The organism is Sporosarcina sp. SG10008 (genome assembly GCF_044569405.1).
In the GTDB taxonomy this organism is placed as follows: Bacteria; Bacillota; Bacilli; order Bacillales_A; family Planococcaceae; genus Sporosarcina; species Sporosarcina psychrophila.
This window is the reverse complement of record NZ_CP172607.1, coordinates 3,156,835-3,214,505: the sequence shown is the minus strand read 5'-3', so window position 1 is coordinate 3,214,505 and position 57,671 is coordinate 3,156,835. Positions and strand designations below refer to the sequence as shown.

The 57,671-nt window shown below is 39.7% G+C and carries 47 protein-coding genes, 1 pseudogene and 1 riboswitch (2 of these 49 only partly in view); of the genes and pseudogenes, 39 read left to right on the top strand and 9 right to left on the bottom strand.

From position 1 onward, the window contains the following. Together ACGLYD_RS15225 and ACGLYD_RS15220 are read right to left on the bottom strand one after the other, a co-directional pair. A protein-coding gene (locus ACGLYD_RS15225) for a thiamine pyrophosphate-binding protein (RefSeq protein ID WP_399628913.1) crosses the window boundary here: on the bottom strand, positions 1–698 show its 5' portion. Its footprint begins 937 nt before the window's first position; 698 of the gene's 1,635 nt are visible here — the first part of the coding sequence; it begins with the start codon at positions 696–698; the stop codon falls past the left edge of the window. Positions 699–721: 23 nt separating this feature from the next. Continuing rightward, positions 722–2,938: an EAL domain-containing protein gene (locus tag ACGLYD_RS15220; protein ID WP_399628910.1), complete on the bottom strand. Its 2,217-nt coding sequence runs from the start codon at positions 2,936–2,938 to the stop codon at positions 722–724. 1,084 nt (positions 2,939–4,022) lie between these two features. Between ACGLYD_RS15220 and ACGLYD_RS15215 the strand changes: the two genes are divergently transcribed. The 4 genes from ACGLYD_RS15215 to ACGLYD_RS15200 all read left to right on the top strand — a co-directional run bounded on the left by ACGLYD_RS15215 (position 4,023) and on the right by ACGLYD_RS15200 (position 10,535). Further along, positions 4,023–5,279 carry an S-layer homology domain-containing protein gene (locus tag ACGLYD_RS15215; RefSeq protein WP_399628907.1) on the top strand — a complete coding sequence of 419 codons (1,257 nt, stop codon included), beginning with the start codon at positions 4,023–4,025 and terminating at the stop codon, positions 5,277–5,279. Between the two features lie 213 nt (positions 5,280–5,492). Then, positions 5,493–8,030 (top strand): EAL domain-containing protein, encoded by a 2,538-nt coding sequence (locus tag ACGLYD_RS15210; RefSeq protein ID WP_399628904.1) that lies wholly within the window; start codon positions 5,493–5,495, stop codon positions 8,028–8,030. A 580-nt stretch (positions 8,031–8,610) separates the two neighbouring features. After that, a riboswitch (cyclic di-GMP riboswitch) is annotated at positions 8,611–8,694 on the top strand. Between the two features lie 42 nt (positions 8,695–8,736). Then, positions 8,737–8,916: a hypothetical protein gene (locus ACGLYD_RS15205; protein ID WP_342538994.1), complete on the top strand. Its 180-nt coding sequence runs from the start codon at positions 8,737–8,739 to the stop codon at positions 8,914–8,916. Positions 8,917–9,074: 158 nt separating this feature from the next. Then, the gene (locus ACGLYD_RS15200; RefSeq protein ID WP_399628900.1) at positions 9,075–10,535 is read left to right on the top strand and encodes an IS1182 family transposase; all 1,461 of its coding nucleotides are present in this window, start codon (positions 9,075–9,077) and stop codon (positions 10,533–10,535) included. Positions 10,536–11,313: 778 nt separating this feature from the next. Here ACGLYD_RS15200 and ACGLYD_RS15195 read toward each other — a convergent pair. Continuing rightward, positions 11,314–11,769 carry an S-ribosylhomocysteine lyase gene (locus ACGLYD_RS15195; RefSeq protein WP_067212432.1) on the bottom strand — a complete coding sequence of 152 codons (456 nt, stop codon included), beginning with the start codon at positions 11,767–11,769 and terminating at the stop codon, positions 11,314–11,316. 205 nt (positions 11,770–11,974) lie between these two features. Here ACGLYD_RS15195 and ACGLYD_RS15190 point away from each other — a divergent pair, with 205 nt between their 5' ends. Continuing rightward, entirely contained in the window at positions 11,975–13,276 is a 1,302-nt protein-coding gene (locus ACGLYD_RS15190) for a Na+/H+ antiporter NhaC family protein (RefSeq protein ID WP_399628897.1), read from the top strand. Positions 13,277–13,453: 177 nt separating this feature from the next. Here the strand turns inward: ACGLYD_RS15190 and aspA are convergent. Next, a pseudogene (gene aspA, locus ACGLYD_RS15185) lies at positions 13,454–13,792 on the bottom strand (aspartate ammonia-lyase); the annotation flags it as partial. A 336-nt stretch (positions 13,793–14,128) separates the two neighbouring features. Between aspA and kdgD the strand changes: the two are divergent. From kdgD to ACGLYD_RS15160, 5 genes are all read left to right on the top strand, one after another. Next, the gene (kdgD, locus tag ACGLYD_RS15180; RefSeq protein ID WP_187045740.1) at positions 14,129–15,061 is read left to right on the top strand and encodes a 5-dehydro-4-deoxyglucarate dehydratase; all 933 of its coding nucleotides are present in this window, start codon (positions 14,129–14,131) and stop codon (positions 15,059–15,061) included. Between the two features lie 9 nt (positions 15,062–15,070). Continuing rightward, complete coding sequence (gucD, locus tag ACGLYD_RS15175) at positions 15,071–16,531, top strand: alpha-ketoglutaric semialdehyde dehydrogenase GucD (protein WP_399628894.1); 1,461 nt, start codon at positions 15,071–15,073, stop codon at positions 16,529–16,531. 276 nt (positions 16,532–16,807) lie between these two features. Further along, positions 16,808–17,008: a hypothetical protein gene (locus ACGLYD_RS15170; protein ID WP_399628891.1), complete on the top strand. Its 201-nt coding sequence runs from the start codon at positions 16,808–16,810 to the stop codon at positions 17,006–17,008. Between the two features lie 203 nt (positions 17,009–17,211). After that, the gene (locus ACGLYD_RS15165; protein WP_399628889.1) at positions 17,212–17,499 is read left to right on the top strand and encodes a hypothetical protein; all 288 of its coding nucleotides are present in this window, start codon (positions 17,212–17,214) and stop codon (positions 17,497–17,499) included. A 24-nt stretch (positions 17,500–17,523) separates the two neighbouring features. Continuing rightward, on the top strand, positions 17,524–18,213 hold the full coding sequence (locus tag ACGLYD_RS15160) for a FadR/GntR family transcriptional regulator (RefSeq protein ID WP_187045736.1): 690 nt from the start codon (positions 17,524–17,526) through the stop codon (positions 18,211–18,213). 118 nt (positions 18,214–18,331) lie between these two features. Here the strand turns inward: ACGLYD_RS15160 and ACGLYD_RS15155 are convergent, their stop codons facing one another. Further along, entirely contained in the window at positions 18,332–19,255 is a 924-nt protein-coding gene (locus ACGLYD_RS15155) for a LysR family transcriptional regulator (RefSeq protein ID WP_399628886.1), read from the bottom strand. 445 nt (positions 19,256–19,700) lie between these two features. Between ACGLYD_RS15155 and ACGLYD_RS15150 the strand changes: the two genes are divergently transcribed. From ACGLYD_RS15150 to ACGLYD_RS15130, 5 genes are all read left to right on the top strand, one after another. Further along, entirely contained in the window at positions 19,701–20,162 is a 462-nt protein-coding gene (locus ACGLYD_RS15150; protein WP_399628883.1) for a RidA family protein, read from the top strand. Between the two features lie 44 nt (positions 20,163–20,206). Continuing rightward, positions 20,207–21,181, top strand: coding sequence for an aminopeptidase (locus ACGLYD_RS15145; RefSeq protein ID WP_187045733.1), 975 nt, complete (start codon positions 20,207–20,209; stop codon positions 21,179–21,181). A 305-nt stretch (positions 21,182–21,486) separates the two neighbouring features. Next, a complete protein-coding gene (locus ACGLYD_RS15140) occupies positions 21,487–22,500 on the top strand; it encodes a TRAP transporter substrate-binding protein (protein ID WP_187045732.1) in 1,014 nt (337 codons plus the stop codon). A gap of 19 nt (positions 22,501–22,519) precedes the next feature. Continuing rightward, positions 22,520–23,014, top strand: a complete 495-nt coding sequence (locus ACGLYD_RS15135) for a TRAP transporter small permease (RefSeq protein WP_187045731.1) — start codon at positions 22,520–22,522, stop codon at positions 23,012–23,014. Continuing rightward, on the top strand, positions 23,011–24,318 hold the full coding sequence (locus ACGLYD_RS15130) for a TRAP transporter large permease (protein ID WP_340792175.1): 1,308 nt from the start codon (positions 23,011–23,013) through the stop codon (positions 24,316–24,318). Before ACGLYD_RS15135 ends, ACGLYD_RS15130 begins: the two co-directional genes overlap by 4 nt. Positions 24,319–24,889: 571 nt before the next feature. Here the strand turns inward: ACGLYD_RS15130 and ACGLYD_RS15125 are convergent. Beyond that, on the bottom strand, positions 24,890–25,786 hold the full coding sequence (locus ACGLYD_RS15125; protein WP_399628878.1) for a hypothetical protein: 897 nt from the start codon (positions 25,784–25,786) through the stop codon (positions 24,890–24,892). 201 nt (positions 25,787–25,987) lie between these two features. Between ACGLYD_RS15125 and ACGLYD_RS15120 the strand changes: the two genes are divergently transcribed. Next, positions 25,988–27,373, top strand: coding sequence for a S41 family peptidase (locus tag ACGLYD_RS15120; protein ID WP_399628875.1), 1,386 nt, complete (start codon positions 25,988–25,990; stop codon positions 27,371–27,373). Positions 27,374–27,474: 101 nt separating this feature from the next. On the opposite strand, the gene ACGLYD_RS15115 is transcribed toward ACGLYD_RS15120, so the two are convergent. Beyond that, the gene (locus ACGLYD_RS15115; protein WP_067212419.1) at positions 27,475–27,615 is read right to left on the bottom strand and encodes a sporulation histidine kinase inhibitor Sda; all 141 of its coding nucleotides are present in this window, start codon (positions 27,613–27,615) and stop codon (positions 27,475–27,477) included. Positions 27,616–28,141: 526 nt separating this feature from the next. On the opposite strand from ACGLYD_RS15115, the gene ACGLYD_RS15110 reads away from it, so the two are divergent. From ACGLYD_RS15110 to ACGLYD_RS15100, 3 genes are all read left to right on the top strand, one after another. After that, complete coding sequence (locus ACGLYD_RS15110; protein ID WP_340767120.1) at positions 28,142–28,921, top strand: hypothetical protein; 780 nt, start codon at positions 28,142–28,144, stop codon at positions 28,919–28,921. Positions 28,922–29,916: 995 nt separating this feature from the next. After that, positions 29,917–30,345 carry a VOC family protein gene (locus ACGLYD_RS15105; protein ID WP_338655333.1) on the top strand — a complete coding sequence of 143 codons (429 nt, stop codon included), beginning with the start codon at positions 29,917–29,919 and terminating at the stop codon, positions 30,343–30,345. A 797-nt stretch (positions 30,346–31,142) separates the two neighbouring features. After that, the gene (locus ACGLYD_RS15100; protein ID WP_338655335.1) at positions 31,143–31,688 is read left to right on the top strand and encodes a DL-endopeptidase inhibitor IseA family protein; all 546 of its coding nucleotides are present in this window, start codon (positions 31,143–31,145) and stop codon (positions 31,686–31,688) included. A 91-nt stretch (positions 31,689–31,779) separates the two neighbouring features. Here the strand turns inward: ACGLYD_RS15100 and ACGLYD_RS15095 are convergent, their stop codons facing one another. Next, positions 31,780–32,937, bottom strand: a complete 1,158-nt coding sequence (locus ACGLYD_RS15095; RefSeq protein WP_338655336.1) for a polysaccharide deacetylase family protein — start codon at positions 32,935–32,937, stop codon at positions 31,780–31,782. A 1,129-nt stretch (positions 32,938–34,066) separates the two neighbouring features. Here ACGLYD_RS15095 and ACGLYD_RS15090 point away from each other — a divergent pair. From ACGLYD_RS15090 to argH, 19 genes are all read left to right on the top strand, one after another. After that, positions 34,067–34,234, top strand: a complete 168-nt coding sequence (locus ACGLYD_RS15090; protein WP_082786694.1) for a YezD family protein — start codon at positions 34,067–34,069, stop codon at positions 34,232–34,234. 79 nt (positions 34,235–34,313) lie between these two features. Further along, positions 34,314–35,369 (top strand): sulfate ABC transporter substrate-binding protein, encoded by a 1,056-nt coding sequence (locus tag ACGLYD_RS15085; protein WP_067212406.1) that lies wholly within the window; start codon positions 34,314–34,316, stop codon positions 35,367–35,369. An 81-nt stretch (positions 35,370–35,450) separates the two neighbouring features. After that, positions 35,451–36,284, top strand: a complete 834-nt coding sequence (cysT, locus tag ACGLYD_RS15080; protein WP_187045714.1) for a sulfate ABC transporter permease subunit CysT — start codon at positions 35,451–35,453, stop codon at positions 36,282–36,284. Positions 36,285–36,295: 11 nt separating this feature from the next. Continuing rightward, positions 36,296–37,159: a sulfate ABC transporter permease subunit CysW gene (gene cysW / locus ACGLYD_RS15075; RefSeq protein ID WP_187045713.1), complete on the top strand. Its 864-nt coding sequence runs from the start codon at positions 36,296–36,298 to the stop codon at positions 37,157–37,159. Positions 37,160–37,175: 16 nt separating this feature from the next. Then, positions 37,176–38,249, top strand: a complete 1,074-nt coding sequence (locus ACGLYD_RS15070) for a sulfate/molybdate ABC transporter ATP-binding protein (protein ID WP_187045712.1) — start codon at positions 37,176–37,178, stop codon at positions 38,247–38,249. Between the two features lie 733 nt (positions 38,250–38,982). Then, positions 38,983–39,993 (top strand): asparaginase, encoded by a 1,011-nt coding sequence (locus ACGLYD_RS15065; protein WP_187045711.1) that lies wholly within the window; start codon positions 38,983–38,985, stop codon positions 39,991–39,993. Between the two features lie 41 nt (positions 39,994–40,034). Continuing rightward, positions 40,035–41,639, top strand: coding sequence for a glutathione ABC transporter substrate-binding protein (locus ACGLYD_RS15060; protein WP_399628868.1), 1,605 nt, complete (start codon positions 40,035–40,037; stop codon positions 41,637–41,639). Positions 41,640–41,710: 71 nt separating this feature from the next. Beyond that, positions 41,711–42,631, top strand: coding sequence for a glutathione ABC transporter permease GsiC (gene gsiC / locus ACGLYD_RS15055; protein WP_187045709.1), 921 nt, complete (start codon positions 41,711–41,713; stop codon positions 42,629–42,631). A 49-nt stretch (positions 42,632–42,680) separates the two neighbouring features. Continuing rightward, positions 42,681–43,550: an ABC transporter permease subunit gene (locus ACGLYD_RS15050; protein WP_187047977.1), complete on the top strand. Its 870-nt coding sequence runs from the start codon at positions 42,681–42,683 to the stop codon at positions 43,548–43,550. Positions 43,551–43,575: 25 nt separating this feature from the next. Further along, the gene (locus tag ACGLYD_RS15045) at positions 43,576–44,625 is read left to right on the top strand and encodes an ABC transporter ATP-binding protein (RefSeq protein WP_338655353.1); all 1,050 of its coding nucleotides are present in this window, start codon (positions 43,576–43,578) and stop codon (positions 44,623–44,625) included. After that, entirely contained in the window at positions 44,555–45,532 is a 978-nt protein-coding gene (locus tag ACGLYD_RS15040) for an ABC transporter ATP-binding protein (RefSeq protein ID WP_187045707.1), read from the top strand. Before ACGLYD_RS15045 ends, ACGLYD_RS15040 begins: the two co-directional genes overlap by 71 nt. Positions 45,533–45,536: 4 nt before the next feature. Continuing rightward, positions 45,537–46,532 carry a winged-helix domain-containing protein gene (locus ACGLYD_RS15035; RefSeq protein ID WP_338655355.1) on the top strand — a complete coding sequence of 332 codons (996 nt, stop codon included), beginning with the start codon at positions 45,537–45,539 and terminating at the stop codon, positions 46,530–46,532. A gap of 89 nt (positions 46,533–46,621) precedes the next feature. Next, positions 46,622–47,470: a D-amino-acid transaminase gene (dat, locus tag ACGLYD_RS15030; RefSeq protein WP_338655356.1), complete on the top strand. Its 849-nt coding sequence runs from the start codon at positions 46,622–46,624 to the stop codon at positions 47,468–47,470. Between the two features lie 318 nt (positions 47,471–47,788). Further along, positions 47,789–48,607 (top strand): M55 family metallopeptidase, encoded by an 819-nt coding sequence (locus ACGLYD_RS15025; protein ID WP_187045704.1) that lies wholly within the window; start codon positions 47,789–47,791, stop codon positions 48,605–48,607. Positions 48,608–48,652: 45 nt separating this feature from the next. Continuing rightward, on the top strand, positions 48,653–49,717 hold the full coding sequence (locus tag ACGLYD_RS15020; protein ID WP_399628862.1) for a P1 family peptidase: 1,065 nt from the start codon (positions 48,653–48,655) through the stop codon (positions 49,715–49,717). 265 nt (positions 49,718–49,982) lie between these two features. Further along, entirely contained in the window at positions 49,983–51,035 is a 1,053-nt protein-coding gene (locus tag ACGLYD_RS15015) for an extracellular solute-binding protein (RefSeq protein WP_340742538.1), read from the top strand. Positions 51,036–51,430: 395 nt separating this feature from the next. After that, positions 51,431–52,501: an ABC transporter ATP-binding protein gene (locus ACGLYD_RS15010; protein WP_187045702.1), complete on the top strand. Its 1,071-nt coding sequence runs from the start codon at positions 51,431–51,433 to the stop codon at positions 52,499–52,501. Positions 52,502–52,513: 12 nt separating this feature from the next. After that, complete coding sequence (locus ACGLYD_RS15005) at positions 52,514–54,235, top strand: iron ABC transporter permease (RefSeq protein WP_067212385.1); 1,722 nt, start codon at positions 52,514–52,516, stop codon at positions 54,233–54,235. 34 nt (positions 54,236–54,269) lie between these two features. Continuing rightward, positions 54,270–55,787 (top strand): argininosuccinate lyase, encoded by a 1,518-nt coding sequence (gene argH, locus ACGLYD_RS15000; protein WP_187045700.1) that lies wholly within the window; start codon positions 54,270–54,272, stop codon positions 55,785–55,787. Between the two features lie 122 nt (positions 55,788–55,909). Here argH and ACGLYD_RS14995 read toward each other — a convergent pair whose 3' ends face one another. Further along, positions 55,910–56,455, bottom strand: coding sequence for a helix-turn-helix domain-containing protein (locus ACGLYD_RS14995; protein WP_399628857.1), 546 nt, complete (start codon positions 56,453–56,455; stop codon positions 55,910–55,912). A gap of 112 nt (positions 56,456–56,567) precedes the next feature. Between ACGLYD_RS14995 and ACGLYD_RS14990 the strand changes: the two genes are divergently transcribed. Beyond that, positions 56,568–57,671 carry the 5' portion of an MFS transporter gene (locus ACGLYD_RS14990; protein WP_187045698.1) on the top strand. 174 nt of this gene lie beyond the right edge of the window, so only the first 1,104 of its 1,278 coding nucleotides appear in the window; the start codon lies at positions 56,568–56,570; its stop codon lies off the right edge, out of view.

The window sequence follows — 57,671 nt, the reverse complement described above, 5'->3', positions numbered from 1 at the left end:
GTGATGACAGGAATGTTCCAATGCTCAGCAAGATGCTGCACTTCTTCGTAGGCCTTGCTGGAATGAACGCCTTTTCCCAGAAATAGGAGGGGACGCTTGGCCGCATGTAGTTTTTCGATTACATCACAGGTATTGGGTGAAATCATTTCATGGGACACTGGAAATTCTAATTGAAATGGTTCGATCTCTTGTAGTAAAATATCAAACGGAATAGACAGATGCACAGGTCCTTTTACACCTGATAACGCTTTTTCAAGGGCATGCTGCAGGAACGGCTGTAGCATATCACCGCGCTCTACCCGTGCACTGAATTTAGTGACAGATTTGAACATATCCACAAGATCGGTACCGAATATGCTGGAGTCCTGACCCATTGCTTTTCCAGTATCTTTCAGTGAAGGGTGCCCTGTGATAATTAATAAGGGAAGATTGGAGGCTTTCGCCTGACCGGCGGCTGTCAGTAGGTTGGTCCCACCAGGCCCAGACGTACCAACTGCGACCCCGATTTTCTGATTCATTAAGGCATAGCCGGAAGCTTCAAACCCAGCAGCTGCTTCGTGTTTACTTAATACAAATTCCAGATCATGTGTCAATATCTCGAATAATATAGGGGATATTGCCTTTCCCGGAATGCCGAAAATATGATTAATACCCCAATATTTGAAATTCGCTACTAATACGGATGCAGTCGTTGTCATGCTGTTTGCTCCCCCTATTATCCTTATCGTACTAAATAAATTTCCTCGATTTCCTCAATTGGAAGTGGCTTGCTGAAGAAATAGCCTTGCGTTATATCACACTGGTGATTTGTCAGGAAGTCGAGTTGTTCCTTCGTTTCAACACCTTCTGCAATCACTTCCTTATGAAGGTTGTGTGCTAACGTGATAATTGCGTTTACAATAATGGCGTCATTCGGATCGTTCATTAATTCACTAATGAAGGATTTGTCGATCTTAATATAATCAATCGGGAAGTTTTTAAGATAGTTCAGCGAGCTATAACCAGTCCCGAAATCATCAATACTGATGCCGATGCCGAGCGATTTCAGCTTATTCAATACGAGAATAGAGTATTCGTACTCCATCGCCATATATTCGGTGATCTCGACTACGAAATAGTGCGGGTCGAGTGCTGTACGTTCCAGAACTTCCTCCACAAATGTAATGAGATTTCTAGTAAGAAATTGCTGTGTAGATAGGTTAACTGCAACTTTTACAGGTACCATTCCAGCATCCTGCCATTTTTTGTTTTGGGAACATGCCTCATTGATGACCCACTCTCCAATTTGGGTGATCAATCCATTTTCTTCAGCCAGTTTGATAAATTTACCTGGAGGGAGCAGACCTAACCTTGGATGCTGCCAGCGAATTAACGCTTCAAACCCAATCAATTTACCGGTCTGGTTATGAATTTGCGGCTGATAATGAAGTACAAATTCATTATTATCAAGTGCTTTCCTTAAATCGATCTCGAGACTATATTCGTCCATCATATCTTCTAGTAATTCGGAGGTATGTACGACATAACGATTTTTACCCCGTGATTTTGCCTGATACATCGCATTATCTGCGTATACCATGAACCTTTCCATTGAAACGGGATAGGCGGGATAAATCGCAACTCCGATACTCGCTGTCGTATGCAACTCTTTCTTGCCGACTTGAAAAGGTTCATGAAACAGATTGAGTATCTCTTCGGCCTTTTTCGTCGGATAATCAGGACTACTAAAATCTGTAAGCAGGAAGATAAATTCATCACCACCCATTCGGGCAAGTACATCCTGTTCCCCAAGACAACCAGATAAACGCTCGCTTACCTTGATAATGAGTTCATCCCCATATGAATGACCAAAGTTATCGTTAATGACTTTAAAGCGGTCCAGATCCATGTACAAAAGAGCCATCGTCCGATTTTGGCCTGCTTTTAGTCCCTGGATGATGATTGCTAGTTCCTTATTAATATATCGTCTGTTTGGTAGATTTGTTAAATCATCATGATAGGCTAAGTAGTTATATTTTTCCTGCAGTCGGTAACGGTCTGAAATATCCCTGAACTGGCCAAAGGCACCAATCATTTTATCTTCTTCATAAATGGGCTGGGCATCGAACAGGCAGACAACTAGGTTACCCGCGTTATCTATAAATTTGATTTCTTCGTTTTCGAATATTTTTCCTTGTTCCAGTACTTCTTTAAAATAGTCTCCCGTTATTGACGATTCGCAAATATTTCTTCCTACAACCGATTCTCTGCTGTTATTCGATATTTTTTGGGCAAAATCATTAAACTCAGTAGTGATTCCGAACTCATCTGTAACAACAATCCCATTTCTTGTTCTGCTTAACATGATTTGATTCATAATATTAAGTTTTTTATTTTGTTTTCTTAATAAAAGTTCCCTTTCAATCGAATCAACCGCCTGGGTTAACATCGTAAGAAAAAGCGGGTTTTGAAATGAGATGGGCATCATGATGGACACACTACCAAGTAGGTTATTGTCATCAGTATAGTGAAATGCAGCCCCATAACACGCAATGTTATGAAGAAACGTATGATAATGTTGTTCGCCAATTAGACTGATTGGGTGTTTTTGTTGCAATGAAAGACTGACGACACTCGTGCCTGTATCTTCCTGGGTGAACAGGCTACTTAGTCTGATCCCAAATTGTTCGATGGTAGACTTTATAGTTTCATCTCCTTCAATTTCAAGAAGATAACCGTTTGCATCCGAAACAACAACGAGTATCGGCGTGCCCTTTAAGGAGTTCAGCAGCTTATTCGAGAAAAAACTCACAACTGATAGAATTTCACTATATGATTTTCTTTTCTCGGCAAACTCCACTTCGCTCAAAAAGTTCTTTGGCCTCGATACCTCATTCGGATCCATTCCGGACGCTTTGCACATTCTTTTAGACTCAGTAATATAGTATGGTTCCGTCATATTTAAGTCCCCCTTCCAATATCCTTGTAAGAATTATATATTTCCTTGCCTCAATTAGTAGCTGGATTATTAATGAATAAGTAAAAAAAATCCTTTTCTGCCGAGGTTAAATCAATAAAAATAACCAGTAGAAAGGATTCTTATAATACCAATTTTACCGCAATTTCAGCTTAATATCAATCTGAGTATTGGCATAGCAGCTAGCTATGCCACGCTACTATTAAATTATGCTAAAGTTGTATAAAAATAGAATGTAAATCAGGCGAATTAGCTATTATTTAGTTTTTTATATACTCATTTAGTCATAGGGGTGATTTGTCTCTTTGTCAAATGGAGGCAGATTTTAAACATGTCTGTGACTATTTATCCCTTAAAGGTTATAAGTTCATGTCAGCGGTTAGTTGCCGGTTGAAGTAACTGTTGCGGTCTGATCTAACCGTCGATAAAGTGTCCAACCAAGCCGAGAAAATGTCCAACGAAACCCAAGAAGTTTACAACGAACCCATGAAAGTGTCCAACCAACGGGGAAGTCTCCAACGAAACTTTTGAAGTGTCCAACCAAGCCTAGAAAGTGTCTAACGAATCCCGAGAAGTCTACAACGAATCCATGAAAGCCTCCAACCAACGGGGAAGTCTCCAACGAAACTTCCGAAGTGTTCAACCAATCCTAGAAAATGTCCAACCAATCCCGAGAAGCCTCCAATCAATCTATGAAAGCGTCCAATCAATGGGGAAGTCTCCAACGAAACTCTCGAAGCATCCAACCAAGCCGAGAAAATGTCCAACGAATCCCAAGAAGTTTACAACGAACCCATGAAAGCGTCCAACCAACTCGGGAAAGTTTATTTAAATGTGTTGTTTTTAGTGGTACGGGTAAATACTATATAAAAAGGATATTTTTATCCAGAAAAATGTATGGGAAATAACCAAGTCGTTAAAAGTAGGAGAAATTAATTATGGACAGAGATAAGAAGGTGGAAATAATGAATATTCAGCTTGATAGTTTATAAAGTAATGTTGTTCAAGTAATGATAATTGGGTTATAGCTGCATCGAATTACGAAGCAAAAAGGAGATGGTATTAGATGAAAAACCGTTGGATATGGCAATGGCTTAGCTGCATTGTTGTTGTGGCAGTTGTGTCTCTCAGTGGACAAACAAAAGCTTTATCTCAATCGTTTAAAGATGTCTCACAAAACCACCCATTTCGAGAAATAATTCAGAACATGCAAGTAAGGGGGCTGATTAATGGCTATCCGGATGGCTCGTTCAGACCAGACGAAACAATTTCACGTCAGCATGTTGCTCATTTATTGGATAAAGCATTAGCGTTAGAAGCGAAGACAGTCGCCGTTATTCGTTACAAGGATGTGCCTACGAATCATCCTTACTCAAATGCGATTTTAAAAGTTTCACAAGCAGGAATTTTCAGCGGAGACGTTAATGGGAACTTTAATCCTAACGCACCCATCACACGGGTACAGATGGCTAAAGTACTGGATCTGGCGTTTGAATTAAATATTAAATCCTTCAGCCATTATCGAGATGTAGGTAAAAATAATTGGGGGTTTCTGCACATACAGGCCCTCAATTCAAATGGGATTACAGTTGGAAATAAGGGCTATTTTAAACCGAATGAGCCCGTGACACGTGCCCATTATGCGGCATTTCTGCACCGTGCGTTAAAAATGCCTAAGGTTCCAATCCCTAATCCGAACCTCCCGCCGACGAAAGAGGAAATACTAAATTTAGTCTATAGATTGCCTGTTACAGTTGAAACTACTATTAATAATTCTAAGTTACAGTCGTCCCCGTTTAGCGCGGTTCGTACGGAACTATTGGAAACTGCAACGCAACCGTTAGTGGACTCAGACTTGAAGAATTACTATGCAAATATGTGTACGTATTGTGATATGGGTCTTTTTCCATCTCTAGCGGATGAAACAGATTACCGATTTGAAATTCTTGAAAACACGCCAAATTTAGTTAGGATTCGTACGGTTTCCTTTGATGCTCCGCTTGAAGACGCTGTTTATTTGGAGTATGGGTTTGAAAAACAATCGGTCAAGTGGAAACTGTCAATATTCGACTGGGATCACGTCGGGGCAGGAAGCTTTGACCTTACCAAAGAGGAAGCGCTTCAAATTGTGGGAAATGAGTATGCTAGCTATGCATCGTCGCCGGTACGAGTGACTTTTCTTAACACCAAGTATGCCGATGTATATGATCCATACACGGACCAGGATTATCGTCGCCTTGTGTACCGAATGCAAGTGGAAACTGAAGAAGGGAGTTTCAATACCTTTTTCTATCCACATAGCGGATTGTTTGATCAAGAATAGACAGTGCATGAAAAGTGTCTCTACGTGACAATTTTCAGAAAATACACTACGCTTGTATAATAATAGAATGAAGATTAGACACTTGGTGAATGTCTGGTCTTTTTTTTGTATTTTTATTCAATAAGTTGATCGGTGAAATGAACAGTCACCAGTTCGACTCTGAAACGATTACCGCGGTATTATCTAATCGTTTTTTATAAAGGGGGAGTATAATTGCTAACAAGAATTAATAAAAGGAAAAGATTAATGGCTTATCTGAACGAGGAAAAAAACTCTTATCCGCAAATATTTGAAAATTCACCTGATATACTTCTCTTCGTTGTTGATCGAAAAGGGGTCATCGTCAGTATACGTGGAGGGAGTGAACTGATAACTGGAACTAAAGTAGAAGAATGCATAGGGGAAAAGTATAGTAACTTTGTTTATGAAGAAGATTTAGAAAGAGTAAAAGGCTACTTCGCCAAAGTTTTAAACGGAGAAGCTCAATATGTAAAATATCGAGTCATTAATGAACATGGTGGAGTCAGTCATATTGATGTAACGCTGACACCTATTCAAATGGAGAATAACGAAGTCTTAGGTCTTTATGGATTAACAAGTAATATTACTGTTGCACAAGAATTGAAGCAGGATATTCAAGAAATGCGCGAAAAACTTCAATCATTAATTCATTATTCTCATGAAATTATTGGCATCCTCGATTCAAAAGGAACAATTGTCTTTGAAAGCCCAGCAATTGAGGCTGTTCTTGGGTATAAAGTGGAGGAGATTACTGGGACAAATTTTTTTGACCTGATACATCCAGATGACCATCAACTGAAGAAGAGTAAATTCAAAGAGATTCTCAAGCGTCCTAATACTCCGTTCACAGTAGAGCTGCGATTAAAGCATAAAAATGGAGAATGGCGTGACTTTGAAGTTATCTATACGAATCTACTCCATGCCCCAAGTGTGAATGGGGTTATTTGTAACTTACATGACATTTCTGAACTGAAAAAGCAACAGCGCGAAATTCAATATATGGCTTACCATGATTATTTAACTGAGTTACCAAATCGACGAGCATTTGAAAATGGAGTGGATCTTGAAATAAGACTAGCGAATATTGATAAGAGAAAGTTCGCCGTTTTGTTCCTTAATCTAGACGGATTTAAGTTTTTAAATGATTCATTAGGTCATGAGGTCGGTGATCTGTTATTAATTGAAATTGCGAGGAAGTTAAAAAATACACTTAATAAAAATATAAAAATGATGGCCAGAATAAGTGGAGATGAATTCGCAATTTTAACTACAAACCTTCAAGACATTCATTCAATTGAACAAATTGCGAAGGATGCATTGCAAGTTTTTGAACAATCATTTGACATTAAAGGGTATAATCTTTTCATTACGACGAGTATTGGTATTAGTATTTATCCTGAATCGGGAGATGATACTGCTTCACTCATGAAAAATACAGGCTTAGCATTGTACCTTGCAGAAAAAGCGGGAAATAATAATTATCAAATTTATTCACCAACGGCCAATGTCGCTACATATAAGGTTTTTTCTTTAAGAAATGAGCTCAAGCAAGCGTTGCATGACAATCAATTTCTTGTCTATTACCAACCGATTGTTCATACGGGGACGAATCAAATTGCTAGTGTAGAAGCGCTACTTCGTTGGAATCATCCAGTTTGGGGAATTGTTTCACCGGATGAATTTATTCCGCTGGCAGAGGAGTCGGGGTTGATCACTCCAATTGGAGAATGGGTATTGCGGACAGTTTGCAAAAATGTGCGTTTGTGGCATAATGCTGGGTACTTTATTCAGGCATCAGTCAATTTGTCACTTGTGCAGTTTTTACAAACAGGTTTAGTCGCTATGATTTCTAGCATCTTACAAGAAAATGAACTTGATCCAAAATGGCTTAACATTGAAATTACGGAAAGTACGATGATGGAGCAGGAAGAAAAAGTATTAGGGAAAATAGAGAAGTTGCGTGGGTTGGGTATACAAATCTCACTTGACGATTTTGGGACAGGCTATGCATCCTTTAAAAGTTTAAGAGACATAAAACCGGATATATTGAAAATAGATAGGAGTTTAATAAAGGACATTCCATCTGATAAGGATAGTGCCGAAATAGTAACCTCAATTATTCAATTAGCACATAGACTCTCAATAGAAGTCGTAGCGGAAGGTGTCGAAACGATAGAACAGCGAGAGTTTGTATCTAATTTACAATGCGATTGGATTCAGGGGTATTTATTTAGCAGACCTGTTTCAGAAGAAAACATTCTAAAGTTATTAGCCGGAAAATCGAATTCTGAAATTGAATCTGTGCCTATAAAAGAAAAAAGAAAATATTTTAGAATTGATTTCCAATATCCGCTTGAAGCATTTATGACGGTGGCAGAATTAAATGGAAAGAAGGTACAATTAGGAAATACAAAAGTGGTAGTTGAAAACATAGGACCGGGTGGATTACGTTTCGTATCCAACATTAAACTTCCTACAAGATCGGACATTGTATTGAAGTTTCAAACAACAATAATTGACGAGGAAATGACGCTTTATGGAACAATTGTATTTGATGAGGAACAAGGAGATCTCTACCGATACGGCGTTAAATTCATAGTCGATGAGAAGCAAAGAGACTACTTGATTAAGAATTTCAACCAATTTCAATTGCAGTTAAAAAAGGATCCTCTCTTAATCGGACATTCATTTGTAACAGAAAATGTGGCAACTTACTTCAAGGGGTTATAAGAGCTTTTAGATACCTGCACACTATAACAGCTAGAAAACACACTATAATTGTATACTGATTAAAGCAAAGACCAGACATGTACCTAAATGTCTGGTCTTTTGTGTTGGTGCATGTTTATTGAAGCGAGAACTGGGACTTGTTTGTTAGGTTTCCTCCTATTGAACCGTAAAGTTATAAATGGAATAACCTAACGATATCTAGCATATATTAACGAAAACATAAAAAAGAAATGTGATGGGATATTGAGTTTACCTTAATTCCATTGTTCGTAAAACTGCATAATTAAAGGCTGCCATAAAAATTTACATGTATTCAAAATGCTTTACCCGATACATTTACTGATTCAAAACAATGATTTAGAGGAAGTTTTTTATATAGAAACGGCTCCTTAGAACAAGAAAAATCCTAATATATCTTGCACCTAAGAACTATATTGAAGGGGTGAATAATATACCCAGGTCGGAAGTAGAGGCTATTCGTTAGTTGGAATATATTGAGATATACGGTAGTTTTGGTGTGAATTAACCAATTAATTGACTGTATATTAAGACTGTTATATAGGCTATACTAATTAGGCAGAACGTATGAGGGCAAAACTAGTGAAAAGTAGTGACGCAAAACTAAAGGGGCTAATGTTTTTGACTATGCCAGCCAGTTACCAGAACGGACCTCCGTACGAATATAAACAGGGGCGGTAATGTAAACATGCGTAAAAAAGTAGCGCTTTTTTGGCATTCGTTGAGCTATAATTATAATGAAATAATTATGAAGGATTGTTTATGTCACGAAATGAAAACTAAAATTAAAGTAAAAAGAGATTATCACTCAGGAAAAATAAAAGAACTTGTTTCAAGTACCCGTGTAGGATCGTATTTAGAGAAATGACTGCATTCTTATATAAATAATGTGAAGATCAGCCATCTAAGCAGGAGGGCACTGAAAAAGTCCATATAATCTACTTAGCGAGGTACTCGACGATTGAATCGTCGAATACCTCGCTTTTTCATTTATAATAGAGTTATTAAATACAGGTGGTGCTCTAGATGATTTCAAACCAGGAAACACTCAACTTAAGTCCGTTCATGGCGATTTACGATATCGTCGTGCCTAAAGATAATATGCTTCGTCAAATTAATGAACTTGTGGATTTTACATTTATTTTAGAAGAATTGAAGACCAAGTATTGTTTAGACAACGGGCGTAATGCGATTCCTCCGATTCGTATGTTTAAGTATTTATTGTTAAAGGCTATTTTTGATGTATCTGATGTAGACATTGTTGAACGTTCAAAATATGATATGTCATTTAAATTCTTTCTAGATATGGCACCAGAAGATCTAGTTATCGATTCAAGTTCGCTCACGAAATTCCGTAGGCTTCGTCTCAAAGACGTAAGCTTATTAGACATGCTTATTGGGAAAACGGTTGAAATCGCACTGGAAAAGAAAATCATCAAAAGTAAAACCATTATCGTAGATGCCACTCATACAAAAGCACGTTATAATCAAAAATCACCGAAAGAATTTTTACAGGAGAAATCAAAAAAAGTACGAAAAACGGTTTATCAATTTGATGAAACGATGAAAGAAAAATTCCCACCGAAAACCACTTCTAACGAAGTTAAAGATGAATTAGCTTACTGTGAGGAAGTAATCGCGGTCATCGAAAATGAACCGAGAATTGCCCATATCCCAGCGATTACAGAAAAATTAAATGTGTTAAAAGAGGTCGTAGAAGATTATCACGAACAGTTCCACTATTCGACCGATGCTGAAGCCCGTGTCGGTCATAAAACAGCAGACTCTTCTTTCTTCGGCTACAAAACACATATTGCCATGAGTGATGAACGAATCATTACCGCCGCGATTGTGACAACAGGAGAAAAAAGCGATGGAAAATACCTTCAAGAATTATTTGAAAAAAGCGCACAAACAGGGATGACAATTGCGACTGTAATTGGGGATACAGCTTACTCTGAAAAAGATAATCTCCAATTTACGAAGGCGAATGATATTCAACTCGTTTCGAAATTGAATCCAAATATTTCAGAAGGTCACCGAAAAAAGGAAGATGAGTTCGATTTCAATAAGGATGCCGGTATGTACGTTTGTCCAGCCGGGCATTTAGCGATTCGAAAAGCTCGTGAAGGAAAGAAAAATCAAGGTGCCAATCAAAAGTATACGTATTATTTTGACATTAAAAAATGCAAAACCTGTCCTTTAAAAGAAGGGTGTTATAAAGAAGGTGCGAAAAGTAAATCATATGGCGTCACAATTAAGTCGACTGAACATAAAGAACAAGTGACATTTCAAAATACGGAAGAATTCAAAGAAATCGCAAAATCACGTTATAAAATTGAAGCGAAAAATAGTGAGCTGAAAAATGGACACGGGTATGATACAGCATCATCTACGGGTCTATTTGGCATGGAAATACAAGGGGCCACAGCAATATTTGCGGTCAATCTCAAGCGGATTATCACACTGTTAAAAGAAAAAGAGTAAAAACACCAAGAAATAGGCAACTTCCTGTTCAAAATCGAACAGGAAGTTGCCTATTTCTGTTGAAAAGATAGTTATGAAATTAATAACGTAAGTTTTTCAGTGCCCTCCTAAGCAGGAGGCAGATCTTTTTTGTTTGACGTTTTTGGATTGTGAGAGGAAATCAGTGGAGTGTTTAAGTAGATTATCTGGGTGTCCAACGAAGTCGGTAAGAGTGTGCAACCAAATCACCGGAGTGTGCAACGAAACAAGGGAAGTGTGCAACAAAGTCGGCGAAGTGTCCAACCAAATCATTTGAGTATCCAACAAAACAAGTGAAGCATGCAACGAACGGCGAAGTGTCCAACCAACTATGAGAAGTGTGCAACGAAGTCGGTGGAGTGTGCAACCAAATCATTGGAATGTCCAACAAAACAAGTGAAGTGTGCAACGAACGGCGAAGTGTCCAACCAACTATGAGAAGTGTCCAACAAAGTCGGCGGAGTGTCCAACCAAATCATCTGAGTGTCCAACCAACCAAACAAGTGAAGTGTGCAACGAAGTCAGTGGTGTGTGCAATCAAATCATTGGAGTGTCCAACGAAACTATAAAAATCTCCAACAAACTCACTGCTCACCAAATTAGTTGGCAGAACATTAGCCTACAACTCATATAGTACAAGAAATCAAGATTGCAAACAAAAAAGAGGTTGCCCCAAATTCAACGTTTGGGCGACCTCTACTGTTGTTTTCAGGTGCTAAATTATAGAATGACAATCATAATTGTAAGTAATTTAATATGCTTAATCGCGGAACGGATCGTCACTTAGTCCCGCTTCAAGCACTAACTTTGCATACTCTTGTGCTGCAAATAGCGAATGATCTTTATAATTGCCACATTCAAGTGCAGAAACGGCGGGAATGTGTTCGGTTGTTACTACTTTTTCGAGCACTGTTGTTAAAGCGGCGGCAACTTCTTTAGGCTCATGTTCATTCCAAATAATCATGTAAAATCCTGTTCTACATCCCATTGGTGAAACGTCGACAATCCCTGTCAGTTCGTCGCGTAAATACGTCGCAAGTAAATGTTCTAGCGTATGAACAGCTGAAGTTGGCATTGCGTCCTGGTTGGGTTGTAAAAATCGCAAATCATATTTTTGAAGAGTACTGCCTTTCTCGTGTTGTTCCGTACCCGCCAAGCGTACATAAGGGGCTTTTACTATCGTGTGATCTAATAAAAAGCTTTCCACTACTGCCATTTTAATCATCCTCTCAGGTTTGTCATCTAACCTATCACACTTTAACTAGCTATGTAAACTAATTTATACGTTAATTCTGATAATTATAAATAGCCCTGTTGACAGCAGTAAGAAAGCAGGATACGATTAGTTATTGTAATTCATATAGAAATACTATGTTTTCAGTAAGTTCTGGGATTTCGACAGACTACTAGGAGGAATATTTATGACAAAACTTAAAGTGAAAAAGGGAAATCCCTTTGCGCTTTTTCCATTACTTGTTTTTGTGTTGCTATTTATCGGCACGGGGATTTTCACAAAAGACTTTTCAAATATGCCATTGAATGTAGCGATACTAATCGCAGCCGCTATCGCTTTGATGATGAATAGAAAAGAAAAGTTGTCCAGTAAAGTGGAGACATTTACTAAGGGCGCTGGCCATCCGAATATTATATTAATGGCTGTCATCTTTATTTTAGCGGGTGCATTTTCTGCAGTTGCTAGCGGAATGGGAGCGGTCGAATCCACTGTTAACCTTGGCTTATCCCTATTACCAACGAATTTGTTGATGGTTGGATTGTTCGTTATTGGCTGCTTTATTTCGATTTCAATGGGAACGTCAATGGGGACCGTTGTTGCATTGGCTCCGATTGGAATAGGGATTGCGAGTCAAACGGGTATCCCGCTTGCAATGGCGATGGCGACGGTAATCGGGGGTGCAATGTTTGGTGATAACTTGTCGATGATTTCAGACACGACAATTGCGGCGGTTAGGACACAAAATATAAAAATGAAAGACAAGTTTAAAGTAAACTTCTTGATTGTTTTGCCTGGGGCAATTGCTACAGCGCTTATTCTAGGTATAATCACACGCGGTAATGTAGCAGATTTGAGTGGGGACTATCAGTATGAGTTGTTTAAAATACTCCCTTATATCGCGGTATTTGTAGCGGCGTTATTAGGTGCACATGTGCTGGTTGTTTTGCTTGGTGGAACGCTATTTGCTGGAATTATCGGGATGATTGATGGGTCTTACAGTTTCGGTGGTTTTTTACAACTAGTTGCTGAAGGGATTATTAGTATGGAGGATTTAGCAATCATTGCAATCTTAATCGGTGGCGTCGTTGAGATTATCAAATATAACGGCGGTATTGATTATCTTTTATATGTCATTACGAGCAAAATTAAATCGAAAAAAGGGGCTGAGTTTGGGATTGCTGGTTTAGTTAGTATGGCTAATATCGCCACCGCGAATAATACGATATCGATTATTATTACTGGGCCATTAGCAAAAAGTATCGCGGATGAATATGAGATCGACCCAAGGAAGTCAGCTAGTTTACTTGATATGTTCGCAAGTAGCTGGCAGGGGATTTTGCCTTATGGAGGGCAAATGCTTGCGGCTGCTGGATTAGCAGCAATATCACCGGTTAGTATTATCCCTTATTCTTTTTATCCTGTCTTAATCGGAATTTGCGGTGTTGTTGCCATTTTAATTGGTTATCCGAAATTTCGTCAGACAGAATAGGCAGTTGCGATTTCGCTTATTTGGGATAGCAGTCCGCTGACACACGTTTAAATTACATATAGTTCTGAAAAAAAATGTAGTTATAATTGATAATAAACAATCCCCCACAGTCTAGAAAAGTGGGGGATTGTTTATTTATTTCAATAACAGTCCTCCAGAAGTTCCTGGGTTGGTCATTTAATCAAGATCTAAGATTAGGTTTAGTTCCTCTTCAGATAAAATCCCGTACTGATTACAAAGTTCACAGATGAATTTATTCTCTACAATAGCTTCACGTACTATTTTGCAGCAGCTTCATAGCCAATATGAGAAGTAATGGCTGTAATAACTCCCCCACTCTTTTAAACATAGTGTTTCATTTGCTTTTATTCCTAAAACATAATAATCGGTAAATACCAGGAATCCATTATTCATGATGTTAATGGACTGCGGTAGGTTAAAAACGAGTAAAGGTTCCATGAGATTCAGTTCCAGTTGGCCAGCTTCGTATGCTAGACATATGGTGTTATCAATTCCATAATCACACTTTATTTTATGTTTTACAATGCGACAATGTGTTGCTGAGCATGATTCACGCGATACATTGGGAATGCATTTATAGATTGGTGGATTACAGGAAACAGGATTCTATTCTCTGCCAGATGTACATGAAACAACCTTAGCCCAAAATCACTGCATCACTAATGATAGTAAAACTACATAATTCAGTCCGAATTCTACTTATACGTTTGGTATAACAATTTGAATGTGGAGCTTTTTTTCAAGCGTATTTTTAAAAGAGTTGACAGATAATTATTATTGTCTTACAATATGACATATAGAATAAATACAATTTTGAGGGGTGGAATTAACATGAGTACATTTAGTAGGAGAGCACCAAAAGGAATTTTAGGGTTCCCAGTTGCTCCAATGGATGCAGAAGGTAAATTGGATTTACATGCGTTAGGTGAAAACATTGAGTTTTTAATTGATAATGGGTTGAAATCGGTTTTTGTCGCGTGTGGTGCAGGGGAATTACATGCAATAAGCAATGAAGAATATAGAGCAATGGTTGAAGTTGCAGCAGAAAAGACTAAGGGGAAAGTACCACTCTATACGGGTGTTGGTGGGAACATTACTTATGCTCTTGAACAAGCTCAAATATCTAAAGAACTTGGGGCTGAAGGTTACCTGATCTTACCTCCGTATTTGATAGATCCTTCTCAAGACGGAATCTATAATTACTTGAGTAAGATCATAGAAAGTACAAATTTGAATGCAATTGTTTATCAACGTGATAACTGTGTTTTAGAACCTAAAACTTTGCAAAAACTATGTGAAATACCACAGCTCGTAGGCTATAAAGATGGATTAGGTGATATGGAGCTAAATGTTGAGCTCACTCATTTGATTGGTGACCGCCTGGAGTGGATCAATGGAATGCCGTTAGCAGAAGTGACGATGGCGTCGTATGTAAACCTTGGATTCACTTCTTATTCATCGGCTATTTCCAACTATATCCCTCACATTTCCGCGAAGTATTATGATGCACTGCTAAAAGGAAATGACGAAGTAGTTCATGAATTGTATGAAGAAGTAATCTTTCCAATTCATCGTATTCGGAAACAGAAAAAAGGGTATGCTGTTTCACTTATTAAAGCGGGGATGCAAATCGTAGGCCTTCCTGTCACTACAAATGTCCGAGCGCCTATTGCCCCTGTGGAAGAGGGGCATTATGAGGAGTTAAAATCGATTATTAATAATGCATTGGCGAAATACCCTACTCATGCCAAGGCTATAAACTAGGAGGTACTTATGAATACAACAACTGAATCTAAAACTACGACATTCTTAAATTATATTAATGGCGACTGGGTGGCTTCCGATACAGGTCAGACGGAGGTCAGTAAAAATCCTGCAATAAAAGGTGAAGTGGTCGGTTCGTATCAACTATCCTCAAGCAATGATTTTAATAATGCGGCAACCTCTGCTCGAATAGCGCAAAAAGCTTGGCGTAAACTAGCAGGAAGTGTTCGCGGAGATTATTTATTGAAAGCTGCTTCTATATTAGAGGAGCGTATCGATGACATTGCGGCTACAATGACCCGAGAAATGGGGAAAACATTTGCTGAGGCGAAGGGAGAAACTGCACGTGGTGTAGCTATCCTACGATATTATGCTGGCGAGGGAATGCGGTCGATCGGGGACGTCATCCCTTCAACAGATAGCGAAGCACTTTTGTTTACAACACGCGTTCCTGTAGGGGTTGTTGGAGTTATTACGCCGTGGAATTTCCCGGTCGCTATTCCACTCTGGAAAATGGCCCCAGCACTTATTTATGGGAATACAGTTGTTATTAAACCTGCAAGTGAAACGGCCATTACATGTGCTAAAGTGATTAACTGCCTGCACGATGCAGGTTTTCCGGCGGGTGTTATCAACATGGTGACAGGCTCAGGTGCTAAAATTGGTACAGAGATGGTAAATCATCGTGAAATCGATGCCATTACGTTTACAGGGTCGAACACAGTCGGTAAACAACTGGCCCATAGCGCTGTTACAAGGGGAATTAAATATCAACTTGAGATGGGTGGAAAAAACCCAGTTATTGTTGCAAGTGATGCGGATTTGGATTTGGCAGTCGATGCTACAATCAGTGGTGGACTAAAATCTACTGGCCAAAAATGTACAGCAACAAGCCGTGTTATCGTTCAAAAAGAGGTATACGATAGATTTAAAGAAAAGTTGCTTGAAAAAGTGGCGGAAATTACTGTCGGAAACGGTCTTGAATCAGGTACGTGGATGGGACCTTGTGCCAGCGAAGGCCAGTTGAATACCGTTCTTTCCTATATTGAAAAAGGAAAAGAAGAAGGGGCGACATTGTTATTCGGTGGAAATCGAGTACTTGAAAATAAAGGATATTACGTGGAACCTACCGTTTTTGAAAGTACTTCGCCCGATTTGACGATTGTCAGAGAAGAAATCTTCGGTCCCGTTCTTGCACTCTTGAAAGTGGATACACTGGAGGAAGCTCTGGAAATGGCAAATGACTCGGAATATGGACTAAGTGCTTCTATTTTTACAACAAACATAGGGAATATGTTGTCCTTCATTAACGAAATGGATGCTGGCTTAGTGCGGATCAATGCAGAAAGTGCGGGCGTTGAATTACAAGCTCCGTTCGGTGGTATGAAGCAATCCAGTTCGCATTCCCGGGAACAGGGTAGAGCTGCAATTGAATTTTTTACTTCTATTAAAACTGTATTTATTAAATAAGATCCAAGCAGAGGAGTTATGCGATGAAAAGCTAACTCCTCATTTTTACATGCCTTTTTTTAGTCGTTTGATTTTTTGCTGAAGTGGATGTATGGTCCCGAGTAATGATGAGAAGGGGATAACGTGCATTACATTAATGATCAAGAAAATAGGGAACTCATTTCGGTGAGCGGCATTATTGAAACAATCTAAGCGTATTACATACAGGACGGGGAAGAACGTTCATTGCTCCCAGGGCGATTATTTATAAATGACGGTAAAAATTCGGCTTTGTAAATGCCTTCATTTTATGAGAACTATAATGGGACAAAACTAATTGAAATCACCCCTGATAATGAAGCTAGATTGAGGGGGATTTTTCTATTAAGTGACAGAGAAACGATGAAACCACTTGTTCTTATGGATACCAGAGCGATTACAGCAATGCGAACCGGCGCTGTAAGTGGTTTAGGTATGAAATACTTGGCCTCCGATTAAACTGATACAATTGGCGTCATTGGCACATGCAATCAGGGGTTTAGCCATTTGCAGACCGCTTGTGTAGTTCGGCCGATACAGCGCGCTTAGTGTATAATCGTAGTAAGGAATGACTAGATTCTTTTTTAGAGGAAGCCAAGGGTGAATTTCCATCCGTCCAATTTGAAGTTGCTGAACCCGAAACAATTTTGAAAGAGGCTCAATTGATTATTACAACAACGACTTCCGTGGAGCCTGTAATCCCCTTTGACGGGCAGATTGATTTAACTGGAAAGCATTTCGCAGCTTCAGGTTCCTTTAAGTCATTTATGCAGGGATTTCCTGATACAATTATTAATGAGGCGGATTATTTATTTGTCGATTCGCATGCTGCAATTTCTGAATGCGCTGAAATGATCCAGTCAAAAACATTTGGCTATAATGAGAACATGGTTCCCGAATTGAGAAGTTTAGTCCAATGTGGTAATAATGAAAACATGAAGAAAGAATAGGATAGTTTTGAGAGGAGGGGTGGTATGCAGGAATATAAAATGGATACTATCCGTAGAAGTACATTGTCACAACAGGTGCTAGAACAAATTGTACACCTGTTGATGAGTGGACAATTGAAACCGGGGGATAAGTTGCCGGCAGAAATGTCATTAATGAAGCAGTTTGATGTAAGCCGACCTGTATTACGCGAAGCACTGAGTTCATTGGAGACATTGGAGATCATTACGAGGAGACCACGTGGAGGTACATTTATAAATAACAAGGTCGGCAGTAATCCATTCAATGTTATGCTTGCATTATCTATTAATAATGTACCTGCCATCATCGAAGCGCGTATGGCCTTGGAATTGGGTTTGGTCACGATTGCAGCTGAAAAAATAACGGATGATCAACTTGAAAGGTTAAGGGAGACCATTGATTCCATACAAGAGAATGCGGACGGTGATTATGGTCGTTTAGATAAAGAGTTCCACAGGATTATTGCACAAAGTGCAGATAATCCTGTGGTTGAGGGAATGATTGATTCCCTGCTTGTAACACATGAAAAAACGGATAGCTTAATTAGCTATCGGGAACCGGAAATTACAATTGAGCATCATATCGCAATCTATGAAGCATTAAAAAGGAGAGATCCTTTTGAATCCTTTACACAAATGTATAAGCATCTTAGCTATGTGAGAAATAAAATTTTGAAGGATTACGAAAAGAAGTAATTATACTAATAGTAAACGTCAACTAATGCCTGCAAGTTTAGATGGGCATTAGTTGACGTTTATTTATGTTCATACCAAATTCAAATGAATGGGTTTAAAGTTACCCATTAAATTTCCTTCAGAGTGAAAGATCTTCATGTTTTTCATTTAAGAAATTTGCGTACTGGAGAATGAAATTGAAAAAAACCTCTATGCATGGTAACGTGGGATGAATTTTAGAAGTAGCGAGATAAATATTTCTAAATGCATTAGGGTGATCAATAGGAATCTTTTTAATGGAGAAACTATCAAGAACATCCAGATCGGGTACGATTGCAATACAATTATTATGATTAGTAGAAACTAATCCAGCCATAGTGATTTCTTCCGCCATAGTACAAAAATGATTAGGTTTTTTAGAACAACCGGAAAAAAGTCGATTGATGAAACTTTGAATTTCTCCCGCTGACTCAGTATAACTGATAATTGGGTAAGGCAATAATTCTTCCATAGTTAATGAAGTTTGATTTGCCAATGGATGATTTAACGATGTGATACAAACCAAATTTTGCTTGAGAACGGGTGTGAAATTTATATCGGGTTCATTAGGCATATAGGTGCAAAATCCAAGATCCACGGAACCGTCTTTTATCTTTTTTATACTGGTCGCGGTATCGCATTGATGGAAATTTATTGTGATATTTTTGTGATTTATATCGGCAAGAAAGTTTTTAATTAGTATAGGTACAAAATGATATCCCAGTACAAATAAGAAACTAAAATCGATGATCCCAGAATCCTTTTTCTTAAATTGATGTAGCAAATCATTACCGAGTTCAATTTCATGAAATCCCTTTGAAACATAAGAGCTTAACAATCTACCATACTTTGTCAGACGAACATTGCGGCCCTCTTTTTCAAACAGCGCAACCCCTAAATCTTCTTCCAGTATTGACATGGCACGACTTAAACTAGGCTGCGTAATGCAAAGGAATTTGGCCGCTTGTGTATAATGCTGGAATTCTGCCATTATCTTAAAATAGTAAAGATTATTAAAGTTCATGTCTATCAGTCCTCCTCATGTTTTTAAGTCTAAAATGTTTTATTCCTCGCTAGGTAGCAATCAACTGTTTATTGCGATTTTTCCATCTTCTAAAATTGATGAAAAAATGAATTGTCATTTACGAAAGAAAAAGTCAGTTTTATTGTCTTTACTTTCGAATGATTTCTAAAACTATACCAACAACCATAGATAAAAGCTATGTATTCAGGTAGAAATAAGTATTGGTAGTTATGTGATAATTCGTAGTATTATAAATGAAGAAGGGAAGATACGATAATGTTGAAACCCGCGGATGAATTAATAAAAGAATATCTTAGTATGATACGAGGCTTACGATGCTGTACAGCACTCAAAATAATGCAATATCACAGCAGAAAGCAGATTGGTTCGAAAGAAAATTACTCGGAGTATTCTTATTGTTATTGGGTGGAAGGGAGAAATAATTATGGGTTATGATGAAAGATTAGAGAACGAAGGATATAAACTTCCTGAACAAGTCAAACAAAATAAGCGGTTATTTGAGGGCGGAGTTAGAACAGGTAATTTGATTTTTGTATCAGGAAATGCTGCGAAGGTGGATGGCATTTTGAAGTATCAAGGAATTGTTGGTGACACAATTGCTATTGAAGAGGCCCAAGACGCAGCTAAGATTGCCTTCGTAAACTGTTTAGCAACAGTAAGGAATATGATGGGAAGCCTTGATGGTATTAAGAAAATTGTCAATATAAAAGGTTATGTGGCAAGTACAGCAGATTTCATTGAGCAGCCGGAAGTTATGGATGCAGTGTCTGCTTTGGTGAATGAAGTATTTGGTGAAGCGGGGAAACACAGTAGGGTTTCTGTGGGAACAGCTTCACTTCCAGGAGGAACACCTGTAGAAGTTGAAATTGTTGTTGAAGTAAGATGATGAAGTCGTAAATTAAAAATTGACATAAAAAGGAGAAAAGAGCTATGAAAGAAATGCTAAAAGAAGTGCCATTGGGTATCAGACAATTGTTTACTAGTATTACACATTTAAAAGAAGGAGAAAAGGTACTTGTCATCACTGATGATAATAAAAAAGAAATCGGTGAGTTCGTATATAAATATGCTAAAATGTTTTTTGAAACAACTATGATTGTAATGACGCCAAGGGAAGGGCACGGTGCTGAACCTACGGAAGCTGTCACAGCAGCATTAAATAATTGCGATGTTGCGTTTGGTGCAACCACAATGTCTCTATATCATTCAAAAGCCCGTTTAGATGCAAGTAAAAATGGACGATTACGCTGGATTGGACTTCAGGATTATGCCCTTCATATGTTTGAGTCAGGAGGATTAACGGCGGATTTTGACGAGGTTACAAGGGTAGTTAATCGTGTGGCTCCTTTTTATAAAGGGAAAACGTTTACACTTACTGCACCTGGTGGAACCAATATGGTTTGTAGTATAGAAGGACGTGAGCCTGTTTTGGATCATGGAACGGCAATTGTGCCTGGAGCTGCTTCATTTCCTCCGAATGCAGAAGTTGCGTTGGGACCGGTTGAAGGGACAGCTAATGGTGTATTAGTATTTGACGGAAGTATTCCACATCCTTTATTAAACTTAATTGATGAGCCAGTCAAATGTATTGTGAAGGACGGGTTTATTACAGAAATATTGGGTGGGCGTGAAGCAGATATATTACGTAAACTCTTAGCTGATTTCAATGATCCGACAGTTTATAATATTGCAGAACTCGGTCTCGGATTAAATAAAGAGAATTTCCTCTGTGGGCATATGGCGCCGGATGAAGGTTCTTTTGGAAATATCCATATTGGTATTGGAAAGAATTTGAACTTTGGTGGTCATGTAAACTCCCCATTGCATTTGGATTTGGTAATTAAGACCGTGACCTGCGAGATTGACGATCGCTTCATTATGAAAGATGGCGAATTGCTAGTATAACTAGGTAAATCATTCACAAAGAAATATTAATAAAAAACCTCTTGATATCATAAGTTGTTCCCGTTTGATGGCGAAAAGAACAACTCTATGTACCAAGAGGTTTCTATATGGTTTGTAACTTGTGAAAGCACTTAAATCACAAAAATGTCTACACAGAATAATAAACCGTCATATAAAGTAAGCGCTTACAATGTGTGGCTAAGATGAAACATTTAGCAACTACTTCTTATTTAATCTATTAAGCTCTCTTGTTGTAAAGGAAGAATAGTGAGAGGTAACGAAATATTGTATAGGAGGATGATTATATGAAAAAGATTAAAAAATTTACAGCTGTCATTCTATGCTTGTTTTTGATGCTAGTAGTAGCTGGATGTTCTTCTTCGGTTAGTGGTGAAGAAATAGGCAGAAAACGAATTATCAGCATAGCTACAGTTCAGCCGGAAAACCATTCCATCGTTCTAGGTTTGAATGCATTTAAAGAGTATGTAGAGGAAAAACTGGGCGACAGAATTGAAATAAAAATCTTTACCAATGGTGTAATTGGTGGAAATTCAGAGGCGCTTGAATTACTACAGATGGGATCCTTGGACATGGTTGTTACAAGTGGAAGCAATTTAGAAGCATTTGCTGATGAATATAAGATTTTCAGTTTACCTTATTTATTTAAAGATGAAACAAGTTTTCGCAAAGTTATGGACGAAGAAGAATTTATAGACAAGATTTACGAGTCTACAGCTGATAAGGGAATTCAGGGAGTCACTTGGTTTGCTAATGGTGTTAATAATTTCTATTCATCGAAGAAAATTGAAACACCGAAAGACCTGAAAGGCTTGAAGGTTCGTGTGCAGTCAAGTGAGGCGAACGTAAAGATGGTACAAGGCTTTGATGCAGCAGCAGTTGTTTTGGCATACGGTGAAGTCTATACTGCATTACAAAATAAGGTAATTGATGCTGGAACCAATCCTGAGATGGCACTTGTTAATATGAAACATGGAGAGGTTGCAAAATACTATTCTCGGACAGAACATCAGATTTTTACAGATATGTTTGTGGCAAGTACAATATTTATGGATTCATTGACGGATGAAGAAGAAGAAGTTTTTCAAAATGCTTTCAAATTGAGTACCGAGGTTGCAAATGGGGAATGGGACAATCTCATTTCAGAAGCGATCGAGGAGGCAACACAGATGGGAGTAGAGTTTATTACAGTGGATAAAGAACCATTTGAAGAACTACAAAAGCCGGTAAAAGAAGAATTATTGAATGGAAACCCGGAATTGCAAACCCTGTATGACATAGTCCAAAAAATCCAGAACTAAATGAAAGGAGTGGATGATAATGGAGAAAATAAGAAGTGTTATGGATAAAGCTCTAGCAGCGATATGTGCACTATTATTAGCTTTTATGACTGTACTTGCGACGTACCAGGTAATTACGCGGTACGTCTTCAAAGCTCCGAGTACAATGTCAGAAGATATGCTGAGTTATTCATTTGTTTGGGTTTCCTTGTTAGGCGCTGCACTCGTTTTTGGTCAAAAAGATCATATGAGACTGTCCCTACTTTCAGATAAGTTTAAAGGAGCAGGTGGGCTTATCTTATCAATTTTCACTGAATTGCTAATTATAGCGATTGCAGTAATTGTCTTTTTAGTTGGAGGAAAAGATTTTGTCGGAGTAGGTGCACTGCAGACTTCACCTACTTTAAATATTACTATGGACTTTGTTTATGCAATTCTTCCACTCAGTGGTATTTTGATAATAATCTACAATTTATTAAATATCATTCAATCTATCCAGAAATTTAACGATCGCGAAAAGGAGGAATTACAATGAGCGTAGCGGTATCAGCAGCTTTATTGATCCTTGTGACGATTGTTGTTTTACTACTATTAGGTATTCCAATTGGCATCACATTGATTGTTGCATCAATATTAGCTATTACGCAATCGTTGGGTTTTTCGGCAGCGGTTCCTTCCTCTGCATTAAAAATGTTTCAGGGGATTAATATCTTTACACTATTAGCAATACCATTCTTTATTCTGGCGGGAAATATAATGAATAAGGGAGGCATTGCCCTTCGTTTAATCAATCTAGCAACTGCAATGACAGGGAGGATTCCGGGCTCATTAGCTCATACCAATGTAGTAGCTAATATGCTATTTGGATCAGTATCTGGCTCGGGAACAGCGGCTGTATCTGCAATGGGAACAATTATGAGTCCCATTCAAAAAGAGAAGGGCTATGATGAGGATTTTACAGCAGCAATTAACATCGCAACCGCACCTACTGGACTGTTAATTCCACCCAGTACTGCTTTAATAACCTACGCGTTGGTGAGTGGTGGAACTTCAGTTGCAGCTCTTTTTCTTGGAGGCATACTTCCAGGTATATTATGGGGTTTAAGTTGTATGGTTGTGGCTTATTTTTATACAAAGAAGAAAGGATATATCGATACAAAACCAATATCATTTAAGGAATTTATTAGAGTTACACTAGATGCAATACCAAGCCTGTTTTTGATTATTATTGTTATTGGTGGGATTGTTGGTGGTATATTCACTGCTACAGAAAGTGCAGCATTCGCAGTTGTCTACACCTTGCTTTTATCCACTATTTTTTATAAAACGTTAAAAATTAAAGAATTATATACAATTCTAGTTGATAGCGCGAAGTTGTCAGCGATTATTATGTTCTTAATCGGCGCTTCTAATATTATGGGCTGGGTCATGTCGTTTACTGGAATACCTAACATGATGGCTGATGTCATATTGGGGATTTCTGATAATCCTATCATTATCTTGTTGGCGATAAATCTTTTATTACTATTTGTAGGTACATTTTTGGATCTTACACCTGCGATTTTAATTTTCACACCTATTTTACTTCCTGTTTGCTTGGCATTAGGAATGACACCTTTACATTTTGGAATTATGCTTACGTTTAATCTCTGTATTGGAACGATTACCCCGCCAGTAGGGAATATTCTTTTTGCCGGTATTAAAGTGGCCGATAGGAAACTGGAAAAAGTTATGCCACATCTATTAAAGTTTTATGGAGCTATTTTTGTTGTTCTTATGCTGGTAACCTATTTCCCATGGTTTTCATCATTCTTACCATCATTAGCTGGATATCGTTAATATAATATTTGAAATGATAAACAAGGGGCTGTGTGACAAACAGCTCCTTATTTGTATACCAAGTATTGGTGCATTCTAATGGGGGGGAAAGTTATATCCTCAGATCAGGCGATTAGACATCATTAGAAAGATGGCGGAAACTAATTTCATGCACAGGCACCGGCGTTTGTTTTTGAAAATTACTTCATCTTCAATGTAAGCAATACATCATAGATTGCGACGAATTATGTTTCCACAATATCCGCTCCGATATATGGGACACCCGATAGTCGGGCAAGTTGCTTCGATATGTCTTCAGTTAAATTGAAAAAACAAGAAAAGATTCAATAATAATGCCTCGCAATCACACGAATTAGAAATGAATTTGAAAACATTGTTGTATTCAATAAGAATGAATACCATTGCATCTAGGTAGATTTAGTATGTATCGAAGTCTTGGCGAAGAAGGAAATTAGTATCTTAATTGAAAAAATCAATTGTCATCGTGGATCTCGAATTTAGGGAATAAATCCAATCAATTGAAATGAAAAAAAGTCAGCCAACTCTCAAAGTTGGCTGACTTTTTTGTTGTTTACTCCACCACGGAAATTTCACCGTGCTCCAAACTATAATAAAAGTTTTCGTCAGCTACTGTAACGAGAACATTGATTGTGGAGGGGTCCTCTTCGTTTGGACGATATAGTAAAAGATCTTGATTTTGCGGTACTAGTAAATAGTCGGTACCGTCTTTATTGCGATATCGTTCGCCTTCAAAGTGCTCTGCAATTTCCGCCTCAAGAGCCTCTTTTGTTGTTGTGAAAGAAATTGTTTCTACCCAATCGTCGTAATACGTGACGAGTAATTCTTTCGCAGGGTATTGTTGAATCCAGTAATTTTGTATCATTTCATCAGGGCCTTCAGATTCTGGATTGCCAAGCTTTGCTTTCACTGCCGACGGTTTGTCGCCTTGTAGAACGCCGTAGATTAGGAATTGGTCATTTTTCATACGAAACATAGGCGTTTCTTCTATTGAAGTAGATTTTTTGTATTCACCGCTGAGTATTAACTGAGATCCGTCAGTAATTTCTTCATTGATGGTGAGCTGGAGCGCTGAGCCGTCCATCTTGATGATCATTTTGCAGTTTGCGGTAGCCTCGCAAGTAGCTTCGGCTTGATGGCCATCAATTGTTCCGTTCCCTTCAAAGGTAAGTGACTTCGGAGAAGAGTCTTCAGTAGTTGGCTGTAAGCCGCTTAATTTGTAGTCGAATTCAGATTCATCGTTCTCCGTAATGTGCAGCGTGCCAAGTATGTTGTCACTTAGGAAAAACCATTCTCCATTCCAAGGGCTTTCGGAGACGGTTTCGTTAGTAGGTGTCGGATTTTCTACTGGATCAGTTTTGCCACTGGGATTCTGATCTTTGTCGGGGCTGCATCCCGTTATAATGATTGCGAGAAGCAGGATGGCTGTTCGTGGTATCCACTTTTGCATATTGGTACCTCCATTTATTGGGTTGTTGTGCATTCAACTATACAGGACATTGGTGGTGTCAGCCACTAAGATAAATAAACATTTCACTTCATTATATGGATGATTACAAAATGATTCGAATACTTTTAATCTAACTTGGAGCCTATCAATGAAAAGCGTATAATAGAAGAAAGTTGAAATTAATAGGAGGGATTAATCAGCGTGAAGATAAGCCTGAAATCATTTGTGTTGTTATTTGCCATGCTATTCGTATTACTTCCACAGGTAACTTCCGCGTCAGCAGAACCGCTTGATGAAATCCGGCAATTGGTGCGTGATTTCTATGTCGATGACGTGCCGGAATCGGTGTTGTCTAAGGGCACAGTTAAGGAGATTACAAAGCATCTCGATCCCCATTCCGTCTATATGAGTGCGAAGGAGTACCAAGGATTCGTAAATGGGATTGAGCAGCGGATAGTTGGAATTGGTGTTGTGCTAGAAGAGGATTTGAAAGGTGTTAAAGTCATTTCGGTTATTCCGGAAGGGCCTGCAGCGAGAGCGGAAATACAACCGGGTGATGTGATTACACATGTAAATGGGAAAAGCATCGTAGGGAAGTCAATTCAGACTGCGATATCGTTAATTAGCGGAGAAGAAAAAACAGTGGTTACGGTAACGATTAACCGGATTGGCCAACGAGACCCTATCACCAAAAAAATTACGCGGGAAGAGATTACGCTGCCGAATGTTGAATATGAAATGCTTGGCGGCAATATTGCCTATATTCGACTGAACAGTTTTGCGATGGAATCCTCGAGAGAAATGAACAAAGCAATTCAATCTTTAAGCGGAGCAGATGGATGGATTGTTGATTTGCGTAACAACGGCGGCGGTTACATAACAGCTGCACAGGACATTGCGGGGTTCTTTCCAAATACAGTAAACGCGTTTCAATTAAGGGAAAAGAACAGTAAGCCGATGACTTATCCGTCGACTATTCAACCAAGAAAGTTTAACGGACCAACGCATGTTTTGATTAATGAATACAGTGCGAGTGCTTCGGAAATGGTCTCTGCGACAGTGAAAGAGCAAAAGACGGCTACTTTATACGGTCAAACGAGCTACGGTAAAGGTACGATGCAAGCGATGTATGGATTTGATGATGGCAGTGTGTTGAAAATGACGACTGCAAGATTTTATTCGCCGGGCGGGCAATCAGTGGATAAAGTGGGTGTTAAGCCGGATGTCATAACCAAAAAAGAGGCTGAGCTCGAAGTGTCCCATCATGATCAGTTACTTAAAAAGCTTAAGGGATACAAACAGCTTCCTGAACTTGTGAATGTCCCCGTCAGCAAGAAGTTTACGGTTGAAATGAATACAACAATGAATTGGAAAAACATCGATAAAAAAACGGTTCAACTTATCCAATTGGGAGGACAAGAGATCGGGGCTTCTATAAAGGCTGTGAATGCAACTACAGTTACTGTCGTTCCGAATAAACCATTGATAGCGGGAAGTAGATATGTACTTGTGATTCATCCGCTTTATAAAAATACGCAAAATAAACCGATGAAACAAGGTGTATACTTAGAGGTATCGGTTAAATAAATAAGCACCGGGTTTTCGTCGACTTTAAGAAATATAAAGTTGGGTGAAACCTGGTGCTTTTTTTCTTGGAATATGAAATCCATTTTAAGAAATTTGTAAAATCAAGAAGAAAGTTGAACTTCATAGTGTAAAGAGCGTCGACGAATTTCCGCTTCTAACAATTGAATAAAGTGAGGGCATAGTTTGATGTCTTTTGCCTTGAAATAGGATTCAATCAACAAGTCATCAGGTAATTTACTCATCTGGGGTTCCACCTCCAATCGTATAGATTATAGATTATGTGTACTATATTGAAATGTGTATGCATAAGATGATATGTAACAAGGTTGTACTCTTAATCTACCAAAGATTTGGATTAAGAACAACTGTTCCTTTATCCACAGTTGGTGGTGGATAAGCTGTGGTTAATATGTTTGTAATGGCTACGGATACATAGGGAGTGGTGGGTATAACGTTAGCAACTTTATCCACAGATGTTAAAAACGCAGATTTTGTCGAAACATTTTTTTGGATTTCTGATGAATTTCGGTGTGAAATAGTTATTATGTCTATTCTAAAACAAACAGAATAAACATGAATATTTGAGTAATATGCATTCTATCTGTCCTGATTAGGCGAATCCCTTTAAGTTATTTCGGTAATTGCATTAAAAATAGGTTTTTAAGAATATAAGTACGGGTTGAAGGAATAGAGTAGAATAATCAAGTTGCTGTGTGGTAATTAGTGAAAAGTGAATTTTATTAATGACTAAGAATGGGAGGGCATGGATTGCACTGCATAAATTGCGGACATGAACAAAGTGAAGGTAAATTCTGTGCGGTTTGTGGCGTGGTTTTGGGCGACATTCTGATTGAAGGGGAGCAAACAAGAAATCGGTCATCTGCAAGATATAACCAACAATCAAATGAATACATCGAAAAGGTTAAAAATGCATCTAAAATGTACTGGAACTATTTCTTGAACTATTTGAGGCAACCTTCTCTGGCGCTTAAACAAGGTGAAAAGGAGTTTTTGAATGGCATAATAAATATAGTAACTATGGCATTTATTATTGGCTTATTTTTATTTACCTCCATGAAACGTGTTGCATCGTCATTTCTTGGAGCTTCGCACGAACTGTCATTTACCTCAGTGATTGGTAGTTCTTTATTATTTGTGTTTATCAGCACAGCAATTATTATCGCATCATTGTTCCTAACGATTAAGTTTCTCGGTTCTGAACACTCATTCAAAAGTATCGCTGGCATTTACGGAACGCATCTTATCCCATCCACATTCCTCGTATTGATATCCTTTATTTTGCTCCTATTAAAAGCGTACACCTACAGTAACTTTCTTCTATCGTTTGCACTCCTATTTGCATTTTTTATCATACCGCTGTATATTCTAATAAAATTACTGACCAAAGCAGAAGAGGGGATTGATCCGCTGTACTGCGTCCTCGCCTATATTGTCATTTTTGGAATTGCTTTTTCGATCTACCTTTTTCTTTTAGAAGGTTCTTTAATTGTTGATGTGTTGAATGGGTGGATGGTAGGCAAACTGTGAATGATGAACGGATAAAAAGTAGCATCTCCGAACTAGTTATAGGTTCGGGGATGCTGCTTTTTAATGTTTCATTCCGGTCTGTTGATTAAACATTTATTTGCATAAAATTCTGGTGAGAAGGGCTTGATGACCTTGATTTTCACTGAACTATTTTCGGCTAACTATTCAAGTGAAAAATGCAGTAGTTTTGGAAGAAAAAATAGATGACATTCTATGTAGTGTGTAAGTGCCCGAAGATGCAATTTCGGGCACTCTTGCAAGTTGTATAATGCGTTCCTTGCTTACTATTAGTAAAGGTTATGCATCTAATTCATGTGATGTCTTATGGAAAGTGACACTTCTTTACTAAAAAAAGAAAAAACCATATATGTTGAATTAAAGAATCCCATTGAATCTACTGTAGCGCTTAATAAGGTGAGAGTATTAATTCGGGGTGTTGATTGTAGAACGCTTGGCGCTTTGGGTATGCCTTTGCCGCGCCTGCGCTAGGGTGTTCATTATCGAGAGAAATGTAATTTTGAGATGTATATACCGAGATTATTAGGTGATTATTTTTTGCTGCTAATTATATTCAAGAAAGACACACTCCAGGTTGCAGATTTCATCGTAGATAGTGAAATGCTCTTTCTCACATAGACCATCCAGCGAAAGTGCGACTTCGTGGTAGCCGGAGCGATAAGACTGAAAGCGATCTTCTTTCTGGCTTATCACGGGAGGCAACCACAAAGCGTCGAAGCGGTATTAGTGGGAATCCTAATTCGTTCCAAGTATCGGGATTTTTTCAGCGGCCGCCCAAAAGCCCTTGTAAAGCGCATACGCCGTATTCATTTGGTAAACATATATAGTGACACTATTCGGTAATCAAGTTGTCGGAGCGGTTTACGATTTGACCGCGTGAAAGTACCTCGCATGACACCGAAACAAAAGAAGTGTTACACTATTGGGACAAGACACTTAACAATAAAGATTAGTTAAAAATCGAAGGAGTGATGGTAATGGCTGTTGATGTTTATCTTAATTTTAACGGGAATTGTCGTGAAGTGGTGAATTTTTATGCAGAGGTATTTGGAATAGAAAACCCGAAAATAATGACATTCGGAGAAATGCCGCCTAATCCGGAATATCCACTTCCAGAAGAAGCGAAAGATCTTGTTATGCACTCCCGTCTGAATATTAGCGGAAGCAATGTTATGTTTTCAGATGTATTTCCTGGAATGCCATTTATTGAAGGCAACAACATTAGCCTCGCAATCGTTAGTAAGGATTTAGAAGAGATTACATCTGCATTTAGTAAACTGAAAGAAGGCGGCAAAGTAGTTATGGAACTCCAAGAGACACCCTGGAGCAAATCCTACGGCCAATTAACGGACAAGTTCGGGATTATTTGGCAATTTAATTACGACAGTGGAGAAACTTTCATGTGATTTAACAACACTGAAAAGTAAAACGCAATGCGCAGACTTCAAAGCGTATTGCGTTTTTTTCATTGTCTAGACTCCAGCGCTTTTCTTAAATTCAATACGTATCACTCCCTTTACTCGCATATACATAATTGGTAGGACTTACAGCTATATATATGCTGAATTAAAGAATCCCATTGAATCTACGGTAGCGCTTAATAAGGAGAGAATTGTAATTCGTTGTGGATTGTAGAACGCTTGGCGCTTTGGGATGCCTTTCGCCATAAGCCTGGATTAGCGCTTCGCATCCAGTCTTACAGCTTCGGCGACCCCTTTGCCGCACCTACGCTAGGTTGTTCATTATCGTGAGAAATGTGAATTTGAGATGTAAATGACGAGATTGTAAGATGATTATTATGTGATACTAACTATATTTAGGAAAGACGCACTCCAGGTTGCAGATTTCTTCACAGCTAATGAAATGCTCTTCCTCACATAGACCATCCAGCGAAGGCGCGACTTCGTGGTAGCCGGAGCGATAAGACTGAAAGCGATCTTCTTTCTGGCTTATCGCGGGAGGCATCCACAAAGCGGCCAAGCGGTATTGGCGGGAATTCTAATTAGTTCTAAGTATTGGGACTTTTTCAAAGGCCTCCTAAAAGCCCTTGTAAAGCGCATGCGCCGTATTCATTTGTTCAACATATGTAGGTTGAATTCGTTACGGTGCTAGGGGATGCCTCCCACCTAAGATTATATAGACTTTTATTTGTTCAATATACATACGACTTGAAAGTTATAAATATATGAGAGGTGGCATGGAATTGAAAAAGTTGTGGCTATTTAGCTTGTCGCTATTGCTGTTGTTATGTACTGCTTGCCAGCAATCGGCTGTTGCCGAGGTGGAAGAAAGTGAAGTTCATTCGGAGAAAGCGGTGGAGATTGCTGCAAGTTGGGCGGCGACGGCGAGTCTTGTGCAAGCAGGTGGGGTTTATATAGAAGGGGAATATATGAGGTTCAACTATAAAGGTAAGACATATCGCTACATGGCTAGCCACTTGGATACGAAGAAGGAAATGAGGGTCGAATTAGAGAAGTCAGTAACAAAAAAAGTTGCCAAACAATTTATGAAGGACCAAAATTTTATTAAACAACAAAGGAGGTTGGCGCAGGTAGAGGTTGACGGTGAATCGCTTCTTCAGTGGAGTGAGGCGACAGCAAAATTGGTGAAATCGAAAAAGAATAAAAGCGTATTCGAAGTGAGGGTACCCGTAGGCTATACAGGCGAATTTGATACGTTCGAAGTTACGTACGAATACGTGAGGAAATCAGGTTGGCGTATAAGTAAACTTCCGGAATATAAGAAATAAAAGATGAAACCTTCCCGTGAGTTGGGAAAGGTTTCATCTTTTTTGATTATAAGAACAGAGTCCCGGATGGCTGTCATCTAGCAGAGAATTTTTATCTTCCTTGCAATTTATCCGCAAATTGCTTCAAGTTCATGTTGGAGTGAATGCGCTGACGTTTTAGATCGAAGAGGGAATCTCCCTGGAAGACATTGCCCTCATCAATTGTATACGCACTCGTTATACCGGCGGATTGTAAGGCGTAAATTGCCGCCAAACTGCGTTTTCCATACGGGTATGCGTGGGCCATGACTTGATAGTCCCCGCCAATAATTTGTTCGATGGTTTCATTTGCTGTTTGGATGTCTTCAAAGATTGCTAGTTCCGATTCATATTGTAACAGGCTTAGGTTGGTGAATGAATTGAACATATGGAATAAATGTGTGTGGTTTTGATAGGAATAGACATCCTGAGTCTGAATGATATCTTGTTCTGAAACCGTGCTAATTCGATCGATACGACTTGTAATCAGGAAAGAAGTAGCTTGGAATCCGTGACTTTTCAAAATAGGATAGGCTAAGTCAATTGTCGATTTGTAGCCGTCATCGAATGTGATTAGAACTGACTTCTTTGGAAGTGTCCCCTTTTTAGCAACCCAAGATTCTAACTGTTGTGGAGTGATTGTCGTCCAGTTGTTTGCCTTCAAATAGTCCATCTGCTCTTTAAACTTAGCAATTTCTAATGTTGATGCATTTTGGTCGGTTTTACTACGCACAAGATCGTGATACATCAAGACAGGGATACCAGGTTCGATGAGCAGCTCGTTCTTATGTATATACCCAGTTTTACCACCTATTAAGACGGGATAATAATTACCCTTTAATCTTTGTACATTAATCGTCATATTCGGTTGGATGTGTCCAATGCTATTCGCTTTAACTGCTGGGCGATCCAAGATTTGTACAGGCTTTGAAGTCTTGGCTCGAACTGGATGTGCAGCTTTCCAGTTATTCGGTGGATCCTTAATAATTACAGCTTTCTTTTTCGAGAGTTTAACTTGATCGTTTCCAATGAACGTATGATAAAAAAGGTTCGATTCATTTACCACGGTGTGTGAAGTACCTTTTAGGAATACAGCGACCTTCTGGTAGTCATCGAAAACAGGAGTGGTTTCGGTAATTTTTATCGATTTGACAGTTGATGCTTCAGTTGCTTCTGTGAAAGTTGGAAATGCTACAAGTAATAGTAGGAAAAACAGTATAAATTTCTTCAATCTTAAGTATGCCCCTTTATTCTAGTTTCTATCTCTATGATAGATAGATTGGGAGAAACTAGCAAGGTGTAGTTGAATTAAATAATAAGTATAGAATAATCAAACTTATCAACAAAAGCGGTGGATATCCTGTGAGTAACTTGTTTGAAATGTTAATAAATACAGATAATTCGGTCTGAGTGATGTTAATAACTTTATCCACAGTCATGTGTGAAGGAGAGTTTTATGCTAACAGAAAGAAAGTGACACTGTTTTCCATTCGAAAAGAAATGCTATAAAGAAGGAGTAAGCAGTCAAACATCCCGATAATTGTAGAGTAGTCGTTTAGTCCAAAGCGATTCAAAAGCACCTGTACATAGGGTATCTAGTGTTTTATCACAAAAATAAGTAGTCACTTACGGGTTTACTTTGGCTAAGTAACATATGTTAAACAAATGATTCGCTATACAAACTGAGCGAAGGCATCCCCAAGCGCCGAGCGTTGTTGAGAGGATTCTTTATGTTAACAAATATAGGTAATTAGTTGTAATTATACGGGTTAATTGTAATTCACTCCTTTATTTTAAAAATGCGTCTAGACAGATTAGAAAGGATACGCTATAATCTTATTAATCTAACAAAACATATAGAGTTACTTGGTTATTGAAGAGGTACCGTTGCTGATTAGTGTTCGGAGCAAGTTATCCAGTCGTTGAAATGAATTTAATAAAACCAGAGAAAGAGTCTGTATAGGAACCTCTCCCTTGGTCTTTCATAGTAAAAAGATAGTAGCTGATCGGAAAACCGAAGGCTCTCAACCGAATTTAATGTTGAGAGCCTTTTTGTTTGTTTAAAATCATAGACAGTGTCAGCCACGTAAGGAATGTATGTGGACGAAAGAAATATAATGGGAGGTTTTTATTGTGCAGTATAGTTATGTTTCGCTTCTTAAATGTCCTAAACGTCCCTCTCCATAAAAAGGCTAATTCGTTTACTCAGATATGAAAACTGCATATAAAAGGCTGCTGATCAGACGATTGAAGGCTCCTTGAAATCTATTATTCTTGTGAATATAGGCTTCTTGGAGCCTTTTATTATAATAATCGACTACATTAGCTGAGATATTAAAAATGAAAATAGGAGGCCTCACATGGTAGAAAAACAAATCGATGAGCAATGGATTGAGTGTATTGTACTGTCAGTGAAAGAAATCAAATGCGGATCGGTGGAAATAGTTATTCATGACTCGCAAATTAAGCATATTGATCGGCTGGAAAAGAGACGGTTTTCTTTAAAAAGTCAACAACTTGAGCAATGAAGACAAATGAAGATACAATCATAAACCAATCAAAAAGGGTTCTTATAAAGAATTGAAAATAGAAGTGGAGGTTAATAGGATGAAGAAAAATACGACAATAATCAAGTTTTTAGTGGGCATCACTGCAACGGTTGGGATTTTAACAGGATGTGGTGGTACTGAAAAAAGTGGGGATCAAACTGCCTCTGCTGAAAAGAAGAATTCAGTCGAGCTGTTAAATGTATCCTACGATCCAACGCGTGAGTTATACGAGGAGTTTAATAAAGAATTTGCTGCACATTGGAAAGATGAAACCGGACAGGAAGTGACTATTCAGCAGTCGCATGGTGGATCAGGAAAACAAGGTCGAGCAGTAATTGACGGTCTAGAAGCAGACGTTGTCACACTGGCCCTTGCTTACGATATTGACGAAGTCGCCGCCGCCCGTGACCTGCTAGCAGAAAACTGGCAAACTAGATTGGAAAATAACTCAACACCATACACGTCAACGATTGTTTTCCTAGTTCGAAAAGGCAATCCACAAGGCATTAAAGATTGGGATGACTTAACGAAAAAAGGTGTTTCCGTTATAACACCAAATCCGAAAACATCAGGCGGTGCTCGTTGGAATTACTTGGCGGCTTGGGCTTATGCGAATAAGAAATTTAATGGGGATGAAACGAAAGTGAAAGAATTTGTTGGCGATCTTTATAAAAACGTTGAAGTACTAGATTCTGGGGCTCGCGGTTCAACGACAACTTTTGTTGAACGGGGTATTGGGGATGTATTGCTTGCTTGGGAGAATGAAGCCTTCTTAACGTTAAATGAACTTGGAAAAGGTGAATTTGAAATTATCGTCCCATCACTCAGTATTTTAGCAGAGCCGCCAGTTGCAGTTGTGGATAAAATCGTCAAGAAGAAAGGCACAGAAGAAGTCGCACAGGCCTATCTGGAATACCTGTATACAGAAACTGGACAGGAAATTGCAGCGAAAAACTACTATCGTCCCCGTGACCCAGAGGTATTAAAAAAATATGCAGATCAATTCCCTGACATTAACTTCGTTACAATTGACGATGATTTCGGTGGTTGGAAAGAAGCCCAGGAAAAACACTTTAATGACGGCGGCACCTTCGATGAAATTTACCTACCGTAGTGGTGTCTAAGAAAAAAATCCAATTGATATCTAGGATTAGAGGCGTTAAAAACAGTTAACTACAGAAGTGAAGGTGAAGCAATGGCGAAGAAATGGAGATTAAAGAAACATAGTATATTGCCGGGATTTGGGCTATCGCTCGGATTCACGATGCTGTATCTCAGCTTGCTCGTTTTACTTCCGCTCTCCATGATATTCATTAATACCTCATCAATGGGGTGGTCAGATTTTTGGGCAACGGTAACGGAACCGCGCGTCATTGCATCGTACAAAATAAGTTTTGGTACCGCATTTGCAGCAGCCTGCATTAATCTGCTATTTGGTGTATTGATTGCCTGGGTACTCGTTCGCTATTCGTTCCCTGGCAAGCGAATAATTGATGGATTGGTAGATTTACCATTTGCACTCCCAACAGCTGTTGCAGGTATCGCATTAACAACACTGTATACGGAAAAGGGTTGGATTGGTCAGTTTTTATCGTTTAAAGTTGCGTTTACGCCTCTCGGTATTACGATTGCATTAACATTTATCGGCTTGCCATTCGTCGTCCGAATGGTGCAGCCGGTTCTTCAAAATCTTGAACGGGAAATGGAAGAGGCGTCTGCTATTTTAGGCGCGAATCGCTTTCAAACGTTTGTTAGAGTGATTGTTCCAGAAATTTTGCCAGCAGCAATGACAGGTTTTGCGTTAGCATTTGCCCGTGCGATTGGCGAGTATGGCTCGGTGGTCTTCATTGCGGGTAATATGCCGATGAAGACCGAGATAACACCGCTCATTATTATGACAAAACTTGAACAATACGATTATGCTGCTGCTACAGCAATTGGGGCAGTCATGCTCATTTTCTCATTTATTATATTGTTATTTATTAACGGATTGCAATGGTGGACTAATCGGAAATTTGTTCATAATTAGGAGGGAATTCCATGGCAAAACAGAGTCAGGTGCAGTTGGTTAGTAAGAATGGGAGCAAGCGGACTACAGAAGAGCAGCCTTGGGTTCGTATTCCGCTAATTGCGATTGCACTCGGATTTCTATTGCTTTTTCTAGTATTACCGCTTGTTGCAATCTTTATAAAAGCTTTTGAAAAGGGAGCAGGCGTCTATGTAGCTGCAATTACAGACCCGGACGCACTATCGGCAATCAAACTAACATTACTTGTCGCCATACTTACGGTGCCACTAAACGCGATTTTTGGAATTGCAGCTGCATGGGCAATTACTAAGTTTGAATTTAAAGGGAAGAGTCTTTTAATTACCTTGATTGACTTGCCGTTTGCAATTTCACCAGTTATTGCAGGTCTCGTGTTTGTTTTATTATTCAGTGCCCACGGGTTGTTCGGTGAATTTTTATTTGCAAATGATATTAAAATTCTTTTCGCTGTCCCGGGCATTGTGCTTGCCACATTGTTTGTGACATTTCCGTTTGTTGCACGTGAGTTGATCCCACTTATGCAGGCGCAAGGAACGGCGGAAGAAGAAGCCTCCTTAACACTTGGAGCGGGTGGATTTAAAACATTCTTGCATGTCACGCTGCCGAATATTAAGTGGGGATTATTATACGGTGTCATTCTTTGTAATGCGCGTGCAGTCGGCGAATTTGGCGCTGTCTCGATTGTTTCGGGGCATATTCGCGGTCTTACAAACACGATGCCGTTACATATTGAAATTTTGTACAATGAATATCAATTTTCCGCAGCGTTCGCTGTTGCATCTCTTATGTCCATTTTAGCGATTATTACGCTAGTTTTGAAAAACTTCATTGAATGGAAAACAAGTCAGCAAGGATAGAACAGGAGGTTACCACATGAGTATTCAAATAAAAGAAGTGTCGAAGAGGTTTGGTTCGTTTGATGCACTGAAAGATATTAACCTCGACATTAAAACAGGAGAGCTCGTGGCGTTGCTTGGACCATCTGGATCGGGCAAAACGTCGCTACTACGCATAATTGCAGGACTTGAAGAAGCGGATCATGGGGTTGTCTTATTCGGTGAGGAAGACATGACCCATATTCGCACGACAGAACGAAAGGTTGGCTTCGTTTTTCAGCATTATGCCCTGTTTAAACATATGACGGTTTTTGATAATGTTGCATATGGATTGAAAGTACGATCCAAAAAAGAACGACCAACTAAAAAAGAAATTGCTGCGAAAGTAAATGAATTACTAGGACTTGTAAAGTTAGAAGCATTTGCTACTCGTTATCCATCTCAACTATCGGGGGGACAAAGGCAGCGTGTTGCACTAGCCCGGGCGCTTGCAGTGGAACCAAAAGTACTGTTACTTGATGAACCATTTGGTGCGCTCGATGCAAAAGTGCGGAAAGAACTGCGACGTTGGTTGCGAAGATTGCATGATGATTTTCATATTACGAGTATATTTGTGACGCATGATCAGGAAGAGGCTCTTGACGTGGCGGACCGGATTGTTGTTATGAATGAAGGGAAGATCGAACAGATAGGTAGCCCGGAAGAAGTTTATGATCATCCAAACAGTCCATTTGTGTATGATTTTCTAGGAAATGTGAATATTTTTCATGGGCGCTTGCAAAATGGCAAGCTACTCAATGTGCAGGTCGATTTGGATTCGGTAGATCTTGAAAGAGCTGAAAATAAGTTGGCTATTGGTTATGTTAGGCCACATGATGTGACGATTGAACGAGAAAGTACAGATGCGGAAGCAGTTAAAGCAAAAATTATCCATATACATGTCGTGGGGCGCACTGTGCAAGTGGAACTTAAACGACAAGATAATGATCAATTTCTCGAAGCAGAATTGACGAAAGAGAAATACCGGGAGCTAAATGTGAAAGCAGGTGAAGATGTATATATCAAACCGAATCAACTTCGTGTTTTCATTCCAGAAGACTTCTCGATTTGAAGCGATGATCCATAATGAAGTTTAAATAGAACACTTCAACTACCTGATGCCGAATTTCTATTGGCATCAGGTAGTTTGCGTTCTTCGGAGTACTTTCATTGTGTCGTAATTGTATTGACGACTGTCAGTTTCTCGAAAGTAAAGAATAATCAAAACTTATTAACAAAAGCAGTGGATATCATGTGAGTAACCTGTTGGAATTGTTAATTAATATAGATAAATCAGTCGGTTTAGTGTTAGTAACTTTATCCACAATGTAGAATGATGCGCTTTATTGTCGAAAAATAGTAGGGAATAAAGTGGGGAAATTCTTTGGCTTACTATATAGATTGAAAAAAGATTCCCTTAAAATCCGCTAGAGGATCCTAAACTGCCGCCCCGCTACCCCTTCTAAATCGCCTACACTCAGTTTATATAGCTACTCATATGTTCAATATATAAGCTCTATATGATGCTGGACCCGATGCCCTCTAAAATTACAGGTCTTCACGCGTCCATGATTTTACCTGCAGACTCGTTGCTACTTGTTATTGCAAGTCCGCTCATTGTATCTGTTATCAAAGGATTGTCCAAATTTACCACTTTAGGTATTATATTTTACCTATTCACGCATATATCAACGCATTAACCCATGATTAGTTTTTAGAATAGGGAGCATATTCTAAAAAAGGTTGTAATAAGGTGTAACATGAGATAATATAGTTAGAAAATACAGATAACAAGAGGTGCAACTATGAATGCTGAACATTTAGTAGATGTAATAAGAGGAGATAATGTTGAAAGTGAGCATTGGGGACATATTGCAGTAGTGAATAGTGAAGGTAAACTTCTCTATTCCAAAGGAAATCCTAATAGGGTAACGTTTGCTCGCTCGTCAATGAAACCTTTACAAGCGATTCCGATTGTTGAAACAGGAGCAGCTGACCATTATCAATTCAATCAGGCAGATCTGTCATTAGCTTGTGCATCACATAATGGAGAAAATCAGCATACCGACCGGGTAAAAACCATTTTATCTAGACTAGGGCTTGGAACGGACGATTTGAAATGCGGCACGCATCCTCCACGCTGGACAGAAGCGTATGAAGCATTAATTATAGCGGGTAAGGAAATCACGCCCGAATATAACAACTGTTCTGGGAAACATAGCGGCATGTTAACTACAGCCATACATATGGGTGAGAGTTTGGAAGATTACTATAAAACGGATCATCCAGTTCAGAAAAGAATTATGGAAGTGATAAGTGATATCTCTGAAACACCCTTAAATGAGATAGAAATTGGTATTGATGGTTGCGGAGTTCCTGTCCATGGCATTCCACTAAAAAACCTCGCATTAAGTTTTGCAAAGATGGCAAAACCAATATCATTTCCTGAAAAAAGAAAAAATGCAATTGAGCAAGTGACTGCAGCTATGATGGCAGCACCAGAAATGGTCGGAGGCACTAACCGCTTTTGTTCAGATTTTATGAGGATTGAAGATGGAAGAATGTTTGGAAAAGCCGGGGCTGAAGGAGTTTACTGTATAGGAGATCTTGAAACAGGTCTTGGAATTGCCATTAAAATTGAGGATGGTAATGGTCGAGCAACTTCGCCTGTTGCGGTGGAAGTGCTAAAACAGCTCGATTTACTCAATGAAAAACAGATTAAACTATTACATGATTATCACTATCCGAAGTTGAAGAATGCGAGACAGGAAGTCGTCGGACAATTAAGTCCAATCTTTTCATTGAAAAATGCGTAATGCATTTTATCATAAAAAAAGTTAGTAAAGGGGAGAAGAAGATGAAAAAAGCGTATGGTTTAATTTCTTTACTGGCCTTAATGATGCTACTCGTTTTAGCCGGCTGTAGCAGTGATTCAAAAGAGGGCAGTAAAGATGCTAGTAAAGAGGATGGAAAGCCTGCTGAAAAAGCTGAAAAAGAAGGTAAGGATATCGTCATTGCTGTAGCGGATAACTTTACAGGCATGGACCCACATGACACAAATGACACGCTATCTGGCTCAGCTCAAAAAGCAATGCTTGAAGGACTTGTAGGGTTTGATAAAGATATGAATGTGATTCCACTTTTGGCTGAAGAGTATTCGGCAAATGCTGAGGCAACTGAATTCACATTCAAATTACGTGAAAATGTGAAATTCCATGATGGAACGCCTTTTAATGCAGAAGCGGTAAAAGTGAACTTTGATAGATTATCAGATCCAAATAGCGGATTGAAGAGACACAGCCTCTACGCTTTAATTGAAAAAACAGAAGTTGTTAATGAATATGAAGTGAAATTTACACTATCAGAACCTTTCGGCGCGATGATCAACACGTTCGCTCACCCAGCTGGATTAATGCACAGCCCGAAAGCTTTAGAAGAGTTTGGGAAAGAAGTTGCAAGAAATCCAGTTGGAACTGGGGCATTTAAATTTGTTGAATGGAAACCGAGTGAAGGTTTAAAAATTGAAAAGAACGAAGAATATTGGAATGCAGGATTCCCGAAAGTAGATTCCATCACATTTAAACCGGTATCGGAAAATGGATCAAGAATTGCGATGTTGCAAACAGGTGAAGCGGACTTCATTTATCCAGTTCCTACTGAACAAGTAGAGGGAATTAACGGGAAAAACGGTATAGAAGTTGAAAGTAAGCCTTCTATTGTAGTTCGTTACATGTCTATGAACACATTAAAAGCACCATATGATGACGTTAAAGTTAGACAAGCACTTAACTATGCAATTAATAAAGAAGCTTTCGTCAAAGTTGTAATGAACGATCAAGGAACTGTATTGGATTCCATTATTGCACCTGACGTTCAGTTTTACTCAAAACAAGAGCCTTATGCATTTGACCTTGAAAAAGCGCAGGACCTACTAAAAGAAGCTGGCGTTGAAAAGGGCTTTAAAGCGAAACTATGGGGCGGCAACAGCTCTGGCGCGATTAAGGCAATGGAATTCTTACAACAGCAAATGGCACAAGTCGGTATAGATGTTGAAGTTGTACCTATGGAATCAGGCACAATATCGGACAAAATTTGGTCTGTTCAAAACCCAGATGATGCTGAGCTTGAATTGTACTATGGTGGATGGTCACCATCTACTGGCGATGCTGACTGGGGTATTCGTCCACTTGTTGGGGGCAAAGATGCATTCCCGCCTATGTCATATAACGTTTCTTATTACGACAATCCTGAAGTAGATCAGCTAATTCTAGATGGTCTGCAAACAGCAGATTTGGATAAACGAGCAAAAGCTTATGAAGATGCACAGAAATTAGTTTGGGATGATGCACCTTGGGTCTTCTTATCTGCTGACAATACATTGGCTGGTAAGAAGAACTATCTAAAAGGAATCTATCTGTTACCGGATGGTTCATTGAGCGTATCAGATATCGAAATCGAGTAATGAATTGATAAAAGGGCGCTATATATAATTAATATATAGCGCTCTATCTTTATACCAAAGGAGTGGTTCAATTGTTTCGATTCATCATTAAAAGACTACTCGAAATTATCCCGATCCTGTTGATAGTATCCATTCTAATTTTTCTATTCGTACATATGATTCCTGGGGATCCAGCCCGTCTAGTTGCCGGCGAAGATGCAACACTGGCAGATGTGGAGATGGTGAGGAAGGAACTAGGCTTGGATAAGCCGATTGTAGAACAGTATGTCACTTATATGAAAAACCTTTTTAAAGGAGACATGGGGAATTCACTAAAAACAAATCGGCCGGTGAGCGATGAGATAGGCGAACGATTCATGCCGACATTTTGGTTAACCGTCTGGAGTATGGTGTGGGCGGTCATTGTTGGTTTAGTGATTGGTGTAATTTCGGCAACAAAAAGGAATAAATGGCAGGATTATTTAGGAATGTTTGGAGCTGTTTCAGGGTTATCGTTGCCGTCATTCTGGCTAGGACTCATGCTTATCCAACTTTTCGCCGTAACGCTTGGCTGGCTACCTACTGGAGGAATGGAGTCATGGAAGAGTTATATCCTTCCTGCATTCACTCTTGGAACCGGTGTAGCAGCTGTAGTCGCACGTTTTACACGATCATCTTTGATGGATGTGCTGAAAGAAGATTATATCCGTACAGGCAGATCAAAAGGATTAAGCGAACGTAATGTTACGTGGGGACATGGATTAAGAAACGCAATGATTCCCGTTGTTACAATGACAGGTTTGCAATTCGGTTTCCTGCTCGGAGGATCAGTTGTCATTGAAACTGTATTCAGCTGGCCGGGGTTAGGAAAACTACTAATCGACTCAGTTGCTTACCGTGACTACCCGGTTATTCAAGCAGAAATGATGATCTTTGCTTTAGAATTCATCGTAATTAATCTAATTGTTGATCTGTTGTATGGCATCTTGAATCCACAGATCCGGTATGAGTAAGGAGGGGACCAAAGTGGTTGAAGTAAAACTGTCTAAAAAAGAAGAATATATGCAACGAACCTTGGAAAATATTACATCGAATACACCATTCTCTGAGTTTTGGAGGAAGTTCAAAAAACAAAAACTTGCGTTTGTATCATTCTTTTTTGTGCTATTTCTGATTGCACTTGCACTTGTCGGCCCATTTTTTGTGCCTTACGATATAGCAGAACCAGATTATGACAATGTACTTTCTGGTCCTTCAGCTCAACACTGGGCGGGAACCGATGCTTATGGTAGGGACATTTTCAGCAGAATTATCGCAGGTACACAAATTTCTTTATACGTCGGATTAACTTCCGTTTTCTTAGGAGCAATTGGGGGAACATTTTTAGGGCTTATTGCAGGCTATTACGGTAGAAAAATCGACATGATTATCATGCGCATGTGTGATGTATTACTCGCATTCCCTGGAATCTTGTTAGCTATCGGTATTATTGCAATTCTGGGACCTGGGCTTAGCAACGTCGTCATAGCGGTCGCGATTTTCAGTGTTCCGGTATTTGCCCGAATTGTACGTAGCTCGACGCTAGCTGTTAAGTCAACCCTCTATGTTGAGGCTACAAAATCAATTGGTGCAAGACCACGTCGAATTATTTGGAAGCATGTCTTTCCAGGAACATTATCTAGTATTATTGTCTATTTCACGATGCGAATCGGTTCGGCAATCTTAACAGCAGCAAGCTTAAGTTTCCTTGGGCTAGGCGCACAGCCGCCTTCACCTGAGTGGGGTGCCATGTTAAGCGGCGGAAGGGATTATTTAAATATTGCACCACATGTGACAGTCTTTCCGGGACTCGCAATCTTCATCACTGTACTTGCATTTAACCTTCTAGGTGATGGCTTACGTGATGCGCTTGATCCGAAAATTAAGGACTGATACTTGGTAGAAAGGAGGCATTCTAGTGGATCAAACTGTACTGAAAGTAAATAACCTACAAACACATTTCACAAGTGATTCCGGTGTTGTAAAAGCAGTGGACGGAGTCTCTTTTGAAGTTTCAAAAGGTGAAACACTTGGCATAGTTGGAGAATCGGGAAGTGGGAAGAGTGTTACCTCACTCTCAATTATGAGGTTGTTGAAAGACACACCCGGGCATATTGCAGGTGGAGAAATTCTTTATGAAGGCAGAGATCTTGTCAAAATCAGCGAAAATGAAATGCGAAAAATCCGCGGCAATGAAATTGCGATGATATTTCAAGAACCAATGACTTCATTGAATCCCGTATTTAAAATTGGGCGTCAATTGGAAGAAGCTATTATCCTTCATTTAAAGATGTCGAAAAAGCAGGCGAGAGTTAGATCAATTGAAATGCTAACAGCAGTTGGAATTTCACGCCCAGACAAAATTGTCCATGAGTTTCCGCATCAGTTGTCAGGTGGCATGCGTCAACGTGTCATGATTGCGATGGCCATGGCTTGTAACCCGAAAGTCTTGATAGCTGATGAACCGACAACGGCACTGGATGTGACAATACAAGCGCAGATATTAGATTTAATGCGTAACTTGACGAAAACAACAGATACTGCCATTTTACTTATTACGCATGATTTAGGTGTAGTTGCAGAAATGTGTGATCGTGTTGTGGTCATGTACGGGGGGCGTGCAGTAGAAGAAAGCGATGTCCTATCAATCTTTGCTAATCCGAAACACCCTTATACGCAGGGATTACTGGCTTCTATTCCTAAGATAGGGGAAAGGGTAGAACGATTGCAATCTATTCCGGGTAATGTTCCGATACCATCGAGGATGCCGGAAGGTTGTAAGTTTGCCCCGAGATGTCCACATGCAATGGATATATGCTGGGAAAAAGAACCTGAATTTAAAGAAGTATTAGTGAAGCATTCTGTCAGATGCTGGTTACACGAGGAGGTGCATCAAGATGAGTCAGAACTTGCTGGAAGTACACAACATAAAAAAGTATTTTCCGATAAAGAAAAAGCTGTTCAGTAAAAAGAAAGAGTTTGTAAAAGCGGTAGATGGTGTTTCATTTACTGTGAAAAAGGGAGAGACATTAAGCATCGTTGGAGAAAGTGGCTGTGGAAAGTCCACTACCGGCAGAGTATTAATGAAGTTATTGGATGCGACGGAAGGACGAATTATTTTTGAGGGGCAAGACATCACCGATTTAACGGATGATGAAATTCGCCCGCTACGAAAAGAATTCCAAATGGTTTTCCAAGATCCCTATGCGTCACTCAATCCTCGGCTTACTGTAAAAGAAATCATCGAAGAACCACTGATCGTTCATAATATCGAAAAATCGAAAAGGGCAGACCGTGTTATTGAATTATTGGAAGTTGTCGGGTTGAATAGATACCATGCGAATCGCTATCCCCATGAGTTTAGTGGTGGGCAGCGCCAACGAATCGGTATTGCACGAGCACTGGCAGTGAATCCAAAGCTTATCATTGCAGATGAACCGGTTTCGGCACTTGACGTTTCCATTCAATCACAAATTCTAAACTTATTAAAAGATTTACAGGAACAATATAATTTGACATATGTATTTATCGCGCATGATTTAAGTGTAGTAGAACATATTTCGGATCGGGTTGGGGTTATGTATTTAGGGAGGCTTGTCGAATTGGCTGATCGGGATGGATTGTTCGGAGGTCCACTTCATCCTTACACGAAAGCTTTACTAAGTGCAGTTCCAATACCGGATCCTACTTTAAGAAGAGATCGAATTATATTAAAAGGGGATATACCGAGTCCGGCCGATCCGCCTTCTGGATGCACATTCCACACTCGTTGTCCTTTTGCCCAACAATTATGCAAAGATCAAGTACCCGAGTTCCGGGAATTAGGCAAAGGTCATTTTGTGGCTTGTCATTTTGCAGAAGAATTACGGGGTTAATTAGATGCGAAAACTTCATGTTATTTCAATTCAAAAAGCTTATTTAGACATCGTGGTCAATCAATTAGTGGAGATATTTGGAGATGAAATTGAGTTATCTGCAATCACGCTCCAAGAGCTTACAATGGATGTCATTGCGGAACAGGATATTGTTATCCTGTCTAAAGAGATATTAAAGGGAATAACTCGTCCGTTCATACCGGAATCATGTCCAATTATTATTGCCAAGCGCGAAGTAAATATAGCAGCAACGAAAGACCTGTACAAACTGCTAAACGGACAACAAATTCTAGTCATAAACGACACTATGGAACATGCTGTAGAAACAGCTCGTTCCCTTAAAAGTATCTATTTTGAGCACGACTATATTGCTTATGATCCTATGAATTTAATGCCTTCCAATATCAATTGGATTGTTACTCCTGGAGAGAAGGAACTTGTTCCGAGGGAATTTGAAAATGTGATTGATATTGCCCCAAGGACACTGGATTTCAAAACTGTGCTGGAGACAGCTAAATTCGTGAAATCTGAAATGGGACAGATTTCATTAATGAATAGATTCTATAAATCGCAATTGGCATTGGCAGAAAAGTGGAATGATGAAAACGAACTTCAGTATAAGAAAGTATTGGTTCAACAGGCTGATAAGCGTTCAAAAGTCGAGGATAGGAAGGAAAAGTATAACTCCTTGGCTGTAGAAACAATGAGGTCGATTATCGATAAAATTGAAGAACATGGTTTTTTAGAAGAGAGTTTAGCAATCTTAGCTGTCTACAAAGAAGCTAAGGGGAATTTCGAATCCTTTGGTCGTGCAAAAGTAAAACTGAAATTACGAGATGCTGGTATTACGTTTTCCGATCAACAACTTCGGCTTCGATTAGAAATACTGCAGGAGATAGGTTTAGTCAATGCGCGTCAAGGCAGGGGCGGGACGAAGTTATCGGATAAAGGCGAAACATTTTTGAAACAGCACAATGAAGTAGCAAGTAACGAATTTTAGAGGCGAGTTCAGATTTAGATAAACAAATTCTGTGGTATCAATTGATTTACCGGATTAATAGCGATGCCTATATTGAGGAGGATTATTATATGACAATTGGTTATTTTAATGGTGAATTTATTTCAGTTGAGCAACTTGTTATTCCTATCGACGAACGAGGTCATCAATTTGGCGATGGTGTTTATGAGGTGATTCGAGTTTACGACGGTAAATTCTTCATGTTAGAAGAACATATTGAGCGGCTATTTAAAAGTGCACAAGCAATTAGGCTGCAAGGTGATCAATCTATAGAAGAGATTCGACAGCTTATCCACGAAGCGGTTGAGAAATCAGGCTTGGCAGATTGTGATGTTTATATTCAAATTACAAGAGGCGTTGCAACGAGAAAGCACTTATTCCCAGACGTGCCTGTCTCGGTTTCAATGACAATTAGGCCAATGAAACCAACAAGTGATACCGTCAGAGAAAAAGGAATGAAGGCGATATTCCATGAAGATGAACGATGGGCAAACTGTTATATTAAATCATTAAATCTTCTGCCGAATATACTGGCTAAACAAACCGCCCAAGACGCTGGTTGTTATGAAGCAATTCTTGTGAAAGATGGTTTCGTGACAGAAGGAACGAGTTCTAATGTGTATATAGTAAGCGACAAGACAATCTATACAACACCGCTTTCAAAACATATTTTAGCTGGAATTACACGGATGGCGGTAAAAGAACTTGCAAATGGTCTTGGTGTTCCATTTGTTGAAAAACAATTCACGACTGAAGAATTGATGCAGGCGGATGAGGTTTTCATTACAAGTACAACTAATGAAGTCATGCCGATTGTTAATGTAGACGGGAAGAATATTAAGGACGGGTCTGCTGGGGAAATGACTTTGAAGTTGAATGCAAAGCTTATGGAACTGGTTAAGTCTGTCCAACATACTTAAGTAGTATTGATTGTGAGTGTCTAATTTTTAGATGGGGCGTTGGGAGAGTTATAATCCGACAAACCTAATTACAAGGAGTTTTTTTAGATAGTACATTGGGCCAGTCCCAGTTGCTACCACAAATCGTATGTTGTCAGTAACTAGGACTATGTGTTTTAACAGAGTGAAGGCGCCTAACAAGGGGTAGCCGAAGCCCTAAGACTGGCGGCGAAGCTGCTTGGCTTAGGGCGGGAGGCATCCCCTAGCGCCGTAGCGGATTCGATGGAGTTCTTTAATTCAATATATAGAATGAAAAATCACTTTGTGAAAGGAGCAACTATGCGCGTTTATATTTCAGCTGATATAGAAGGTGTCTCAGGGGTCGTTCATGGCGAACATACAGCCCGGGATGGTAGAGAGCATGACTATGCACGGATGTTGATGACTGAAGAGGTTAATGCTTGCGTACTTGGCGCGTTGGAGGCGGGAGCAGAAAAAGTTGTTGTCAATGACTCCCACGGAACAATGCGTAATATCTATCATGAGAAATTACATACGAAAGCAGAACTTATTCTAGGGGGACCGAAAAAACTGGCGATGATGGAAGGGATTAGTGCGGATTTCGACGCGGTTCTTTTTGTCGGGTATCACACTCGAATGGGTACAGATGGTATATTAAATCATACATTTAATGGTCGGGTAGTCAGGACTATTGAAGTAAATGGAGTAGAGCTTGGGGAATTTGGTCTAAATGCCCTGGTTGCCGGTCATTTTGATGTGCCAGTTGTGTTTGTATCAGGCTGTAATTTAGTAGCAATCGAAGCCGAGGAGTGCATTCCAGATATTCATCAGGCAATCGTAAAACAAACGATTAATCGAACTACGGCTCTGAACGTCCATCCGGTTAGGGCAAGGGAACTCATAAAAGAAGGCACGAAAAAAGCGTTGCTCCACCGCGACGAGATTAAACCATTTACTATGGAAGCACCTTATACAGTGAAAATGGAGTTTTTGCATACCGGTCTGGCTGATGCAGTTGAGATAGTACCCTTCGTGAAAAGGACAGGACCCCTTACGATTTCATTTGTCACTGATGATGTGTTGGAGTGTTATCAATTGATTAGAAGTTCAATCATGATTGCGAGTTCAGTATCTTGAACTAGTCATTCATCTAAAAACCATTATTACCTGGAGTGATTAAAATTGAAGCTACAACAGCCGAAAAAAATTAGAGATAGAGGTATTACGATTGGTCGTCTTCCGGTCGGGATAAAGAATTGTATTACGGATGTAGAGGGTGTGAAAGTTGGGCATGTCACACTAGATAATCCATTGCAGGGGGCTGAATACGCCGCTACTGGCGTGACAGCTATATTACCGCATGAGGACAATTTGTTCATGAATAAAGTAGTGGGCGCGAGTTACGTGTTGAATGGTTTCGGAAAGACAACAGGACTCGTCCAAGTTGATGAATTAGGGCTGATTGAGTCACCGATTATGCTAACCAATACGTTTGGTGTTCCAGCGGTTACACAAGGGGCCTTGCAGTATATGTTAGAACAAAACCCTGAGATTGGAGATACAACTGGAACTATAAATTTGGTTGTCGGGGAATGTAATGACAGCAGGCTAAACTCGATTCGCGAGCTACCGATTCAACCAAGTCACGCGATTGCTTCTATTAAAGAAGCTTCCACTGAGGCTTCCCTAGAAGGGGCGGTTGGAGCTGGAAAAGGCATGATTTGTTTCGGCTATAAAGGTGGAATCGGCTCTTCATCACGAATCATCAAAGATGGCACAAGTGGAGAGACTTATACAATTGGTTGCTTAGTCCTTAGTAATTTTGGGAGAAAAGAAGATTTTCAAATGGACAGATATAAACTGAGTGACAATCAGAACGTGCCTACATATCCCAAACCAGCTGATGGATCTATCATGATTGTCTTGGCTACAGATGCACCGCTGGGCAGCAGGCAGTTAAAGCGGCTGGCGAAAAGATGTGGTATAGGACTTGGGAGAACGGGTAGTCATTTTAGCAATGGCAGTGGTGACATTGTCATCGCTTTTTCAACGGCTCATAAAATACCGCATTTCACTACGGATACTGTTGAAACAAGGCTTGAGTTAAGAGAAGATCATCCGATTATGAATGACCTTTTTTCAGGCGCATCAGATGTTACAGAGGAAGCGATTTTAAATTCATTGTCACAAGCAGTGACGACTACGGGACGAATGGGGAATACCGTACACGCCTATCCGTTTGGATGAACATGAAATAATGAAGAGGCCATTTCAAGCATTAAAGTGCTTGAAGGGGTTCTTTTTTGTTTAATGAAAATAGTTACGGTTATAAAACGTATTTAGAAAATACCGATAAATTTGACTTGAATGAATTTCCATTTTACACTAAATGAAACATCTCTAGTTGGGGAACCATATAGTAACAGAGTGGTAGTTAATTCCTCGCTACCTTGCAATCGTTTATATAACTAAAAGGGGGGTCATTTTATTGAAGGAAAAAGGAATCTTTAGTATGTTGCTTGTCCTGTTTCTCCTTGTTGCCGCAGCGTGTGGTAATGATAAAGGGGAAGGCGACACCAAAAAGGATGATGACGTAGTGAAAGAAGAAGGCGCTTCAGGCAAGCTCGTTATTTACACAGGGCGTGATGAAAGTGTTGTTGAGAAGGTCGTTGGAATGTTCAATGAAAAATACCCTGACATTCAAGTTGATAATTTGACGATGGGGGCACAACAAATACTGGAGCGTGTCCGCGGTGAGAAAGCGAATCCTCAAGCGGACTTCTGGTGGGGCGGGACACAATCCGCAATGATGGTGGCGGCGGATGAAGATCTGCTTATGCCGTTCAAGCCGTCATTTGACGAGGCGATTGCGGCTGACTATAAAGATGCTGAAGGCAGATGGTACGGAGAAATGCTATTGCCGGAAGTCATTATGATCAATAGCGATGTATTAACACCGGAAACGGGTCCGCAAGATTGGGATGATTTGTTGAAGCCGGAATGGAAAGATAAAATTGTTATCCGCGGCGTTCTAGCGTCTGGTACGATGCGTACAATTTACTCATCAATGATTTATCGTCAAGGTGCGGATGATCCTGAAAAAGGCTATGAATGGCTTAAAGGCTTAGATGCAAACACGAAAGATTATGCGCAAGATCCGACGAATCTCTATTTGAAGCTGGTGCGTCAAGAAGGAACGGTGTCGTTGTGGAATTTGCAAGACATCTTGCTGCAAAGTAAATTGAACAACCAACCGTTTGACTATATTTATCCAAAAAGCGGTGCGCCGATTCTAGTAGATGCGGTCGGTATTGTCAACGATGCGAAAAATGAAGAGAATGCGAAACTGTTCTACGAATTCCTCTTTGATCCAGAAGTACGTGCAGAACTTGCGGAAGAACTTTATCAGATTCCGACACGCTCGGATATTGCAAAAGAAGATATGCCGGATTGGTATCAAGACCTTGATTTGAAGGCACTTGATATCGATTGGGAAGTGATGGCTGACAAAGAAGCGGAATGGATGGAGCATTGGGATTCGAATATCAAGGGTAAAGGGAAGTAATTATAGTTGAAAGATAAGTACACTTTTTCTACATGGAATAATGACTAGGCTCCTGTCGCATCTAGGCAGGCGGGCTGTGCTTTTCAGTAAGGCCTCGGGTTATCACTCTCGAGGTCTTTCCATTACATAGTGACTATATTGTTGAACAAATGAACATCTATATAAACTGAGCGAAGGCGCCTTCTAAGGGGTAGCCAACCGAACAACGAAGAGTTCGGTTTGTATAATTTCTGCGTTCTTTGCAGAAATTATACAGTTAATGCTAAGAGGATATTTCATATAGGTTAAAGGATATCTCATCTGGCTTAGGGCGGGAGGCATCCCCGAGCGCCGTAGCGGATTCAATGAACTTTTTTATTTCAACCTATATAGATTTGAGCGAAAGGGGTGACGGGATGAAGGGTGTTCGATTACAAGATATAACGAAAACGTTCGGAAAAGTTCACGGTGTGAAAGAGTTGAATATCGATATTCAACCTGGAGAATTTTTCACATTTCTTGGTCCGAGCGGATGCGGAAAGACGACGACGCTTCGTATGATTGCAGGATTTTATTACCCAACGGATGGGAAGATTTTTTTTGATGAACGTGATGTAACAAGGTTGCAGCCAAATAAGCGAGACATCGGCATGGTGTTCCAAAACTATGCACTTTTCCCGCATATGACGGTGAATGAAAACATTGCGTTTGGCTTAGAAGTGAGGAAGTTTTCGAAAGAGGATATAAAAGCAAAGGTGGATGAAGTGAGGGGCCTTGTGCGGCTTGAACAATACGGTGGGCGAAAAATCAATGAGCTTTCTGGCGGTCAGCAGCAACGTGTCGCATTAGCTCGGGCGCTCGTCATTAAACCGGATATTTTACTGTTGGATGAACCGTTATCGAACTTGGATGCCAAGTTGCGCGAAGAAACGCGTATTGAAATAAAAAGGCTGCAAGCGGAACTTGGTGTGACGACGGTCTATGTTACACATGATCAGACGGAAGCGATGGCGATGTCTGATCGCATTATGGTGATGGAAAACGGCTATGTACAACAGATTGGCACGCCGCAGGAAATTTACAATCGTCCAGTGAATCGATTCGTTTCATCATTCATTGGCGAATCGAATACGCTAGAAATGACTATCATGTCGATCGACAGTGAAAAAGTTGTTGTGAAAAATGAACAAGGTGTCACGCTGACGGGACTTCTTGAAAACAGTTCTCCACTTGCTCCGATGAATAAAGGGGAAACAATCCATGTGTCAATCCGTCCAGAATCAATTCTTCAAGGAGATGGGGAAAACACACTGACTGGAGAAATTACATTTGTTGAATTTACCGGTCTAAGTGTCAATTACATCGTGAAGATTCCTGGTATTACGCTCAAAGTAATGATTATTAATACAGGCGGAAAACTGTTGCAAATCGGGGATTCCATCCAGTTAAGTATCCCGTCTCGAAGCCTTTACTTTCTTGGGGAATAGGGGGCTAGACTTATGAAAAAACAGACAATCTACTCGTCGCAAGATAGTTTGTGGGCACGTATTACGCGGTCTCCTTCATTTATCTATGTCCTTATATCACCATTGTTCCTCATTTTGTTTGGATATGTTATTTTTCCATTTTACCAAACGTTCATCCAAAGCTTTGGCAGTGAGACAGGGCTGAACAATTATAAAAAGTTTTTCAGTTTGGAGAGTACATCCAATCTGGAAGCACTCTGGACGAGTGTGTACATTTCAGTAATTAGTGTTATTACGTGTGCGATTGTCGGCGTGTTGATGGCTTTTTTACTGGAGCGGTATGACTTTCCAGGGCGGCGTGTGTTGTCCATTCTCGTTTTAGTGCCAATGGCGTTGCCGCCGTTAGTTGGTGTGCTGTCGTTTACGTTTTTATATGGAGAAAGTGGGATTATTCCACGTGGTATCCAGCATTTATTCAACTTAGAGCAAGTGCCTTTCAAGCTAAAAGGGGTATGGGGCGTTATTGTAGTCCATACGTTTACGATGTATACGTACTTCTATTTGACCGCGTCGGCGGCGATTAAGGGACTCGATCCGTCACTCGAAGAAGCGGCGACAAACCTAGGTGCGAGCAGAATTCGGATATGGCGAAAAATCATTTTACCAATGCTGACGCCTTCCATTGTGGCCGCGGCGCTTCTCGTGTTCATGATTTCGATGGCGTCATACACAGCACCGCTCATTTTTGGAGTGGAGCGGACGATGACGATGCAAATCTATTTATCGAGAACGAATGGCAACTTGGATATGGCCGCAACACAATCGACAATATTATCATTTGTATCAATTTCATTTTTAATCATCATGAGATGGTACCAAAATAGGCGTAATTACCAAAACTTAAGCAAAGGAATTAGTGTCCATCGTTCGGAAGTGAAGTCGAAGGCGATGAAAGTGGTTTCCGTCATTCTATCTTTTGTTGGCGTTCTCATCTTGTTATTGCCGATTTTGACGCTCATTCTCATATCGTTATCTGTGGATGGCACGTGGACGACTCAAGTGTTGCCACCTGAATATACGTTTGACCATTATAAAGCATTATTCACGGATGAAAGGACATGGCGACCAATTTGGAACTCGTTGCAAATGGGCTTTGTGGCAACGCTTGGTAACATCGTGTTCGGTGTCGCAGCGGCGTATGCGATGGTAAGGCTTAATTTCAAAGGGAAGACATTGCTTGATATTTTAATCATGGTTCCGTGGGCGCTTCCAGGTACTGTTGTAGCAGTGAATTTGATTGCAGCATTCAGTGAAGAAAATATTTTCGCTTTCAATCAAGTGTTGATAGGGACGTTTTGGATATTGCCACTCGCTTATTTCATCCGCCACTTGCCACTCGTTTTCCGCTCGACATCAGCGTCGTTAATGCAGATGGACCAATCGATAGAAGAGGCTTCGAGGAGTCTTGGCGCTGGTTGGTGGATGACGTTCCGAAAAATTGTTTTACCATTGACATTGACGGGAATTTTAGCAGGAACACTTCTTGCATTTGTTCAAAGTATCGGGGAGTTTGTAGCGTCGATCCTCATTTATAGTACGTCAACGATGCCATTATCGGTAGCGATTTTCCAAAAGATGTATGCCTTTAAATTTGGAACAGCCTGCGCTTATGGTGTGTTGCAAATCATTTTAATCCTCATTGTGTTGACGATTTCTGAAAAGTTGTCTAAAGGAACTGCTGGTTCGGCGATTTAATTACTTAATTCCGAATGAAAGGGTGGATTACCTAATGATTAGGAGCTTCAAAGATCGCATCAATGAAGTCGAAGGAGAAGAGTTTCCGTCTAAAACGTATCGGAAAATGGTTTTGCAACCTGCTTATGATGAAGCGAAGAAGTACTTTTTACATTCGATGATTCAGATTCATACTGCACATTTAAAAATGTTGGAAGAGCAAGGTATTGTCAGTCAGGAAGATGCAGTGACGATTGGAAAAGCAATCCAGACACTCGATGTGGCTTATTACAGTACGGACCATTACAATCCGCTGTTTGAAGATCTCTTTTTCCGCATTGAGCATGATTTGATTGAGGATGCAGGGGAGATTGCGGGGAATTTGCATATTGCGCGAAGCCGGAATGATATGGGAATCGCTATTTATCGGATGACGCTTCGTAAAAAGCTACTTGAGCTAATGAGTGAGATGTTAGCGTTAAAAGATGCACTGATTGCATTTTGTGAAGAGCATGTCGATACAGTGATGATTGGTTATACCCATACGCAACAAGCGCAACCGACTACGCTCGCCCATTATTTAAAGGCAGTTATTGACCAACTCGGCAGAGATTTCAAGCGCGTTCAGTCGGCGTTTGGAACTGTAAATCGAAGCAGTATGGGAGCGGCTGCCCTAACGACTACGGGTTTTGCAATCAGCCGTGAACGAATGCGAGATTTGCTGGCGTTTGACGATATTATCGAGAATTCATGGGATGCGGTGGCCGGCGCGGATTACATTACGGAGTCGGCGAGTGCAGTCCAGTTGTCCGCGTTAAATTTAGGGCGTACTGTTCAAGACTTTCTAACATGGGCGACGCAGGAGTTTAATGTTTTCACATTGGCTGATCCATATGTCCAAATAAGTTCGATCATGCCTCAAAAACGAAACCCGGTGTCGATTGAACATATGCGTTCTTTATTGTCAGCAGTTGTGGGTGATACGAATACAGTGTTGACGATGGTGCACAACACACCGTTTGGGGATATTGTGGACACGGAAGACGATATGCAGCCTTTTTTGTGGAAAGCGATTGATCGGCTGATTGGAATCTACCAATTGTTCGGCAGTGTCGTCCTAACAATGAAAGTAAATAAGAAAAAGTTACTTGAACGGGCGGAAAGCAGTTTTGCGAACGTGACAGAACTGGCTGATACATTGGTTCGTTCGGAGCAGATTACCTTCAGACAATCCCATCTAATCGTCAGTAATTGTGTGAAAGCATTGGTAGTGGCAGGCGAGGAATCGTTAATGAGCCTTACATGGAAACTGGCGAATGACCAGGCACAGCTTGTTTTGAATAAAGATTTACTAATCACTGAAGAGGATTTCTATAAAACATTACGTCCGCAACATTTCGTAGCTATACGAACGATCTACGGTGGACCTTCCGCGGAAACGATGAAAGCTTCACTCGAACAATCGAAAGAGTTTACGAAAGAAGCAATGCATTGGCTCAATGATAAAGAACGTAGAATTATTGATGCAGAAATTCAGTTGGCAACATTTAAAACTGATTGGGGTAAGACTTGAAGACAGTCACCTACTTAATCCCAACACGAGCATGAAAGTTAGTACAATACATTTACGTGTTGGAAATGACATGAGAAAAGATAAATAACCTCCGACCAATTGCTGGTTAGAGGTTATTTGTGTTATTTTTCATCATACGAAATACATAAAAAACGCACATCGTTATTAGTATAATTATACCAATAATGCAGGTCTCGGGAATCAACCATAATGGAGTCGAAGGCATCGAGTGTATGTAGTTTTTCTCCGATTTGTACTGTCAATTGTCCCTCGAGAACATATAAAAACTCCTGTCCTTCGTGGGTGAATGGATCACCTTCATTTTGATTAGGTTTCATGACAACAAGGAGTGGTGTAAATGCTGGTTGATTCATCTCACCGCTCAAATCTTTGTAATAAATATTATGTTCTTTCGTCCGTATTGGAACGGTTGAATTCCGATGAACTACTTCTTTTTCCTCATTTGGGTCGATGAAAAAGTAACTTGGATTCACTTCGAGAGCAATGGAAATCTTTTTAAGGGACTCCAGTGTTGCTGACGATTTCCCGCGTTCCAGTTGAGATAAAAAGCTAATGGAAAACCCGGTCATTTCAGCTAGGACTTTCAATGTCATACGTCTTTTTGTTCGAATTTCCTTTATTTTAATACCCAAGTTACTATCTTGCATTTAATCACTCCTTTAAAAAAATGTTGACAGAAAATTTTATTATCAATATGATAGAATTAATCTAAATTGAAGTGTCACTTCAATTTAGTTAACAAACAAAGGGGAGTTTGGTATGGATAAAAGAAAGATGAATCGCGTCTTGCTTGCGAGTCTTATAGGGAGCTCTATTGAATGGTTCGATTACTTTTTATACGGAACGGTAGCGGCACTTGTTTTTAATCAAGTATTTTTTGTTACCGAAGACCCGTCAGTCGGCCTAATACTAGCGTATGCATCGTTTGCACTCGCATTCTTCATCCGTCCGTTCGGAGGAATTATTTTTAGTCATATTGGTGACCGGATAGGAAGAAAGAAAACACTTGTCCTAACACTTTCGCTGATGGGTGTTGCAACATTCGGAATGGGGCTATTGCCAACATACCAAGCAATCGGTATTTGGGCGCCGATTCTACTGATTACACTGCGCTTGATTCAAGGGTTAGGAATCGGCGGAGAATGGGGTGGAGCATTACTGCTCGCTGTCGAATATGCACCAAAAGAAAAACGTGGACTTTATGGAAGTGTACCACAAATGGGAATTACGATTGGGATGCTACTTGGAACAATTGCACTTTCGATTATGACACTTCTTCCTGAAGATTCATTTATGACATGGGGATGGCGAGTTCCATTCATCTTAAGTGCGTTGCTTGTCGTGTTTGGGTTATGGATTCGTAAAGGAATTGACGAAACACCGTCGTTTAAGGCAGTACAGGAAAAAGGGGAAATTCCGAAAGTACCGCTATTCCATACGTTAAAATATCACTGGCGCGAAGTACTCATCGCAATTGGCGCAAAAGTTGTTGAAACTGCACCATTTTATATTTTCAGTACATTTGTTGTATCTTATGCAACGACAAATCTTGGGTTCACTCGGACAGCAACATTAGGTGCGGTTATGGTCGGAACAATTGTTACAACGATCTTAATACCGATTATGGGCGCTTTGTCTGACCGTGTTGGTAGAAAACCGTTGTATGTATTCGGAACAATCGCCATGGCATTGTATGCATTCCCATACTTCTGGTTAGTGAAACAAGGTTCGGTAACACTCCTAGTTATTGCAACAGTAATTGGACTGGGCGTCATTTGGGCACCGATTACCGCAGTTCTTGGCACAATGTTATCAGAAATTTTCTCTGCAGAAGTCCGTTATACGGGTATCTCACTCGGTTAT

Coding starts and splice junctions, on each gene's coding strand:
- ACGLYD_RS15195 (WP_067212432.1), bottom strand. CDS start 11,769: ATGGCAGTAGTGGAAAGCTTTTTATTAGATCACACGATAGTAAAAGCC.
- ACGLYD_RS15145 (WP_187045733.1), top strand. CDS start 20,207: ATGAAAGAAATGCTAAAAGAAGTGCCATTGGGTATCAGACAATTGTTT.
- ACGLYD_RS15220 (WP_399628910.1), bottom strand. CDS start 2,938: ATGACGGAACCATACTATATTACTGAGTCTAAAAGAATGTGCAAAGCG.
- ACGLYD_RS15155 (WP_399628886.1), bottom strand. CDS start 19,255: ATGAACTTTAATAATCTTTACTATTTTAAGATAATGGCAGAATTCCAG.
- ACGLYD_RS15005 (WP_067212385.1), top strand. CDS start 52,514: ATGAAAAAACAGACAATCTACTCGTCGCAAGATAGTTTGTGGGCACGT.
- ACGLYD_RS15015 (WP_340742538.1), top strand. CDS start 49,983: ATGTTGCTTGTCCTGTTTCTCCTTGTTGCCGCAGCGTGTGGTAATGAT.
- ACGLYD_RS15125 (WP_399628878.1), bottom strand. CDS start 25,786: ATGCAAAAGTGGATACCACGAACAGCCATCCTGCTTCTCGCAATCATT.
- ACGLYD_RS15215 (WP_399628907.1), top strand. CDS start 4,023: ATGAAAAACCGTTGGATATGGCAATGGCTTAGCTGCATTGTTGTTGTG.
- ACGLYD_RS15135 (WP_187045731.1), top strand. CDS start 22,520: ATGGAGAAAATAAGAAGTGTTATGGATAAAGCTCTAGCAGCGATATGT.
- ACGLYD_RS15035 (WP_338655355.1), top strand. CDS start 45,537: ATGCGAAAACTTCATGTTATTTCAATTCAAAAAGCTTATTTAGACATC.
- cysT (WP_187045714.1), top strand. CDS start 35,451: ATGGCGAAGAAATGGAGATTAAAGAAACATAGTATATTGCCGGGATTT.
- ACGLYD_RS15190 (WP_399628897.1), top strand. CDS start 11,975: ATGACAAAACTTAAAGTGAAAAAGGGAAATCCCTTTGCGCTTTTTCCA.
- ACGLYD_RS15050 (WP_187047977.1), top strand. CDS start 42,681: ATGCAACGAACCTTGGAAAATATTACATCGAATACACCATTCTCTGAG.
- ACGLYD_RS15010 (WP_187045702.1), top strand. CDS start 51,431: ATGAAGGGTGTTCGATTACAAGATATAACGAAAACGTTCGGAAAAGTT.
- ACGLYD_RS15200 (WP_399628900.1), top strand. CDS start 9,075: ATGATTTCAAACCAGGAAACACTCAACTTAAGTCCGTTCATGGCGATT.
- ACGLYD_RS15115 (WP_067212419.1), bottom strand. CDS start 27,615: ATGAGTAAATTACCTGATGACTTGTTGATTGAATCCTATTTCAAGGCA.
- ACGLYD_RS15160 (WP_187045736.1), top strand. CDS start 17,524: ATGCAGGAATATAAAATGGATACTATCCGTAGAAGTACATTGTCACAA.
- dat (WP_338655356.1), top strand. CDS start 46,622: ATGACAATTGGTTATTTTAATGGTGAATTTATTTCAGTTGAGCAACTT.
- cysW (WP_187045713.1), top strand. CDS start 36,296: ATGGCAAAACAGAGTCAGGTGCAGTTGGTTAGTAAGAATGGGAGCAAG.
- ACGLYD_RS15085 (WP_067212406.1), top strand. CDS start 34,314: ATGAAGAAAAATACGACAATAATCAAGTTTTTAGTGGGCATCACTGCA.
- ACGLYD_RS15065 (WP_187045711.1), top strand. CDS start 38,983: ATGAATGCTGAACATTTAGTAGATGTAATAAGAGGAGATAATGTTGAA.
- ACGLYD_RS14995 (WP_399628857.1), bottom strand. CDS start 56,455: ATGCAAGATAGTAACTTGGGTATTAAAATAAAGGAAATTCGAACAAAA.
- ACGLYD_RS15150 (WP_399628883.1), top strand. CDS start 19,701: ATGGGTTATGATGAAAGATTAGAGAACGAAGGATATAAACTTCCTGAA.
- ACGLYD_RS15060 (WP_399628868.1), top strand. CDS start 40,035: ATGAAAAAAGCGTATGGTTTAATTTCTTTACTGGCCTTAATGATGCTA.
- ACGLYD_RS15070 (WP_187045712.1), top strand. CDS start 37,176: ATGAGTATTCAAATAAAAGAAGTGTCGAAGAGGTTTGGTTCGTTTGAT.
- ACGLYD_RS15040 (WP_187045707.1), top strand. CDS start 44,555: ATGAGTCAGAACTTGCTGGAAGTACACAACATAAAAAAGTATTTTCCG.
- ACGLYD_RS15130 (WP_340792175.1), top strand. CDS start 23,011: ATGAGCGTAGCGGTATCAGCAGCTTTATTGATCCTTGTGACGATTGTT.
- ACGLYD_RS15205 (WP_342538994.1), top strand. CDS start 8,737: ATGCGTAAAAAAGTAGCGCTTTTTTGGCATTCGTTGAGCTATAATTAT.
- ACGLYD_RS15170 (WP_399628891.1), top strand. CDS start 16,808: ATGCCTTCATTTTATGAGAACTATAATGGGACAAAACTAATTGAAATC.
- gucD (WP_399628894.1), top strand. CDS start 15,071: ATGAATACAACAACTGAATCTAAAACTACGACATTCTTAAATTATATT.
- kdgD (WP_187045740.1), top strand. CDS start 14,129: ATGAGTACATTTAGTAGGAGAGCACCAAAAGGAATTTTAGGGTTCCCA.
- ACGLYD_RS15090 (WP_082786694.1), top strand. CDS start 34,067: ATGGTAGAAAAACAAATCGATGAGCAATGGATTGAGTGTATTGTACTG.
- ACGLYD_RS15105 (WP_338655333.1), top strand. CDS start 29,917: ATGGCTGTTGATGTTTATCTTAATTTTAACGGGAATTGTCGTGAAGTG.
- ACGLYD_RS15140 (WP_187045732.1), top strand. CDS start 21,487: ATGAAAAAGATTAAAAAATTTACAGCTGTCATTCTATGCTTGTTTTTG.
- argH (WP_187045700.1), top strand. CDS start 54,270: ATGATTAGGAGCTTCAAAGATCGCATCAATGAAGTCGAAGGAGAAGAG.
- ACGLYD_RS15025 (WP_187045704.1), top strand. CDS start 47,789: ATGCGCGTTTATATTTCAGCTGATATAGAAGGTGTCTCAGGGGTCGTT.